The sequence below is a fragment of the Sinorhizobium glycinis genome (assembly GCF_001651865.1).
Lineage (GTDB): Bacteria > Pseudomonadota > Alphaproteobacteria > Rhizobiales > Rhizobiaceae > Sinorhizobium > Sinorhizobium glycinis.
Window position 1 is genome coordinate 1 of record NZ_LPUX01000061.1, and the last position, 57671, is coordinate 57671.

The 57671-nt window shown below is 63.0% G+C and carries 50 protein-coding genes and 1 pseudogene (1 of these 51 running past the window's edge); 28 read left to right on the forward strand and 23 right to left on the reverse strand.

All coding sequences use genetic code 11. The features are described 5' to 3' along the window. Positions 1-95 precede the first annotated feature (95 nt). Entirely contained in the window at positions 96-992 is an 897-nt protein-coding gene (locus AU381_RS15580) for a LysR substrate-binding domain-containing protein (RefSeq protein ID WP_064242665.1), read from the reverse strand. A 102-nt stretch (positions 993-1094) separates the two neighbouring features. On the opposite strand from AU381_RS15580, the gene AU381_RS15585 reads away from it, so the two are divergent. Beyond that, a complete protein-coding gene (locus tag AU381_RS15585; RefSeq protein ID WP_064242666.1) occupies positions 1095-1298 on the forward strand; it encodes a hypothetical protein in 204 nt (67 codons plus the stop codon). Between the two features lie 165 nt (positions 1299-1463). Here the strand turns inward: AU381_RS15585 and xdhB are convergent, their stop codons facing one another. From xdhB to AU381_RS15600, 3 genes are all read right to left on the reverse strand, one after another. Beyond that, the gene (gene xdhB, locus AU381_RS15590; protein ID WP_064242667.1) at positions 1464-3800 is read right to left on the reverse strand and encodes a xanthine dehydrogenase molybdopterin binding subunit; all 2337 of its coding nucleotides are present in this window, start codon (positions 3798-3800) and stop codon (positions 1464-1466) included. 165 nt (positions 3801-3965) lie between these two features. Further along, positions 3966-5453 carry a xanthine dehydrogenase small subunit gene (gene xdhA, locus AU381_RS15595; protein ID WP_064242668.1) on the reverse strand — a complete coding sequence of 496 codons (1488 nt, stop codon included), beginning with the start codon at positions 5451-5453 and terminating at the stop codon, positions 3966-3968. A gap of 21 nt (positions 5454-5474) precedes the next feature. Next, positions 5475-6251, reverse strand: coding sequence for a 3-hydroxybutyrate dehydrogenase (locus tag AU381_RS15600; protein ID WP_064242669.1), 777 nt, complete (start codon positions 6249-6251; stop codon positions 5475-5477). Positions 6252-6535: 284 nt separating this feature from the next. Here AU381_RS15600 and glpK point away from each other — a divergent pair, with 284 nt between their 5' ends. From glpK to sbmA, 5 genes are all read left to right on the forward strand, one after another. After that, the gene (glpK, locus tag AU381_RS15605) at positions 6536-8029 is read left to right on the forward strand and encodes a glycerol kinase GlpK (protein WP_064242670.1); all 1494 of its coding nucleotides are present in this window, start codon (positions 6536-6538) and stop codon (positions 8027-8029) included. A gap of 286 nt (positions 8030-8315) precedes the next feature. Then, entirely contained in the window at positions 8316-9356 is a 1041-nt protein-coding gene (locus AU381_RS15610) for an LLM class flavin-dependent oxidoreductase (protein WP_064242671.1), read from the forward strand. Positions 9357-9424: 68 nt separating this feature from the next. Continuing rightward, positions 9425-10174 carry a type I methionyl aminopeptidase gene (gene map / locus AU381_RS15615; RefSeq protein ID WP_064242672.1) on the forward strand — a complete coding sequence of 250 codons (750 nt, stop codon included), beginning with the start codon at positions 9425-9427 and terminating at the stop codon, positions 10172-10174. A gap of 265 nt (positions 10175-10439) precedes the next feature. Then, positions 10440-11573, forward strand: coding sequence for an MFS transporter (locus AU381_RS15620; protein ID WP_244520090.1), 1134 nt, complete (start codon positions 10440-10442; stop codon positions 11571-11573). Positions 11574-11738: 165 nt separating this feature from the next. Next, entirely contained in the window at positions 11739-13001 is a 1263-nt protein-coding gene (sbmA, locus tag AU381_RS15625; protein ID WP_064242673.1) for a peptide antibiotic transporter SbmA, read from the forward strand. A gap of 11 nt (positions 13002-13012) precedes the next feature. Here the strand turns inward: sbmA and AU381_RS15630 are convergent, their stop codons facing one another. Beyond that, positions 13013-14017 carry a polysaccharide deacetylase family protein gene (locus AU381_RS15630; protein ID WP_064242674.1) on the reverse strand — a complete coding sequence of 335 codons (1005 nt, stop codon included), beginning with the start codon at positions 14015-14017 and terminating at the stop codon, positions 13013-13015. Positions 14018-14265: 248 nt separating this feature from the next. Between AU381_RS15630 and AU381_RS15635 the strand changes: the two genes are divergently transcribed. The 3 genes from AU381_RS15635 (at position 14266) to der (ending at position 17149) form a co-directional block, all read left to right on the forward strand. Next, positions 14266-14853, forward strand: coding sequence for an NnrU family protein (locus AU381_RS15635; protein WP_064242675.1), 588 nt, complete (start codon positions 14266-14268; stop codon positions 14851-14853). A 186-nt stretch (positions 14854-15039) separates the two neighbouring features. Then, positions 15040-15708 carry a tetratricopeptide repeat protein gene (locus tag AU381_RS15640; protein ID WP_064242676.1) on the forward strand — a complete coding sequence of 223 codons (669 nt, stop codon included), beginning with the start codon at positions 15040-15042 and terminating at the stop codon, positions 15706-15708. 10 nt (positions 15709-15718) lie between these two features. Then, entirely contained in the window at positions 15719-17149 is a 1431-nt protein-coding gene (gene der / locus AU381_RS15645; protein ID WP_064242677.1) for a ribosome biogenesis GTPase Der, read from the forward strand. A gap of 245 nt (positions 17150-17394) precedes the next feature. On the opposite strand, the gene AU381_RS15650 is transcribed toward der, so the two are convergent. Continuing rightward, positions 17395-18315 (reverse strand): sugar kinase, encoded by a 921-nt coding sequence (locus tag AU381_RS15650; protein ID WP_064242678.1) that lies wholly within the window; start codon positions 18313-18315, stop codon positions 17395-17397. 141 nt (positions 18316-18456) lie between these two features. Between AU381_RS15650 and bglA the strand changes: the two genes are divergently transcribed. After that, positions 18457-20136: a beta-galactosidase BglA gene (gene bglA, locus AU381_RS15655; protein WP_064242679.1), complete on the forward strand. Its 1680-nt coding sequence runs from the start codon at positions 18457-18459 to the stop codon at positions 20134-20136. 243 nt (positions 20137-20379) lie between these two features. On the opposite strand, the gene ade is transcribed toward bglA, so the two are convergent. The 7 genes from ade to AU381_RS15695 all read right to left on the reverse strand — a co-directional run bounded on the left by ade (position 20380) and on the right by AU381_RS15695 (position 28027). Further along, on the reverse strand, positions 20380-22077 hold the full coding sequence (gene ade / locus AU381_RS15665; RefSeq protein ID WP_064242681.1) for an adenine deaminase: 1698 nt from the start codon (positions 22075-22077) through the stop codon (positions 20380-20382). A 90-nt stretch (positions 22078-22167) separates the two neighbouring features. After that, positions 22168-23496, reverse strand: a complete 1329-nt coding sequence (gene aptA, locus AU381_RS15670; protein ID WP_064242682.1) for an omega-aminotransferase AptA — start codon at positions 23494-23496, stop codon at positions 22168-22170. A gap of 206 nt (positions 23497-23702) precedes the next feature. After that, on the reverse strand, positions 23703-24047 hold the full coding sequence (locus AU381_RS15675; protein WP_064242683.1) for an ArsR/SmtB family transcription factor: 345 nt from the start codon (positions 24045-24047) through the stop codon (positions 23703-23705). Positions 24048-24166: 119 nt separating this feature from the next. After that, on the reverse strand, positions 24167-24910 hold the full coding sequence (locus tag AU381_RS15680; RefSeq protein ID WP_064242684.1) for a HugZ family pyridoxamine 5'-phosphate oxidase: 744 nt from the start codon (positions 24908-24910) through the stop codon (positions 24167-24169). Between the two features lie 83 nt (positions 24911-24993). Beyond that, on the reverse strand, positions 24994-26043 hold the full coding sequence (gene choV / locus AU381_RS15685; protein ID WP_064242685.1) for a choline ABC transporter ATP-binding protein: 1050 nt from the start codon (positions 26041-26043) through the stop codon (positions 24994-24996). Continuing rightward, a complete protein-coding gene (choW, locus tag AU381_RS15690) occupies positions 26040-26885 on the reverse strand; it encodes a choline ABC transporter permease subunit (protein WP_064242686.1) in 846 nt (281 codons plus the stop codon). The genes choV and choW overlap by 4 nt, the downstream gene beginning before the upstream one ends. A 185-nt stretch (positions 26886-27070) precedes the next feature. Further along, positions 27071-28027, reverse strand: coding sequence for a choline ABC transporter substrate-binding protein (locus tag AU381_RS15695; RefSeq protein WP_064242687.1), 957 nt, complete (start codon positions 28025-28027; stop codon positions 27071-27073). 298 nt (positions 28028-28325) lie between these two features. On the opposite strand from AU381_RS15695, the gene AU381_RS15700 reads away from it, so the two are divergent. The 9 genes from AU381_RS15700 to AU381_RS15745 all read left to right on the forward strand — a co-directional run bounded on the left by AU381_RS15700 (position 28326) and on the right by AU381_RS15745 (position 38970). Further along, a complete protein-coding gene (locus AU381_RS15700; RefSeq protein WP_064242688.1) occupies positions 28326-28913 on the forward strand; it encodes a thymidine kinase in 588 nt (195 codons plus the stop codon). 33 nt (positions 28914-28946) lie between these two features. Next, a complete protein-coding gene (locus tag AU381_RS15705; RefSeq protein ID WP_064242689.1) occupies positions 28947-29327 on the forward strand; it encodes a c-type cytochrome in 381 nt (126 codons plus the stop codon). A gap of 141 nt (positions 29328-29468) precedes the next feature. After that, entirely contained in the window at positions 29469-30557 is a 1089-nt protein-coding gene (locus tag AU381_RS15710) for a hypothetical protein (protein WP_064242690.1), read from the forward strand. A gap of 61 nt (positions 30558-30618) precedes the next feature. Then, positions 30619-31767: a hypothetical protein gene (locus tag AU381_RS15715; RefSeq protein ID WP_064242691.1), complete on the forward strand. Its 1149-nt coding sequence runs from the start codon at positions 30619-30621 to the stop codon at positions 31765-31767. A 3-nt stretch (positions 31768-31770) separates the two neighbouring features. After that, on the forward strand, positions 31771-33681 hold the full coding sequence (locus AU381_RS15720) for an AAA family ATPase (RefSeq protein ID WP_064242692.1): 1911 nt from the start codon (positions 31771-31773) through the stop codon (positions 33679-33681). A 277-nt stretch (positions 33682-33958) separates the two neighbouring features. Then, positions 33959-34366 carry an endonuclease domain-containing protein gene (locus tag AU381_RS15725; RefSeq protein ID WP_064242693.1) on the forward strand — a complete coding sequence of 136 codons (408 nt, stop codon included), beginning with the start codon at positions 33959-33961 and terminating at the stop codon, positions 34364-34366. Between the two features lie 267 nt (positions 34367-34633). Then, complete coding sequence (locus tag AU381_RS15735) at positions 34634-35923, forward strand: DUF6638 family protein (RefSeq protein ID WP_064242695.1); 1290 nt, start codon at positions 34634-34636, stop codon at positions 35921-35923. 3 nt (positions 35924-35926) lie between these two features. Continuing rightward, positions 35927-37147, forward strand: a complete 1221-nt coding sequence (locus tag AU381_RS15740) for a DUF2333 family protein (protein WP_064242696.1) — start codon at positions 35927-35929, stop codon at positions 37145-37147. A 143-nt stretch (positions 37148-37290) separates the two neighbouring features. Beyond that, the gene (locus AU381_RS15745) at positions 37291-38970 is read left to right on the forward strand and encodes a formate--tetrahydrofolate ligase (RefSeq protein ID WP_064242697.1); all 1680 of its coding nucleotides are present in this window, start codon (positions 37291-37293) and stop codon (positions 38968-38970) included. 19 nt (positions 38971-38989) lie between these two features. Here the strand turns inward: AU381_RS15745 and AU381_RS15750 are convergent, their stop codons facing one another. From AU381_RS15750 to AU381_RS29770, 3 genes are all read right to left on the reverse strand, one after another. Beyond that, on the reverse strand, positions 38990-39499 hold the full coding sequence (locus AU381_RS15750; protein ID WP_064242698.1) for a DUF1993 domain-containing protein: 510 nt from the start codon (positions 39497-39499) through the stop codon (positions 38990-38992). Positions 39500-39655: 156 nt separating this feature from the next. Continuing rightward, entirely contained in the window at positions 39656-40483 is an 828-nt protein-coding gene (locus AU381_RS15755; RefSeq protein WP_064242699.1) for an extensin-like domain-containing protein, read from the reverse strand. Between the two features lie 136 nt (positions 40484-40619). Then, the gene (locus AU381_RS29770; RefSeq protein ID WP_156528613.1) at positions 40620-40757 is read right to left on the reverse strand and encodes a hypothetical protein; all 138 of its coding nucleotides are present in this window, start codon (positions 40755-40757) and stop codon (positions 40620-40622) included. Here AU381_RS29770 and AU381_RS15760 point away from each other — a divergent pair. From AU381_RS15760 to queF, 5 genes and pseudogenes are all read left to right on the forward strand, one after another. Next, positions 40756-42964, forward strand: a pseudogene (locus AU381_RS15760) (TonB-dependent hemoglobin/transferrin/lactoferrin family receptor). The gene AU381_RS29770 and the pseudogene AU381_RS15760 sit on opposite strands and share 2 nt — an antisense overlap. 120 nt (positions 42965-43084) lie before the next feature. After that, a complete protein-coding gene (trpLE, locus tag AU381_RS30475) occupies positions 43085-43129 on the forward strand; it encodes a trpE operon leader peptide TrpLE (RefSeq protein ID WP_178385068.1) in 45 nt (14 codons plus the stop codon). A gap of 114 nt (positions 43130-43243) precedes the next feature. Continuing rightward, positions 43244-45433 (forward strand): anthranilate synthase, encoded by a 2190-nt coding sequence (locus tag AU381_RS15765; protein WP_064242700.1) that lies wholly within the window; start codon positions 43244-43246, stop codon positions 45431-45433. Positions 45434-45611: 178 nt separating this feature from the next. Beyond that, positions 45612-46535, forward strand: a complete 924-nt coding sequence (locus AU381_RS15770; RefSeq protein WP_064243111.1) for a cation diffusion facilitator family transporter — start codon at positions 45612-45614, stop codon at positions 46533-46535. Then, entirely contained in the window at positions 46532-46996 is a 465-nt protein-coding gene (gene queF / locus AU381_RS15775) for a preQ(1) synthase (RefSeq protein WP_064242701.1), read from the forward strand. The genes AU381_RS15770 and queF overlap by 4 nt, the downstream gene beginning before the upstream one ends. A gap of 31 nt (positions 46997-47027) precedes the next feature. Here queF and AU381_RS15780 read toward each other — a convergent pair whose 3' ends face one another. Next, complete coding sequence (locus AU381_RS15780) at positions 47028-47606, reverse strand: HupE/UreJ family protein (RefSeq protein WP_064242702.1); 579 nt, start codon at positions 47604-47606, stop codon at positions 47028-47030. Positions 47607-47931: 325 nt separating this feature from the next. On the opposite strand from AU381_RS15780, the gene AU381_RS15785 reads away from it, so the two are divergent. Beyond that, positions 47932-48516 (forward strand): ATP-dependent Clp protease proteolytic subunit, encoded by a 585-nt coding sequence (locus AU381_RS15785; RefSeq protein ID WP_064243112.1) that lies wholly within the window; start codon positions 47932-47934, stop codon positions 48514-48516. Positions 48517-49006: 490 nt separating this feature from the next. Further along, positions 49007-50716, forward strand: coding sequence for a 2-isopropylmalate synthase (gene leuA / locus AU381_RS15790; protein WP_064242703.1), 1710 nt, complete (start codon positions 49007-49009; stop codon positions 50714-50716). Between the two features lie 229 nt (positions 50717-50945). Here leuA and AU381_RS15795 read toward each other — a convergent pair whose 3' ends face one another. The 4 genes from AU381_RS15795 to AU381_RS15810 all read right to left on the reverse strand — a co-directional run bounded on the left by AU381_RS15795 (position 50946) and on the right by AU381_RS15810 (position 54101). After that, entirely contained in the window at positions 50946-51773 is an 828-nt protein-coding gene (locus AU381_RS15795; RefSeq protein WP_064242704.1) for an anti-sigma factor family protein, read from the reverse strand. A 3-nt stretch (positions 51774-51776) separates the two neighbouring features. Next, positions 51777-52295 (reverse strand): RNA polymerase sigma factor, encoded by a 519-nt coding sequence (locus AU381_RS15800; protein WP_064242705.1) that lies wholly within the window; start codon positions 52293-52295, stop codon positions 51777-51779. 194 nt (positions 52296-52489) lie between these two features. Then, positions 52490-53035 carry a tetratricopeptide repeat protein gene (locus AU381_RS15805; RefSeq protein ID WP_064242706.1) on the reverse strand — a complete coding sequence of 182 codons (546 nt, stop codon included), beginning with the start codon at positions 53033-53035 and terminating at the stop codon, positions 52490-52492. Positions 53036-53192: 157 nt separating this feature from the next. Then, the gene (locus tag AU381_RS15810; protein WP_064242707.1) at positions 53193-54101 is read right to left on the reverse strand and encodes a metallophosphoesterase family protein; all 909 of its coding nucleotides are present in this window, start codon (positions 54099-54101) and stop codon (positions 53193-53195) included. A gap of 119 nt (positions 54102-54220) precedes the next feature. On the opposite strand from AU381_RS15810, the gene AU381_RS15815 reads away from it, so the two are divergent. After that, a complete protein-coding gene (locus AU381_RS15815) occupies positions 54221-54709 on the forward strand; it encodes an NUDIX domain-containing protein (RefSeq protein WP_064242708.1) in 489 nt (162 codons plus the stop codon). A 5-nt stretch (positions 54710-54714) separates the two neighbouring features. Here AU381_RS15815 and AU381_RS15820 read toward each other — a convergent pair whose 3' ends face one another. Continuing rightward, positions 54715-55692, reverse strand: a complete 978-nt coding sequence (locus tag AU381_RS15820; RefSeq protein ID WP_064242709.1) for a glutathione S-transferase family protein — start codon at positions 55690-55692, stop codon at positions 54715-54717. A gap of 257 nt (positions 55693-55949) precedes the next feature. Between AU381_RS15820 and AU381_RS15825 the strand changes: the two genes are divergently transcribed. Next, positions 55950-56510 carry a GNAT family N-acetyltransferase gene (locus AU381_RS15825; RefSeq protein WP_064242710.1) on the forward strand — a complete coding sequence of 187 codons (561 nt, stop codon included), beginning with the start codon at positions 55950-55952 and terminating at the stop codon, positions 56508-56510. A 324-nt stretch (positions 56511-56834) separates the two neighbouring features. Here AU381_RS15825 and AU381_RS15830 read toward each other — a convergent pair whose 3' ends face one another. Then, positions 56835-57671: the final stretch of a hypothetical protein gene (locus tag AU381_RS15830; RefSeq protein ID WP_064242711.1), read on the reverse strand. Its footprint extends 1233 nt past the window's final position; 837 of the gene's 2070 nt are visible here — the last part of the coding sequence; its start codon lies off the right edge, out of view; its stop codon occupies positions 56835-56837.

Genomic DNA, 57671 nt, shown 5'->3' on the forward strand with positions numbered 1-57671 from the left:
TCAACGCTCCTCTTTTGCTGCGGGTAACTGGCCGGCATCATAGCGGCAACCGCCGGCGCGGGGGCGTCCACATCATCAAGCTGTTCAGTGCCGACTTAAAGGCCTCCCGGGTTGAGTTCACGCAGGACCCAGTCGCGAAAGGCGCGGATCTTCGGGGCATTGCGGCGGGCATGCGGATAGACAAGCCAATAATCGCGTCCGTCGTTCGCGTGCAGATCGAAGGGTTGGTAGAGCCTTCCAAGCGCGACCTCGTCCGCATAGAACGCCGGCGTTAGGATAGCGACACCCTGACCGGCGACCGCGGCGCGCGCCTCGAATGTTTGAGCGCCAAGTCGGCTGGCGGGTCGGCCGGCAAGGTCCGGATCGTCGACGCCGGCGGCGCGGAACCAGAGGGGCCACCAGGGATCGTTCGGATCGATGATCCTGAGCTTCAGAAGGTCGCGCGGTTCATGCACGCCGCCAATGGTCTCCGCGAGTGCCGGGCTCAGCATCGGGGTAAACTCGCCCCGCATCAGCGGATGGCCGACAAGGCCGGGCCAGTCTCCTTTACCGTATCGGATGGCGATGTCCGCGGCTTCCTGGGCGAGATCGATGATCTTGTCGCTCGTCGACAGTCGCACCGCGATATTCGGATGCGCGAGATGGAAGGTGCCTATATTGCGAGCCAGCCATTGTGAAGCGAAGGTTGCAGTCGAGTGGATGCGGAGAGCCGCGCCTATATCCCCGCGCGCCGAGGAAACGGCGTCCTGCAGCAGTTCGAAGGCTTCCGTAACCTTCGGCGCCAGCCGCTGTCCCACTTCGGTCAGCGTCACTTGGCGCGGGCGCCTCAGGAACAGCGGCTCGCCGACATTCTCCTCGATGAGCTTGATCTGATAGCTGACGGCCGTCTGCGTCATGCCGAGTTCCTCGCCGGCCTTGGTGAAGCTGCCGAGCCGGGCGGCCGCCTCGAAGACCCTCAGCGCATTCAACGGGAACTGCTTCGACATCTTCATGGATAATCTCTCTTGATGCATGCAGACGGATGTTCGGTTGGAATTCGAGCATCTTTGCCGGCATGCTGCAAGTCAACTTCACCGCTTCTGAAGAGTGTTAAAATGTCTTGCGATGTATTGGAATATGCTGACAGAAAGCCGCTTGTGTCGTTCAGCGGCGCGATGCGGCTCGCGGCGTCGGCGCTTCGCCGGATGCGTGGACGGAATTTGAAACTCGACCTCGACTCCACGTCCGAATACATGAAAAAGGATTTGGGGTTCCTCGACGGGCGCATGCCCCGGCGCGACGATGAGATGCTGCGGTAAGGTGAGCGTTTGCCCCTCATCCGGCCTGCCGGCCACCTTCTCCCCGCAGGCGGGGCGAAGGGGGCTTGCCGCGCCGCCCAGTTCCCTCTCCCCGTCAGAATGGGGAGAGGGTTAGGGTTAGGGTTAGGGTGAGGGGCTATTTTTCAACCAGTTCCTCGACGCCGCTCAGCGTCCCCTGAGACGCTCCACCGCCATCAAGACGCGCTCCGGCGTCGCCGGCGTGTCGAGGCGGGGGCATTCGCGATAGTCGGCGATGCTGGCGACAGCCATCGACAGCGCCTCGAGCACCGAGATCGGCAGCATCAAGGGGGGCTCTCCCACCGCCTTCGAGCGGCCAATCGTTTTTTCGGCATTTTCCGACCATTCGGCGAGGCGCACGTTGAAGATCTTCGGCCGGTCGGAGGCGAGGGGAATCTTGTAAGTGGAGGGGGCATGGGTCCTCAGCCGCCCCTTCTCGTCCCACCAGAGTTCCTCCGTCGTCAGCCAGCCCATGCCCTGCACGAAGCCGCCCTCGACCTGGCCGATGTCGATCGCCGGGTTGAGCGAGCGGCCGACGTCGTGAAGCACGTCGACCCGGTCGACCAGATATTCGCCGGTCAGCGTGTCGATCGACACTTCGGAGACCGCGGCGCCATAGGCGAAATAGTAGAAGGGCGTGCCGCGCCCGGCGGCACGGTCCCAGTGGATTTTCGGCGTCTTGTAGAAGCCGGCGGCCGACAGTTGCACACGCGCCGCATAGGCCTGGCCGATGAACTCGGCGAAGGGCACGAACTCTTCGCCGATCTTCACGTGGTTCGGGACGAAGGTGACATTCTCGGGCGTCGTCTGCCAGCGCTCGACGGCGAAGGCGACGAGGCGCGCCTTGATCTGGCGGGCGGCGTCGAAGGCGGCCATGCCGTTCAAGTCGGAACCCGAGGAAGCGGCGGTGGCGGAGGTGTTCGGCACCTTGCCGGTCGTCGTCGCGGTGATCTTCACCCGGCCGATATCGATCTGGAAACTGTCGGCCAGAACCTGTGCCACCTTGGTATAGAGACCCTGGCCCATCTCCGTGCCGCCATGATTGAGATGGACCGAGCCGTCATTATAGACGTGGACGAGCGCGCCCGCCTGGTTGAGATGGGTGAGGGTGAAGGAGATGCCGAACTTCACCGGGGTGAGCGCGATGCCCTTGCGGATCACTCGGCTCGACCGGTTGAACTCGACGATCGCCGTCCGCCGCGCCTGGTACTCGGCGCTCGCCTCCAGTTCCTCGACGATCCGGCGGATGATGTTGTCTTCGATCTTCTGGTGGTAGGGAGTAACGTTGCGATCGGAATCCTTGTCGCCGTAGAAGTTCAGCTTGCGGATTTCGAGCGGATCCTTGCCGAGCGCATAGGCAACCTCCTCGATGATCCGCTCGCAGCCGACCATGCCTTGCGGCCCGCCGAAACCGCGAAAGGCGGTGTTGGAAACCGTATTGGTCTTCAGCGGTTGCGAGGTCAGCTTCACATGCGGATAGAAGTAGGCGTTGTCGGCATGGAAGAGGGCCCGGTCGGTCACCGGTCCGGAAAGATCGGCGGAAAAACCGCAGCGCGCCGCATAGGTCGCCTGAACGGCGAGGATTTGCCCCTCATCGTCGAAGCCGACATCGTAGTCGACGAGGAAGTCGTGGCGCTTGCCGGTGGCCACCATGTCGTCGTCGCGGTCTGGTCGGAACTTCACGGCGCGGCGCAGCTTGCGCGCGGCAACGGCGGCGAGCGCGGCGAACTGGTTGCCTTGCGTCTCCTTGCCGCCGAAGCCGCCGCCCATGCGGCGGACATTCACGGTGACGGCGTTCGATGGGACGCCGAGCACCTGCGCGACCATATGCTGGATTTCGCTCGGATGCTGAGTCGAGACCCAGACGGTCACTTCGTCATCCTCGCCCGGAATGGCGAGCGCGATGTGCCCCTCCAGGTAGAAATGCTCCTGGCCGCCGATCCGCATTTTGCCCTTGAGCCGCCGTGGAGCGCGCTTGAGTTCTGCCTCCGCATCGCCGCGCTGGAGCGTCAACGGTGGCGTGACGAGTTCGCCGCCTCCGGCCATCGCATCGGCGACATCGATCATGTGGGGCAGGTCGCGATAGGTGATCTTCGCGAGCCGTGCGGCACGGCGGGCAATATCGCGAGTCTCGGCGATCACCGCAAAGGCCGGCTGCCCGTGGAACTGCACGCGACCTTCGGCAAGCACCGGCTCGTCGTGCAGGTGGGTGGGGCTGATGTCGTTCGAATGCGGCATGTCCTTCGCGGTCAGCACTGAGACGACGCCGGGGAGGGCGGCGACCGCGGAGAGGTCCATGTCAACGATTTCCGCATGGGCACGGTCCGTGAGGCCAAGGGCGCCGTGCAGGGTGCCGGCGGGTTCCGGCATGTCGTCGATATAGTCGGCGGTTCCGGCGACGTGCTTGTGGGCGCTGTCGTGCCGGAGCTCGTTGTGCATCGGGCCGGTGATGGTTGTGGGCTCTTCGAAGGCGGATTTATCCATGCCGGTGGTCCTTTTCGAAGAAGGCGCCCCTCATCCGCCTGCCGGCACCTTCTCCCCGCAAGGCGGGGAGAAGGGATGTTGCGGCACCGGCGTCCCCTCTCCCCGCGAGCGGGGAGAGGGCTAGGGTGAGGGGCAACTTCCTAGCGCAGATGTAGAAGCCGGCATTCATGCTACATCCTCGAAGCGCTCGATCTGAGCCTTCTCCCCCATGCTCTCCAGGAAGAAACGCATCAGCAGGTTCTTCGCTGCCAGCATTCGATAGGCGCCGGTGGCGCGCCAGTCGCTGATCGGTTGAAAATCCGTCTCGAAGGCCGCCTGCGCTATGCGCACCGTGTCCTCCGTCCAGGGCTGCCGCATCAAGGCCGCCTCGACGGCCTTGGCTCGCTTCGGCGTTGCAGCCATGCCGCCGAAGGCGATGCGGGCAGTCTTTACCCGGTCGGCTTCGAGCGAAATACGGAAGGCGCCGAGCAGGGCGGAGATGTCCTCGTCGCGGCGCTTCGTCACCTTATAGGCGGCGAAGCGGTCGTCCTCGGCCAGCGCCGGAACGAAAATGCTCTCGACGAATTCGCCCGGGCGCCGGTCCTGCTTGCCATAGGCGATGAAGAAATTTTCGAGCGGCAGTGAGCGCGTGCCGTCCTTTGAACGCAGGCTGACCGTTGCGCCGAGAGCGATCAGCGGCGGCGGGCTGTCGCCGATCGGCGAACCGTTGGCGATGTTGCCGCCGATCGTGCCCATGTTGCGCACCTGCTCGCCGCCGAGGCGGTCGAGAAGCCGGCCGAAGCTCGGGTAGGCTGAAGCAAGGGCTTCGAAGGCGGCCGTGTAGCTGACGCCGGCGCCGATCGCCAGGCCTGTCTTCGAGCTTTCGATCCTCTGCAGTTCCGGGATGGCGTTGATGAACACGACGGGATTGAGCGACCGCATCTGCTTCGTCACCCAGAGGCCGACATCGGTGGCCCCCGCGACGATCGTCGCCGTCGGATAGTCGGCAAGCGCCGTTGCGAGGCCGGCCGTGTCCGCCGGCACGATCAGACAGTCCTCTTCCTTCCGAACAATGATCGTTTCGCTCTGACGGAGCGCCTTCAGCCGGGCCGCTACTGCTTCCCGCGTGCGGGTGATCGGATCGAAGACGACAGCGGGGCGCTCCTTGGCGGCGGCTTCCGCCGCTCGCAGGATCGGCTCGTAGCCGGTGCAGCGACAGAGGTTGCCCTGCAGCGCCTTCTCGATCGCAGCACGGCTCGGATTATCGTTCGTCAGCCACAGCGCATAGAGCGACATGACGATACCCGGCGTGCAGAAGCCGCATTGGGAGCCATGGAAATCCACCATCGCCTGCTGCACCGGATGGAGCGTCCCGTCGCTGCCGGCCAGATGCTCGACGGTGACGACATGCGTGGCGTTCATCGAGCCGACAAAGCGGATGCAGGCATTGACGGTTTCGTAGACGAGGCTTTCGCCATCCTTGCTGTCTATGGCGAGCCGACCGACGAGCACGGTGCAGGCGCCGCAGTCGCCCTCGGCGCAGCCTTCCTTGGTGCCGGTGAGGCGCCGCTCAAGCCTGAGAAAGTCGAGCAGGGTTGCGGTCGGCGCAACGTCGGAAAGGGCGATCTCCGTGTCGTTCAGGATGAAGCGGATGCTGTCGGATGCCTGTGCCATCACGTCCTTCCCGATCCCGCTCTATTGCGCCGTCCAGCCGCCGTCCATCGAGACATGCGTGCCGGTGATCTGGGCGGCATCGTTGCTGGCAAGATAGAGCGCAAGCGAGGCGACCTGCTCGACGGTTATGAACTTCTTGGTCGGCTGGCCCTTGAGCATCACGTCGTTGATCACCTGTTCCTCGGTGATGCCGCGCGTCCTCGCCTGGTCCGGTATCTGCTTTTCGACGAGCGGCGTCAGCACATAGCCCGGGCAGATCGAATTCACGGTGATGCCGTTTTCCGCCACCTCGAGCGCGACTGTCTTCGTGAGCCCCATGATACCATGCTTGGCCGCCACATAGGCTGACTTGAAGGGCGAGGCGACGAGGCCGTGCGCCGAGGCGATGTTGACGATGCGGCCCCAGCCCTTCTCCTTCATGGCGGGGACCGCCGCCCGGATCGTGTGGAAGGAGGAGGAGAGATTGATGGCGATGATCCGGTCCCATTGCTCGACCGGAAAATCCTCGATCTTCTCGACGAATTGCACGCCGGCATTGTTGACGAGGATATCGGTGCCGCCGAAGCGCGCGGCAGCGGTCGCCATCAGATCGGCGATCTCGGCCGGTTTCGTCATATCGGCGGGGTGATGGAGGACGGCGCCGGCGCCGAGGCCGGCGACCTCGTCCGTCACCATCCTGATCTCGTCGGCCGCACCGAAACCGTTCAACACGATGTTGGCGCCCGTCTTGGCAAAGGCCTTGGCGATCGCCAGCCCGATGCCGCTCGTCGAACCCGTGATGACCGCTGTCTTCGTCATTCTCGATCTCTCCCTCGGCGCCGCAGGCGCCGTCCACCCAAAGCACGCGACCGTGCCGCTACCGCGCGCTTGTTTTGCAACGCAACAGCCTCAGCCTACGCGCAAAAGAGCGGCGGTGACAATTGTGTTTTTCGGGCCGGCGACGCAGAGTTTGGTGCCCTTCTGCGCCGGGCAACGAGTTGCGTTTTGTTTTCGTTTGACATTCGTTTTCCCGTCGTATTGAAGTCTTCCGAAGGCTGTCGCCAGAGGAAGGGCGGCATCTGTTGCGTGCCGAGGAGGGGCATATGGGCGGATACATTCTCGCGATCGATCAGGGCACGACGTCCACGCGGGCGATCGTTTTCGACAGCAAGCAGCAGGTCGCGGGCGTCGGCCAGAGAGAATTCAAGCAACACTTTCCAAAATCCGGCTGGGTGGAGCACGACCCGGAGGAAATCTGGGAAACCGTTCTTTTCACCATCCGGCAGGCGATCGACAAAGCCGGCATTGCCGCAAGCGATATCGCCGCGATCGGCATCACCAATCAACGCGAGACCGTGGTCGTTTGGGATCGCGCCACGGGCAAGCCGATCCACAACGCCATCGTCTGGCAGGATCGCCGCACTGCTTCCTTTTGCGACAAGCTCAAGAAGCAAGGCCTCGAAAAGACCTTCACCAGGAAGACCGGGCTGCTGCTCGACCCGTATTTTTCCGGCACGAAGCTCAATTGGCTGCTCACCAATGTAAAGGGAGCGCAGGCGCGTGCCGCCAGGGGCGAGCTTTGTTTCGGCACCATCGACACCTTCCTCATCTGGCGGCTCACCGGCGGCAAATCCTTCGCCACCGATGCGACCAATGCGTCCCGCACGCTCGTCTACAATATCGTCGACAATCGCTGGGACGACGAGCTCTCCGACATCCTGCGCATCCCGCGGGCGATGCTGCCGGAGGTGAAGGATTGCGCCGCCGACTTCGGCATCACGGACGCCTCCCTTCTCGGTGCGGCGATCCCGATCCTCGGCGTCGCCGGCGACCAGCAGGCGGCAACGATCGGCCAGGCCTGCTTCAAGCCGGGTATGCTGAAATCGACCTATGGCACCGGCTGCTTCGCGCTGCTGAATACCGGCAAAGACATCGTCCGCTCCAAGAACCGGCTGCTGACCACCATCGCCTACCGTCTCGATGGCGAGACGACCTATGCGCTCGAAGGCTCGATCTTCGTTGCGGGCGCCGCCGTCCAATGGCTGCGCGACGGGCTGAAGGTCATCAAGGCGGCGCCCGACACCGGCACGCTTGCCGAGAGCGCCGATCCGACTCAGGACGTCTATCTGGTGCCGGCCTTCACCGGGCTTGGCGCACCGCATTGGGATCCCGACGCCCGCGGCGCTATCTACGGGATGACGCGCAACACCGGTCCGGCGGAGTTCGCCCGCGCCGCTCTCGAGTCCGTCTGCTACCAGACGCGCGATCTGCTCGACGCCATGCACCGGGACTGGCGCAGCAACGGCAAGGACACGGTGCTCCGTGTCGACGGCGGCATGGTTGCCTCCGACTGGACGATGCAGAGGCTCTCCGATCTCCTCGACGCGCCGGTCGACCGGCCGGTGATCCTCGAAACGACGGCGCTCGGCGTCGCCTGGCTCGCCGGCAGCCGCGCCGGCGTCTGGCCGAACCAAGAAGAATTCGCCAAGTCCTGGGCCCGCGACCGGCGTTTCGAGCCGAAGATGGACGGAACGACCCGCAAGGGAAAGCTCAAAGGCTGGCGCAGCGCGGTCAAGCGGACGCTGATGGCGGCGTAGCTGGGCAGCCTTGGATTTTCTCAATACGGCTGGGGATGCTACCGAGATTTGCCCCTCTCCTCGGGTTTAACCCGAGGACTAAATAGCCCTCTTCCCCGCACGCGGGGAGAGGGGACTGAGGCGGCGCGGCTTGTCCCTTCTCCCCGTCAAAACGGGGAGAAGGTGCCGGCAGGCGGATGAGGGGCAAAAATTCCGCGCCCATTTGAAACGGTGTGTTTCCGAAACCCGCATTTGCGGCCCGCTCGCGCGCCGATTATCTCTGGGCGATCGACAACAGGACCCCATCATGGAACTCGGGCTTTATACCTTCGCTGACGTAGACCCCAATGCGGCCGACAAGGGTGCGGAAGGGCGCCGCCGACTTGCCAATCTGCTGGAGGAGATCGAGCTTGCCGATCAGGTGGGCCTAGATGTCTTCGGGCTCGGCGAGCATCACCGGCCCGATTACGCGGCCTCGGCGCCGGCGGTGATCCTCGCAGCGGCGGCGCCGCGCACCAGCCGTATCCGCCTGACGAGCGCGGTGACGGTGCTGAGCTCCGACGACCCGGTCCGCGTCTTCCAGCAGTTCGCGACGCTCGACCTTGTCTCGCATGGCCGCGCCGAGATCATGGCCGGGCGCGGCTCCTTCATCGAATCCTTTCCGCTCTTCGGCCAGTCGCTGGACGACTATGACCGGCTTTTTGCCGAGAAGCTGGAACTGTTGCTGGCGATCCGCGACAGCGAGAAGGTGACCTGGTCCGGCGAATTGCGGCCGCCGATCGACGGTCGCGGCGTCTATCCGCGGCCGCTGCAGGAGCCGCTGCCGCTCTGGATCGCCGTCGGCGGCACGCCGCAGTCGGTGGCCCGCGCCGGCGCGCTCGGGCTGCCGATGGCGCTCGCCATCATCGGCGGCGAGCCGCGGCGGTTCGCGCCGCTCTTCGATCTCTACCGCGAGGCGGCGCGCCGCGCCGGGCAGGATGCATCGAAGCTGAAGACCAGCATCAATGTGCATGGCTTCATCGCCGACACGACGGAGATGGCGGCCGACCAGTTCTATGGGCCGCAGGCGGAAGTGATGAACCGCATCGGCCGCGAACGCGGCTGGGGGCCGACGAACCGCGCCCATTTCGACCAGGCACGCAGCCCTACCGGCAACCTCTTCCTGGGGGATCCAGAGACGGTGGCGCAAAAGATCGTCGCGCATCAAAAGCTATTCCGCAACGATCGCTTCCTGCTGCAGATGGCGATCGGACCGATGCCGCATGACCGGATCATGCGCGGCATCGAGCTCTACGGCACCAAGGTCGCGCCGCGGGTCCGCGAGATATTGGTGGAAGAGAGCAAGTAGCGGATAACCGCCCGGCACTGGTATCTGCCGCGTCAGCACGCTACATGTGCGCGCGAAAGCGAGACACCATGACCCTCAACAACGACGAAGATCTCGAGCGGCTGAAGGAAATCGGCCGTGTCTGCGCCAATGCGCTCCAGGCGATGGGCGAGGCGCTCGAACCCGGCATCACCACGGCGGAACTTGACGCGATCGGCCGGAAGGTGCTCGAGGAGGCGGGCGCGCGCTCGGCGCCGGAGCTCTGCTACAAGTTTCCCGGGGCGACCTGCATCAGCGTCAACGAGGAAATCGCCCATGGCATTCCGGGCAGCCGGGTGATCCGCGCCGGGGATCTCGTCAACATCGACGTCTCCGCCGAGAAGGACGGCATCTTCGCCGACACGGGCGCCTCCTTCCCGGTTCCGCCGGTGACGGCCGCGATCGACCGGCTCTGCCGCGACGGCAAGCGCGCCATGTGGGTGGGCTTGAAGCAGGTGCGGCCGGACCAGCCGCTGGCTTCGATCGGCAACGCCATCGGCGAATTCGCCCGCAGGAACCGTTATTCGCTCGTGACCAACCTGGCGAGCCACGGCATCGGCCGGTCGCTGCACGAGGAGCCGGCCGAGATCGCCACCTGGCCGGACCCGTCCGAGCGCCGGCGGATGAAGGAGGGCATGGTCTTCACCGTCGAGCCGTTTCTCTCGATGGGCGCGCACTGGGCCGAGGGCGGGGATGACGACTGGACGCTCTACAGCGAACCGCGCGCCCCGACGGTGCAATACGAACATACGGTCGTCGTGACGCGCGGCGGACCGCTGGTCGTGACGTTGCCGGGCTGAGCAGGCGGGGGTGCCGCCAGGCTGCTATCGTTCGATTCCATCAATCGAAGCTTCAATTATAATGATTTGTCGCCTTCTTGCTGCGATGCAATAAGGAGACATGAACACGCTCCACAGATTGCCGGGTCGCGACGAAAAGCACGTCAGCACGACCGACGGCACTGATCCGCGTCGAACGGGGCAGGCGGAGGAGCTCTCGCCTTCGGCGCCTCATGCGATTTCAGGCGGCAGTCTCGCCGCGACGGCGATCGCCGGGGCCCTTGCCATGGCCGTCGCCATGGGCTTCGGCCGCTTCTCCTATACGCCGATCCTGCCGGCAATGATGGCGGATGCAGGGCTTTCACCGGCGGATGCCGGGCTGATCGCTTCGGCCAATTTCGTCGGCTATCTCACGGGCGCCGTGCTTGCCGCCTATGGCTGGGCGCATGGCTACGAGCGCCGGATCGGCCTAGCTGCACTCGGCGCCACGACGCTCTTGCTTGCGGCGATGGGACTGACCTCGTCCGTTCTCGCCCATAGCATCGTCCGTTTCCTTGCCGGCCTGGCGAGCGCCTTTGCGATGATCTTCGTATCCGGGATCGTGCTGGCGCAGGGGCTGCGCGCGAAATCCGAACATGTGCCGTCGGTGCATTTCGGCGGCGTCGGTTTCGGCATCGCACTTTCCTCGCTCTGCGTCTGGGCGGCGCCGCTGGCGGGTGTTGCCGGCCTATCCGCGTCGCAGGCGGATTGGTTCACCGGCGCGTTCGCCGCGCTTGCGGGGACCGTTCTCGTCGCTGCCCTGCTGCCGGCCAGCCATCACGTCGGGAATGGGGCTGAGCGGGAGGCGCCGCTTGCCTGGACGCGGCCACTGAGGGTGGTAACGCTCACCTACGGCTTCTTCGGCTTCGGCTATGTGATCACCGCGACCTTCCTTGTCGCCATGGCGCGTGATGCGAGCGGCGGCCACAGTGTCGAGTTCCTTGCCTGGCTGATCACCGGCGTCAGCGCCGCGCTGTCGGTCTATCTGTGGCGCTTCGCCGTGCCGCGGCTTGGGCTTGCAGGCGTGTATGCCGCGGGCCTTCTGGTCGAGGCGGCAGGCCTCGTGCTGACAGTTTCCTTGCCTTTGCCCTACGCGCCGCTTGTCGGCGGGCTGATGCTCGGCGCCACCTTCATGATGGTCACGGCCTATGGCCTGCAGATCGGCCGTCGGCTCGCACCCGAAAGCCCGCGCCGCGCACTCGCCTTCATGACCGCCGCCTTCGGCATCGGCCAGATCATCGGGCCGCTCATCGCCGGCTGGATCGCGGAGCGGAGCGGGAGTTTCGCATTGCCGACGCTGGTCGCGGCTGTCGTTCTGTTCTGCTGCGGTAGTGTCGTGGTGCTGGAACTGCGAAGGATCAGCGCGGCGCTAGGGCGGTGAAGCCTTGCGATGTTTCGGGCGCTCGGGACGGCATTTTCGGGCGGAGCTTGATGAATTAACAGTAACATTCACAATGCGTAATTGTTGCGACGTGCAATTTGCCCTAGTTTCGGCCGCATCAGGAGGCAAGTCGTTGTCCTCCAAGAAAATCGAGAGTGCCGTCCCTTGTTCCAATCCTTCTTTCCGCAACCCAAGCCGTTCTTCACATCCGCGATAATCTGGACCATCGTCACGATCGCGTTCTGGTACACCGTCGGAGCCAATTTGGGCGTCTCGTTCGGCGCCGGGCCAATGGCGGAAGGGACCGAACCGACGGGCGCCGCCTACTTCGTGACACCGGACAAGTTGTATTTCTATTTCTATTTTCTCTTGTGTGGGGGCCTATTCGGCGGGGCCTGGAGAATCTACGATCGCGAGCATCGCTGGTTCAATTGGTCTGTTTGGGGAAGTATATTTATAATATTTTCCACATACTTTGGCGTTTTGGTTTCTCTGGCGGTCAACAACTGGCGGCGCCCGTTCTTCGACCTTTTGCAGGCAGCGCTGGAGCACAAGCCGGGAGTCACTGCGGCGGATTTCTACACTCTTCTGATAAAATTCTCGGAAATCGGGGCAATCGCGGTTTTCGTTTTCGTTATTACGCGGTTCTTCATCAGTCATTACGTATTCCGCTGGCGGACTGCGATGAACGAATTTTACATGTCGCAATGGAGCAGGCTTCGCCATATCGAAGGCGCTTCTCAGCGTGTACAGGAAGACACGATGCGCTTTGCCGACATCTCGGAAGGTCTGGGGGTCAATCTCATTGACGCCGTTATGACGCTGGTTGCGTTCTTGCCACTCCTTCTTTCGCTTTCGAAGCACGTTCCCGACCTTCCCTTTCTGGGTGCAGTCCCATATTCGCTGTTCTGGCTCGCCTTGACATGGTCGATATTCGGCACTGTTCTGCTGGCGGTCGTGGGCGTTAAGCTTCCTGGAATCGCCTTTCGAAACCAGCGTGTGGAGGCTGCGTATCGTAAGGAACTGGTTTACGGCGAGGACGACGAGTCGCGAGCTACTCCGCCGACTGTCTCCGATCTTTTCAGTAATGTACGCCGAAATTACTTCAGGATGTACTTCCACTACCTGTATTTCAATATGGTGAGATCGATTTATAACCAGGCTGACAGTGTCTTTGTATACTTCTTTCTGGTTCCGACGTTTGTTGCTGGAACGATTACGATGGGTATCTTGCAGCAGATCCTGACGGCGTTCGGGCAAGTCAGCAGTTCGTTCCAATATCTCGTCAACTCATGGACGACGATAATTGAATTGTTGTCCATCCATAAGCGCCTGCGCGCCTTCGAATCGATTCTCTATGAAGAGCCGCTGCCGGAGATCGATCAGCAGTTCATCAAAGTCGGCGGCAAGGAAGAACTGGCGCTTTAGACGCGCCGCAATCAGAAGGCGGAGCGATCCGCCTTCTTTCTGGCATCCTCGATCATCGGCAAGGCGTCCGCGTAGCTTACGCAGGCGACGTCCGGCTTTTTGCAGGTTTCCGTCAGGAAGCGATCCAGCGCCCGCCAATAGGCGCCGCCGTTCATCTCGACAAAATGGAAGCCCAGCTGTAGCGGAATGCGCGCGCCGTCATATTCCTTGCGGAATGCCTCCCGGTAGGCCGCGAGCGTGCGTTCCTCGAAGCGGGCGCTGTCCTTCCGATTTTCGACGCCCATCGAGTGGCGGACGAAGAGGTTGTAATCCATGCCGATCACCGGCCGATGCGAGGGACCTTCCGGGATGAGCGGCAGGCCGAACCGCGGCATGCCGTCCTGCGCCATGGGCCAGCCCGGTCCCTTGGTGACGAGGCTTGCATCATAGGTGAACCTGAAGGCTTCGAGCGCCGGCATGAGCCCGTCGCTGAGCGAGAGGTACGGCGCGCGGAACCCCTTGACGCCGCTGCGGGCGAAGTCTGCCCAGCCTTCCGGTTCGGCCTCCGGCTGGCCGGCCTTTTTCCAGACGTCGACGAGGGCGGTCCGGAAAGCGGTGAACTCGCTCTCCCAGTCCGCCTCGCTCCAGCCCTTCCCGTCGAAATGGCCGCAGGCATGGCTGCCGATGTCGTGGCCCTCGAGATGCGCCTCCCAGATATGTCCGGCACGAACGGCGATCTCCTCGCGGCTCTGGGCGAAGCCGACATTCGAGCGGCCGGCCTTCTGGCCAGGTGCCTGGTAGCTCTGCCTTGCGTCTGCCTTGGTCATCAGGAAGGTGCAGGAGAGGAAATAGGTGAAGTGGGCCCCGTTGCGCTTTGCCATGGCGAGGCTCTTTTCCCACAGCGCGTTGTCGTGCGCACCGTCGAAGGAGACGATGACGAGCTGCTTTTCCTTGGCGGGCGGAGGTGCCGCCGGCGGATCGGCGAATGTCGCCGTGGGAAGAAGACAAAGCGAGAGCGCGAAGATGTTGCGTGGCATGGGGACGGCTCTGGGAGAATCAGTGGATACGACGAGTGGTTCTCGCCGTCCCTTCTTCAACAATGCGGCAATCCTTTGATCCCGCTGGAATTTGCAGGGGATATCGTTATGCAAAGGTAAGCAAAGGCATAAAGCGGGATCAGCAAGACTCGAAGCGGGGAAGCGCTTGCATCGCGCGGAGATTTGTTGATCGATGGCGTTCGAAATCCGGGTGTCCGGAAGCGGCAAAATCTAGCGGCGGGTGAGTTATGACTTTTTTGGTCCTCGGTATCGTGATCTTCCTCGGCATGCACCTCGTCCGCGTGGTTGCGCCCGATATTCGCGCCGGCTTCATCAAGAGCAGCGGCAAAGGCGCCTGGATGGGACTCCATGCGCTCGTCAGCCTCGTCGGCCTCTGTCTTATCATCTACGGTTTCGGCCAGGCGCGCGGCGAAACGGGGATGCTCTACGACCCGCCGGTGTTCCTGCGCCACATTGCCCTTCTCCTGATGCTGTTTGCCTTTGTCTTTCTTGCCGCGGGCTTCCTGCCGGCGGGGCGCATCGCCGTCGCGGTCAAGCATCCGCAGATCCTGTCGATCAAGATCTGGGCACTGGCACACCTGCTTGCGAATGGCGAGGCATCTTCGGTGCTGCTCTTCGGTTCCTTCCTCGCCTGGGCGGTGATCCTGCGCATCTCGTTGAAACGACGCGCGCGCGCGGGCGAACCCGTGCTGCCGGTGTTCAAGTCGGCGCGCAACGACGTATTGGCGGTTCTCATCGGTCTCGTCGCCTATGTGCTCTTCATCTGGAAGCTGCACGATTGGCTGATCGGCGTCGCTCCGATCGTTATGGGCTAAATCACGTCCGCCCCCTTACAAGCGGCGCAAAATCGGGTAGAAGGCGCAAAATCCACAGAGAGCGACGCGCGTCCGGCCGGGCGCGCAACGGATGCTCGAACAGTTTGAGATTGCGCGTATTCTTTCCCGACATCGTTGGCGATCGTCGGGGCTACGTGCAGCATGCAGGGAAGGCCGGGGCGACAGATGGCAAACCAGGACGACAGCTTTATCCGCGAGGTCAACGAAGAACTCCGCTCGGACCAGATGAAGGCCATCTGGACGCGGTTCGGCGGTCTCATCATCGGGATCGCGGCGCTCATCGTCCTCGGCACCGTCGGCAAGGTCGGCTACGACTATTGGCAGGAGAGTTCCTCGTCGCAGTCGGGGGACGCCTTTCTCGTAGCCCTCGATCTTGCCAAGGAAAACAAATCCGAGGAGGCGCTCGCCGCACTCACGAAGCTGGAGCAGGAGGGCTACGGCTCCTATCCGGTTCTCGCGCGGCTGCGCACGGCGACGCTCCAGGCTCAGAAGGGCGAAACCGAAGCGGCCGTGGCGGCGTTCTCCGAGATCGGCAAGGACACACGCATTCCGGCGGCGCTGCGCGACGCGGCGCGGCTGCGCGCGGCTTACCTGCTCATCGATGCCGGCACCTACGATCGGGTCTCCGCCGAGGTCGAACAACTGGCGGTGCCGCAAAACGCCATGCGCCATTCGGCTCGTGAGGCGCTCGGCCTTGCGGCCTACAAGGCGGGCGATTTCGCCAAAGCGAAGGGCTGGTTCCAGCAGATCGCCGATGATACCGAAAGCCCGCGCGGCGTCGCCAACCGGGCGCAGATGCTGCTCGACGTGATTGCGGCGAGCGGCAAAGCTTGAGGCGGGTAATATGAGTTTCACCGTCGCCATCGTCGGGCGTCCCAATGTCGGCAAATCGACCTTGTTCAACCGCCTGGTTGGCAAGAAGCTGGCGCTCGTCGACGACACGCCAGGGGTCACGCGCGACCGTCGGCCCGGCGACGCGAAGCTCGTCGACCTGAAATTCCGCATCATCGACACGGCCGGTCTTGAGCAATCGGCGCCCGACAGCCTGCAGGGACGGATGTGGGCGCAGACCGAACAGGCGATCGACGAGGCGGATCTGTCGCTGTTCGTCATCGACGCCAAGGCTGGCCTGACGCCGGCCGACGAGACGCTTGCCGAAATGCTGCGTCGGCGTGGCAAACCCGTCATCGTCGTCGCCAACAAGGCCGAGGCGCGCGGTTCGGAAGGCGGCTTCTACGATGCCTTCACGCTCGGTCTAGGAGAACCATGCCCGATCTCCGCCGAACATGGCCAGGGCATGCTCGACCTGCGCGATGCCATCGTCGCTGCGCTCGGCGAGGAAAGGGCCTTTCCCCCGGCCGAGGATGTCGCCGAGACCGATGTCGATATCCGCCCGCCCGGCGCCGGGGAAGGGGAGGACGATGAGGCGGAACCCGCCTATGACGAAACGAAGCCCCTGCGCGTCGCGATCGTCGGCCGGCCGAACGCCGGCAAGTCGACGCTCATCAACCGCTTTCTCGGTGAAGACCGGCTGCTGACCGGCCCCGAGGCCGGCATTACCCGCGACTCCATCTCGGTCGAGTGGCAATGGCGCGGCCGCACGATCAAGATGTTCGACACGGCCGGCATGCGCCGCAAGGCGAAGGTCCAGGAGAAGCTCGAGAAGCTGTCCGTCGCCGATGCGCTCCGCGCCATCCGTTTTGCCGAGACGGTGGTCATCGTCTTCGACGCGACGATCCCCTTCGAGAAGCAGGACCTTCAGATCGTGGACCTCGTGCTGCGCGAGGGGCGTGCGGCAGTGCTCGCTTTCAACAAATGGGATCTGGTGGAGAACTGGCAGGCGGTCCTTCAGGATCTGCGCGAAAAGACCGAACGGCTGCTGCCGCAGGCCCGCGGCATCCGCGCGGTGCCGATCTCCGGTCACACGGGCTATGGTCTCGACCGGCTGATGCAGGCGATCATCGAGACCGACAAGATCTGGAACCGGCGCATCTCGACGGCACGCCTCAACCGCTGGCTGGAGTCGCAGCAGGTGCAGCACCCGCCGCCGGCCGTCTCCGGCCGTCGCCTGAAGCTCAAATACATGACCCAGGTAAAGGCCCGCCCGCCGGGCTTCATGATTTCCTGCACGCGTCCCGAGGCCGTGCCGGAATCCTATGTTCGTTACCTGATCAACGGCCTGCGCAACGACTTCGACATGCCGGGCGTGCCGATCCGCGTTCATTTCCGCGCATCGGACAATCCTTACGAATCGAAGGCGCGCAAGAAGCGGTGATCGATTTCTGAGGTCGTGAAGGCCCCTCATCCGGCTGCCGCCACCTTCTCCCCGCACGCGGGGCGAAGGGGACTCGTGGCGCGCTCTCAAGTCCCTCTCCCCGCGAGCGGGGAGAGGGCTAGTGCGGGATGCGCTCACATACGTTCGCGCCTCCGCTCTAAGCCTTTGTTTTTGCCGCATTTTTGCGACGTCAGGTGATTCCACCTGACTGCAAAATGCTCTAGGGTGAGGGGCGAATCTCCGCTCTATTCCGATATTGGAAGTTTCTCCCGCGCGACCAGTGCTCCATGATGGCCGATCACGGCGGCGGCGACGCGTGCGGCGAAGGCGGCAGCATCGGCCGGGCGGTGGCCGGCGGCGAGGCGCGCGAGGAAAGAACCGTTGAAGCTGTCCCCGGCGCTGGTGGTGTCGACGATGCGGGAAACCGGCGCGGCGGGTATATGCAGGCGCTCTCCTTCGCCGAACTGCAGGGTGACGCCATTCGCTCCGTCCTTCACCGCGATGTCTGCGACGCCGAGGTCGCGGTAGCGTTCGATCGTCCCGCCAACGGACGCATCGCCGAAATGCGTAGCTTCGTCGTCATAGCTCGGCAGCACCATCGTCGCTGACCGCGCGCCGGCTTCCAGCGTCGCCCGCATCCGTGACGCGTCGTTCCAAAGGCGCGGGCGGATATTTGGATCGAACACGACGCGCTTGCCGCTCGCCTTCGACCGCCGCAGTTCCGACAGCAAGGTCTCGGCCGCATCCGGAGCAAGGATTGCGAGCGTGATCCCGGAGAAGAAGACCACGTCCATCTTTTCGATCGCCGCCCGCAGCCGGTCCGGATCGCCGGCGAGCAGCTTGGCGGCGGAGGTGGAGCGCCAATAGGAGAAGCTGCGCTCGCCATCCTTCAGGTGGATCATGTAGAGCCCCGGCATGCGGCCCTCGATCCTGGCGATATGCGCCGTGCCGACCCCGGTGCCTTCGATGAATGACAACATCTCGTCGGACACGACGTCGGTTCCGACGGCGGTCAGATACTCCACGGTCCATCCGGCCGGTGCGAACAGACGGGCGTAATAGGCGGTGTTGAAGGTGTCGCCCGCATAGCCCTTGCGCAGCATGCCTCCTTCCGCCTGCATCAGTTCGACCATGCATTCGCCGATTGAAAGCATGCTGCCGGCCATTCGTGCTTCTCCTCCATTTGCGTCGTTCATGGGTTAGCGATCTGTCGGCTTCGCAGCAAGCGAATGTTGCGCGCGCCGTTTACTCGGTGAATTCGCGGCGATACATCTCTCATCGAGCAGTTGGAACGGCGGGGTTTGCGGATGGCGATTGAATCTGGGTCTGGCGACGATTGGTGGCGCGGCGCGGTGGTCTACCAGGTCTATCCGCGCTCCTTCCAGGATACCGATGGCGACGGCATAGGCGACCTCCGCGGCGTCACCCGGCGTCTGTCGCATATCGCCTCGCTCGGCGTCGACGCCATCTGGCTGTCACCCTTCTTCAAGTCGCCCCAGGCGGACATGGGCTACGACGTCTCGGATTATTGCGACGTCGATCCGATGTTCGGCACGCTTGCCGATTTCGACACGATGATGGCGGAGGCGCACCGGACGGGGCTGAAGGTGATCATCGACCAGGTGATCTCGCACACTTCCGACCGCCACCCCTGGTTCCTCGAGAGCCGCTCGAGCCGCACCAATGCCAAGGCGGACTGGTATGTCTGGGCAGATCCGAAGCCGGACGGGACGGCGCCCAACAACTGGCTTTCGATCTTCGGCGGCCCTGCCTGGGAATGGGACGGGGTGCGCAGGCAATATTACATGCACAATTTCCTGACGTCGCAGCCGGACCTCAATTTTCATCATCCGGAGGTTCAGGAGGCGCTGCTTGCGACGGTGCGCTTCTGGCTGGACCGCGGCGTCGACGGCTTCCGGCTCGACACCGTGAACTACTATTTCCATGACCGGCTTTTGCGGGACAATCCGCCGCTTGTGCCGGACCCCGATGCGACGAGCAGCGATGCGCCGGAGGTCAATCCCTACGGGATGCAGGATCATCTCTACGACAAGACCCAGCCGGAGAATATCGCCTTTCTGCAGCGCTTGCGGCGCTTGCTCGACAGATATGGCGGCCGCGCGACGGTCGGCGAGGTCGGCGACGGCGCCCGTTCGCTGAAGACCGTTGCCGCCTATACGAGCGGCGGCGACAAGCTGCACATGTGCTACACGTTCGATCTGCTCGGCCCGGAATTCTCGGCACGCCATATCCGCCGCTGCGTCGAGAATTTCCAGGCGATCGTCACCGATGGCTGGGTCTGCTGGGCCTTCTCCAACCACGACGTCATGCGCCATGTCAGCCGTTTTTCGCTGCGGGAGGCCGATCGGAAACGGCTGGCGAAACTCGCCATCTCCCTGCTTGCCAGCCTGCGCGGCTCGATCTGCCTCTACCAGGGCGAAGAATTGGGGCTGGCGGAGGCGGAACTCACCTATGAGGAGCTGCGCGACCCCTATGGCATCCGTTTCTGGCCCGCCTTCAAAGGCCGCGACGGCTGCCGGACGCCGATGGTCTGGGAACGGGATGAGGCGAATGCCGGCTTTTCCACCGGGTTTCCCTGGCTGCCGGTGCGCGAAGAACAGCGCGCCTTGGCGGTCGATGTCCAGGAGGGGGTGGCAGGCTCGGTGCTCGAGCATTACCGCGAGACACTCGCTTTCCGCCGCGCGCATGCGGCCCTTCTCGATGGCGACATGGCGTTCCTTGCGACCAATCAGGATGTACTGGCCTTCACCAGGGAGAAGAACGGCGAACGCCTGCTCTTCGTCTTCAACCTGACGGGAGAGCCGCAGGCGGTGCAGCTCGCCGTCGACATGACGGTTGCCGAAGTGTTGCCGATTCCGGGATTTGCGCCCGTCTTCGCGGACAACACGATCAGGCTTGCCGCCTATGACGTTTTCTGCGGGAGGTTGGGTGAGCGACTTTCTCTCCTCCGTCATCCTCGGCCCTGAGCCGAGGATCCAGTCACGAGACCGCAAACCCGAATAGTGGCTCCGAACTTCTCGGACGTGATGTTGCCGGCGCGCGATCCTCTTGTGTCGCGCGTCAAGACATGCGCCCGGATCCTCGGCTCATGGCCGAGGATGACGGAGCAGGAGGGGAAGGCGGTGCCAGTCGGCTCAAGGCAGAGGACTGCGGCCGACGAGCGGAGCATCGGCGAAAACGGGGCAAATTGAGCGACGGTCCGGCCGACTTCACCCGATCAGCGCGAACTTGTCGACGTCCACGAGGCCGCGATCCGAAATCTTCAGGTGCGGGATCACCGGCAGCGGCAGGAAGGCGAGCTGCAGGAAAGGCTCTTCCAGCGTCGCTCCGAGCGCGAAGGCGGCCTGGCGCAGGTGGTGGAGGATGTCGCGCACGCGCTCATAAGGCTCCAGGCTCATCAGTCCGGCGATCGGCAATGCGATTTCGCCGGTCACCTTGCCATTCTCGACGACGACGAAGCCGCCCCTGATCTGACCGAGGCGATTGGCGGCAACCGCCATGTCCTCCTCGCTCACCCCGACAACGCAGATATTGTGGCTGTCGTGGCCGACGGTGGAGGCGATGGCGCCTTTCTTCAGGCCGAAGCCCTGGACGAAGCCGTTGGCATGATTGCCGTTGACGCCGTGGCGTTCGATGACGGCGACCTTGATGATGTCACGGTCGAGATCGGGACCAGTCTGGTTGCCCTCGGCCGGCAGGCGAAAGCGCCGGTGCTCGGTGATGATCTTGCCGGGCAGCACACCGATCACCGAGGTCTCGCCATCGCTGTGGGGCACGGCGAAATCGGCCGCCTTGACCTCACGCGCCTTGACGCTGTCGAGCCCGACCGGCTCGACCGGTTTGCGCCGGGCAAAGAGGGCGTCGGTCACACGCCTTCCGCCAGAAAAGACCATCTCGGCCTTGCAATTTTCCAAGCTGTCGACGACGACGAGATCAGCCCGCCAACCCGGCGCAACCAGGCCGCGGTCGCTAAGCCCGAAGGCACGCGCCGCCGAGATCGAGGCGGCGCGATAGACCGCCAGCGGCTCGACGCCCGCAGCGATCGCCGTGCGGATCATGTGGTCGAGATGGCCCTGTTCGGCGATGTCGAGCGGATTGCGATCGTCCGTGCAGAGCGCCAGATAGGGCGAGAGCCGCTCGGTGATGATCGGCATCAGCGCATGCAGGTCTTTCGAGACCGATCCTTCGCGCACGAGGATGTGCATGCCCTTGCGGATCTTTTCGAGCGCTTCCTCGGCGCTCGTGCATTCGTGGTCGGTGCGGATGCCGGTTGCGAGGTAACCGTTCAGTTCCTTGCCGCGCAAGAGCGGTGCATGGCCATCGATGTGGCCGCCCTGGAAGGCGTCGAGCTTGGCGAGGCAGACCGGATCCTTGTGGATGACGCCGGGGAAATTCATGAATTCGGCAAGGCCGATCACCTTGGGGTGATGGCGAAAAGGCGTGAGCCGCTCGATCGGCAGATCGGCGCCGGCCGTCTCCAGATGCGTTGCCGGCACGCAGGAGGAAAGCTGGACGCGGATGTCCATTATCGTTTCGACCGCCGAGTCCAGGAAGAACTGGATACCCTCGGTGCCGAGCACGTTGGCGATCTCGTGCGGATCGCAGATCGCCGTCGTGATGCCGAGCGGCAGGACGCAGCGGTCGAATTCGTGCGGGGTGACGAGAGAGGATTCGATGTGCAGATGCGTGTCGATAAAGCCGGGAACGACGATGCGGCCGGAGACGTCGATCTCCTCGCGCCCCTCGTAGTCGCCGCAGGTGCCGACGATCCGGTCACCCGACATGGCAATGTCGGATGCGACGAGTTCGCCGGTGGCGAGATCGAAAAACTGCCCGCCCTTGAGCACGATGTCGGCCGGTTTTCGGCCGACGCCTTGATCGATTAGCCGTTCCAGCGCATCGGACATGCCTGCACCTCGCCCCTTGCTGCTTTGCTGACGACAATAACCCTCTCTCCGCGCGCGGGGAAAGGGTTCGAGAATCGCGAGCGTGAATTCTCAGATATTGCTCTTCAGAACGTCGCGCAGCTTGTCGAAGAGTTCGTCGATCTGGTGTTTCTCGATGATCAACGGCGGCGACAGCGCGATGATATCGCCGGTCGTGCGGATCAAGAGGCCCTTCTCGTAGGCCTTCAGGAAGGCGGAGAAGGCACGCTTCGTCGGCTCTCCGGCGATCGGCTCGAGCTCGACCGCGCCGATCAGGCCGATGTTGCGGATGTCGATGACGTGCGGGCAGTCCTTCAGCGAATGCAGCGCCTCTTCCCAATAAGGCGCGAGCTCGGCGGCGCGCGTCAGGAGGCCTTCCGCCTTGTAGGTGTCGAGCGTTCCGAGTGCTGCGGCCGAGGCGATCGGGTTGCCGGAATAGGTATAGCCGTGGAAGAACTCGATCAGATGCTCCGGCCCGGTCATGAAAGCATCGTGAATTTCCGAGGTGACGAACACCGCGCCCATCGGGATCACGCCGTTGGTGAGACCCTTGGCGGTGGTGATGATATCGGGCTTCACGTCGAAATATTGCGCCGCGAAGGGCGTGCCGAGGCGGCCGTAACCGGTGATGACCTCGTCGAAGATCAAGAGGATACCGTGCTTGGTGCAGATCTCGCGCAGCTTCTGGAGATAACCTTTCGGCGGGATGAGCACGCCGGTGGAGCCGGCGACCGGCTCGACGATGACAGCCGCGATCGTCGAGGCGTCGTGGAGGGTGACGATCCGCTCCAGTTCGCTCGCGAGATCGGCGCCGTGCTCGGGCTCGCCGCGGGTAAACGCATTCTTGGCGGGCAGGTGGGTGTGCGGCAGATGGTCGACGCCGGTCAGCAGCGTGCCGAACATCTTGCGGTTGGCGACGATGCCGCCGACCGAAATGCCGCCGAAATTGACGCCGTGATAGCCGCGCTCGCGGCCGATCAGGCGGAAGCGCGAGCCGTTGCCCTTGGCACGGTGATAGGCGAGCGCCACCTTCAAGGCGGTGTCGACCGATTCCGAACCGGAATTGGTGTAGAGAACATGGTTCAGCCCCTCAGGCGCGATGTCGACAAGCCGGTTGGCAAGTTCGAAAGCCTTTGGATGACCAAGCTGAAAGGCCGGCGCATAGTCGAGTTCGCCCGCCTGTTCGCGGATCGCCTCGGTGATCTTCGGCCGACAGTGACCCGCATTGACGCACCAGAGCCCGGCCGTTCCATCGAGCACTGTCCGCCCGTCATGGGTGGTGTAGTACATGTCTTTTGCGCCGACGAAGAGGCGCGGCTCCTTCTTGAACTGCCGATTGGCGGTGAACGGCATCCAGAAGGCGCTGAGGTCGTTCGGGGTGGTGTTAAGACGGCTCGACATGTCCTGTTCTCCTCGTCGGATCTTGTTGCCGCAGGCGTGAGCAGCTGAGCGGATCCGGATTCTTTTACCCGTTGGTCAAATTATCAGCGCCCCTGTGAGCGTCAAGCCTGCGGAGGCCTTGCGGTGGTTCGCTCTTGCGCAAGAAATAAGCCCCGCGATTGCTCGTCGGGGCTTTGGACTTGCAGCTCTTGCCGGCGTCTTGGGAGTCAGGCCGACTTGCGTACGAGGGGCTTTTCTACCACGACGCTCGCGGCGGCGCCGTAGATTTCGGAGAGGGCGCCCAAAATCTTCATGACGGCATCGGACGAACTCGAGTAATAGATCGTCTGGGCGTCACGACGGGTGCTAACCAGATTCTGGGCACGCAACTTCGAGAGGTGCTGCGAAAGAGCCGACTGGCTCAGCCCGACCTTGTTGGCCAATGTGCCTACCGCCATTTCCTCCTTGACCAGAGAGTCGAGAATGAGCAGGCGTTTTGGATTTGCCATGGCCGAGAGGAAACCGGCTGCGATCTCCGCTTCCTCATGTTTTTCAGGCGAAAGTGGCTGCATTGCGTGCTCCATGCGAGGATTACATCACACGTAGTTATATTTTACGAAGCACGATAATTAGCCGTGATGCATAAAAGGGCAACTACCCACTGCAAGAATTGGGGGTAGCTAAGTGCCGATTAACCGTTAAGTTTTTTCAAAATTGGCCGCAACTGCACCGTGTTTTCGATAACCGCGTCAAATTCCAGACGCTGCAATCTCTCTCCGTCGGAAAGGTCGAGGCCGGCCGCATCGATTCCGACGATCTTCCAGTCGCCTTCCGCCGCACGGCAGTGAAATGTCGCATAGTGCTTCACGGCGTCTCTGTGATCGGCGTTCATATGCTCGATCGCACTGCCCTCCATCTCGGCGAGCGCGGCGATCGCGGGCGAAGCAATGACGAGGTCCCTGTCAGTCAGCGCATAGGCGCGGCCGAAGCCGCCATTGAGGCTGGCGCGCAGCGGGGCAAGGCGGAAAAAGCCGAAATCCGGAAAATCCACATAGAGCCGGGCTTTAGGGTGGCGGCGAAGAAAACGTTCGCGGATGCGGCCATGCGCGGCGCTGTCGCGCGCGACCTCTTCGGCCTCGCATTGGATGGTCAGGCGCGGATGGGCGAGGGGATCGCCCTTGCCCGGCTCGCCCGCCAGCAGGGAGGCGCGCGGGTCGGCAATGAGCGCCTGGGTATGGGTCGAAAGCCGCGAGACGAGAATGACCGGCGCTCCGTCAATGTCGATGCCGATCAACACGCGGCTGACGAAGGGGAAGCCGTTGCCTTCGGGCTCGAGCACAGCGAGCGCGCCGCTTCGCGCCGAGCGGAGCAACGTGCGGGCAAGCTTGCGTGCCTCGTCGTCGGTCTCACGCAGGACGTTCGGTTTGTCGCTCATGATGCGCTTCCTCGCGGTGAGTCCAAACAAAAAAGCCCGGAGCGGCTGCTCCAGGCTTCTTTTGAACCGCTCGGTTTACCGCGTCAATCTTTGCTGCGGTGGCGTGTCAGGCCTTCGACGATGTTTTGCGCGTCGATGGTCCCGACCACCGCGCCGTTATCGACGACGCCGATGCTGCCAGGCTGGCGGGACATGGCGTCGAGGATGTCGACGAGCGGCGTGGTGGGCTTGGCGGTTGCCGTCACGCCGGCATTGGCAGCGGCTCGCTCGACGCCGGTCTGCATCACGTCCTTCGCCGTCAGCATGGTGATGGGGTTCATGTGCTGGACGAAATCGGCCACGTATTGGTTGGCGGGGTTCTTGACGATCTCCTGCGGCGTGCCGCACTGGATGATTCGCCCGCCCTCCATGATGGCGATGCGATTGCCGATGCGGAAGGCCTCGTCGAGGTCGTGGCTGACGAAGATGATCGTCTTCTTCAGCCGCCGCTGGAATTCGAGCAGTTCGTCCTGCAGGCGCGTGCGGATCAACGGGTCGAGGGCCGAGAACGGCTCATCCATCAGAAGGATCGGGGCGCCGGTGGCGAAGGCCCGTGCCAGGCCGACGCGCTGTTGCATGCCGCCCGAAAGCTCGTTCACCTTGCGGTCCGCCCACTTGGTCAGGTTGACGAGTTCAAGCTGCTCGCCGACGCGCTTCTTCCGCTCGGCGTCGCCCACCCCCGCCAGTTCGAGGCCGAAGCCGACATTGTCGGCCACCGTGCGCCAGGGAAGCAGGGCGAACTGCTGGAACACCATCGACACCGTGTGCATGCGGAAGTCCCGCAGAGCCTTGGCGTTGCAACGGTACGGGTTCAGCGATCCGCCCGGAGTCTTGACCTCGACCTCGCCGCGGACGACAGGGGCAAGCCCGTTGACGGCTCGCAGCAGCGTCGACTTGCCGGAGCCGGACAGGCCCATCAGCACGAGGATCTCGCCTTCGTGGATCGCCAGCGAGGCGCCGGCAACGCCAAGCACGTGGCCTGTGGCGGCGCCGATCTCGTCGCGGGTCTTGCCCTGATCGACCATCTGCAGGGCAGGCTGCGGGTTCTTGCCGAAGATGATGTCGACATTCTTGAAAACGACGGCTTCGGTCATGCGCCTTCTCCTTCGTCGGACGTGCGGAAAAGACGGTCGAGAACGATGGCCAGGATGACGATACAGAGCCCGGACTCGAACCCCCTGGCGATATTGACCGTGTTCAGCGCCCGAAGGACGGGCACGCCGAGGCCGTCGGCACCGACGAGCGCGGCGATGACCACCATCGAGAGCGACAGCATGATCGTCTGCGTCAGCCCGGCCATGATCTGCGGCATGGCGAACGGGATCTCGACCTTGCGCAGCACCTGCCATGGGGTGGCGCCGAAGGACTCGGCCGCCTCGACCAGCGACGGCGGCGTCGAGATGATGCCGAGACGCGTCAGGCGGATCGGTGCGGGAATGGCGAAAATAACCGTCGCGATCAGCCCCGGCACCATGCCGAGGCCGAAAAGGATCAGCGCCGGAATGAGATAGACGAAGGTCGGGATCGTCTGCATCAGGTCGAGGATCGGGCGCATGATCGAGTAGACCCAGGCGCGCCGCGCGGCCACGATGCCGAGCGGCACGCCGACGGCCATGCTGACGAAGCTCGCCGCGAGCACCAGCGCCAGCGTCTCCGTCGTTTCCTGCCAGTAGCCCTGATTGACGATCAGGAGCAGCCCAAGACAGGTGAATACGGCGATGCCGATCGAGCGGCGAAACCACCACGCAAGTGCGGTCACGATCGCAATGACGATGAGCGGGTGCGGCGTCTGGAGGATGTAGAGCAGGACCGAGATGATGCCCGAGAGCAGATTTGCGAGCTGGTCGAAGAACAGCTCGAAATTCGTCGTCAGCCAGTCGACGAACGCCTTGGCCCAGCCGCCGATCGGGATGCGATTATCAGTCAGAAATTCCACGAAACTGGATCCCTCTTGTCAGGGTCAAACACTGATCGCATGAAGCGGTGGAAAAGGGCGGGGGAGTTCCCCGCCCGACTGCATGTTTCCTTCAATCAAAGCCGATCAGAGGACTGAGGCATGCAGCAATCTTGGAGTGCTGCAGCGACCTTTGCGCGACGAACGGCCGCGCGGCGCTACGGCAATCAGAGACCGAGCTCGGCCTTCACCGCAGCCAGTCCATCGCCACCATCCTTGGTGGTCACGCCGGCAAGCCAGGGCTCGATGGCGGAGGGGTTGTCCTTCAGCCAGGCTGCAGCGGCCTTCTCCGGATCTTCGCCGTCGTTCAGGATCTTGCCCATGATCTCGTTTTCCATCTCAAGCGAGAAGTTCAGATTCTTGAGCAAGGCGCCGACATTCGGGCATTCGGTGGTGTAGCCGGCACGCACATTGGTGTGGACCGTGGCGCCGCCGAAGTTCGGGCCGAAGATGTCATCGCCGCCGGAGAGGTAGGTAAGCTTGAAGTTGGCGTTCATCGGATGCGGCTCCCAGCCGAGGAAGACGATCGGCTCGCCATCCTTTTCGGCGCGCGCCACCTGCGCCAGCATGCCCTGTTCGGAGGATTCGACGACCTCGAAGCCCTTGAGGTCGAACGTACCCTTCTCGACCATGTCGATGATCAGGCGGTTGCCGTCATTGCCGGGCTCGATGCCGTAGATCTTTCCTTCGAGCGCGTCCTTGTGGGCGGCAATGTCCTTGAAGTCCTTGATGCCGAGCTCGGCACCCTTGGCGTTGGTCGCCAGCGTGTATTTGGCGCCTTCGAGATTCTGGCGGACGGTCTCGACCGATTTGTCGTCGCGATAGGGCTTGATGTCGGCTTCCATGGTCGGCATCCAGTTGCCAAGGAAGACGTCGATATCCTTGTTCTTCAGCGACGTGTAGGTAACGGGGACCGAAAGCACCTTGACATCCGTCTCATAGCCGAGCGCCTTCAGGATTGTGGTTGCCGTCGCCGTCGTCGCGGTGATGTCCGTCCAGCCGACGTCGGAGAAGCGGACGGTGCCGCAGCTTTCCGCCTCGGCCGCGGCCGCATTGCCGGCAGTCAGCGCCGCCATGCAGATGGCCCCCGCCAGCATGAATTTGAGTGAGAATGTCCTTATCATCGTTGTCGTTCCCCTGCCTGTGTTCTTTTTTTAGCCAAACACCAATGCGCCCCGAATTCAAGGCCTTGGCGTTAAAGGAAGTGTATTGTCTCATTCCATTAAGGGGATGCACAAAACGACGCTGAATGTCGCAATGGCTCCGAAATGACGCTCCACAAACACCGATAGGCTGACGCGCGACGCGGGGGGGTGGAACACTTTCCGCCGAGGGCGAAAACCTGTGGGTCGCGCCGACGCGCTCTGGTCATCAGCCATTTGCACGGTCATTTAGCGGAGACGATGTCTGGAAACCGAGGTCATGGCCAAACTCTATTTCAGCTACGCGACGATGAATGCGGGCAAGAGCACGCTGCTCCTGCAGGCCGCCTACAACTATCAGGAGCGCGGCATGCGCGTCGTGATGCTGATTGCCGCCTTCGACGATCGCGCCGGTACGGGACGCATCGCATCGCGCATCGGGCTCCGATCGGATGGCATCCCGTTCCATGGCGATGACGATCTCTACAGCCTCGTCGAACGTCTTAACAGCGACGGCTCCGGCGCCATCGCCTGCATTTTCGTCGACGAGGCGCAATTCCTCGGCGAGAACCAAGTCTGGCAGCTCGCGCGCGTCGCTGACCGCCTCGGCATTCCAGTCATGGCCTATGGCTTGAGAACGGATTTCCAGGGGAAGCTCTTTCCCGGCTCCATGTCCCTGCTTGCGATTGCGGACGAACTGCGTGAAGTCAGGACGATCTGCCATTGCGGACGCAAGGCGACGATGGTCGTGCGCCAGGACGGCGACGGCAATGTCGTGCGCGAGGGGGCGCAGGTCGATGTCGGCGGCAACGAGAAATACGTGTCCTACTGCCGTCGCCATTGGGAAGACCAGATGCGCGACGGCTGACGAGGGCGTCCAATCTCAACGGGAGTTCCAACGATGCGGTCCGCCTTCTTCGCCACGTGTCTTGTCCTTGTCGCTACACCGGGCCTGGCGGATGGCGACCCCAAGGCGGGTGCGGCGATCTTCAGGAAATGCAGCGCCTGCCATACGGCCACGGAGCCGGTAAACCGGGTGGGGCCGAGCTTGATGGGCGTTTTCGGCCGTCCCGTCGCGTCGTACAGCGGCTACGGATACTCCGACGCTATGAGGGCGTTCGGCGCTGAAGGCAAGGTGTGGGACGAGGCGACGCTCTCGGACTATCTCCTGAGCCCCACGGCCATGGTGAGCGGCACCCGCATGAGTTTTCCAGGATTGAAAAAGCCGGCGGATATCGCCGATGTCATCGCCTATCTCAAAAATCCCGTTCCCGGCCCGTGAAAGAACCGTTCCGGCACGTTGAAAAAAGCCCGTCAGCATCTCTTGTCCTGACCTGTTGAACACCCTTTATATAAGTGCAATCAAGGGCTGAGCAGTTAGGTTCATGGGCACGGATGCCCGGATGGACGAAGGGGATAGGAAATGGCCACTCTCCAGAATTTTGACGCCGAGATCGCCAAGACGCGCAGCGTCGTCGACGAGATGCGCGGCAAGCTCGAACAGTCGGGCGTCGTCCTCGAGCAATTCGCCAAGGCCGACACCAAGCTCGGCGACGTCAACTTCGACATCGAGAACGCCCGCATCCAGGACGTGCTCAAACAGCAGAAGACGATGGAAGCCAATATCGCCGATCTGATCATCGGCCTCGAAGATGCGACGAACGTCTTCGGTGCCGAATTCGAGAGCATGAAGAGCTATACCGGCTACGAGAAGTTCATCGGCATCTTCTCCAAGCAGTCGATGCAGCGCATGCGCACCGACCGGGTACGCAACATGTCGCTTGCCGGCAATCTCCAGGAGCTGCTCGTCAAGTCCGACACCATCGTCGGCATCCTCAAGGAGCAGAAAGCGATCCTCGACCAGCGCTACAGGACATCCGAGCAGAGCCTCATCCAGGTGATCGAGCGCCGCAAGGGTACGATGGCCGCGCTCGTGGAGACCCAGAAGCGCATCGAGGAGCTCAATCCGCTGCTGCTCGACATCGAGAACCGAATCGCGGCTTCCACGGATCAGACGACCCGTACCGACCTTGAGGCCGAGCGCTCGCGGCTAGCAACCGAGTACAACGAGAAGCAGGCCAAGGAACAGGAACTGCTCGCCGAGAGCCAGACGCTCGAGCGCTACACGGCGATGTTCCAGACCTTCGTCGATTCGCTCAACAATCAGATCGCCGCGCAGAACACGCTGATTAACAAGCTGACGATCGATACCGAGCAGCGCATCGTGCTCTACAAGTCGCTGGAGGATTCGCTGAAGACGGCGGCACAGCAGGATGTGGCGCACAAGATCAACACGCTCGGCAGCCAGGTCGACACCGCCGCCGAGGAAACGATGGCCGGAATTGGCGCCGCCGCCCAGCGCCATATCGGCGACCTTCTCGAAATGCATGAAAAGAACATGCTTGCGACGCAGGATATCCAGCGGCGCAAGAAGCTGGCCGACGACGCCTTTGCCCGTCGCTTCCAGACGGTGATGGACAAGCACAATGCCGCAAACTACGTGAAGCAGTGATCGGCAAGGCGACAATGACCAGCCTTCCGACTGCCTTTCGGCATTTGCCGGAGGGATTTTCATGAATACCGCCGTATCTCCTGCCGTAAGGCAATATTTCACGTCGATCAGGGCCGCTCTGGCAGGGCTCGAGCTTTTTCTCGGCGACCGCAATTCGCCGCTTTATCGAGACACCGTCGTCGGCGAAGTCATCGTTCCCTATCTCATGCGGCTGAAGGCATCGGTTGCCTGCTGGGAAAATCGCATCGGCTTCGTCGAGCACTTCCGCATCTCGCGCGCCGAGAGCGGGTTTCCGGTCTTCCAGAATGTGCTGGAACTCGAGAACGACCGGCAGAGCGCCGAAAAGCGGCTGGCGAGCATCCCATCCGCCGATTCGCTCCGGGAGGAGATGGTCGATCTCATCCTGCGGCAGAAGGCCTTTCCGGAGGCGCTGCAAGCCCGCATGGCGGAGCGGCTCTATCTCGAGCAGATCGGCAAGGGCGACATCTTCTCGCCCTTCATCCTGCCTGAGACGATCCGGGTCGGTGTCAACCCGCAGACGATGCGGCCCTATTACGTCGTCGCCTGGGGCGCCTTTGACGGCACGCAGACGCTCCCGATGATCTACATGGCGACGATCGATGATTCTTCGGACAATATCGTCGAGATGCTGGTGACCGAAGACGGCAAGCTCAACCCGGAGATCGAGATCCCCTTGCCGGTCGGCGGGCTGCTCAACCCGGAGCTTGCCAGCCGTTTCGACGATTTCGCCTCGAAGAACAGCGCCTATTCGCTGACGCCGGTGACGATCGCCACCAATCTCGACAAGGATTTCCCGGAACTGCATCCGAAGCAGTTGAGGCGTATCGTGCTCGGGCCGTTCTATTCGGCCGGAATTACCGAGAACAATGCCCGGATCAACGACATCCTCTCGAAGGTGCGCAAGACGGAGAATGCCTGGCTCCTGACCTGGACGGTGCAGGAGGTCTTCTCCAAGGCCGAGCGCCCCGCCGAGCGTGGCTTCTGGTCCTCGACGCCGGCTCAGGAGGAATTTCACATCGACACCGGCAATCTCGAGGCCGCGCGCATGGGCGTCAGTGCCTATGAGAAACACGCCCTGGTGCCGCACGACGCCTACCAGGCGCTCTACGCGGCCGGCGAGGCGGCGCAGGTTTTTGGCGACTACAAGGTGCATGTGATCTCCGGCAACCAGGTGGTGAGCGAGGTTTGAGCGATGACGCTGAATACAGGCCTGACGACGCTGCATGAGGATGACATCGCCAAGCACCAGGCGGTTGGGCAGAGCCTGGTTACCAAGCTCGTCATTCTCGAGCGGGACGAGCCTTCGGCGGGCACGCCGCTTGCAGGGACGGGGCGCCGCTTCGTCTCGACCGTCTCGACGGGCGGCCAGCGGCGGACTCGCGAGGTCGAGCTTGCACGCACCATCCAGCGCGGCGCCGATCCGCTGCTTTCGCCGGCACAGCACGCCGTCCTCTACCGCGTCCGGCGCGGCGTCCAGGTGGCGCTTGCCGTTTCGGACGTGTTCGCCCGGCAGACGAACCTCGAACAATTGCAGGCGCGCAATGCCGGCACGCCACTTGCCGGTGAGGACGCCAGCCACTTCAAGGCTCTGCTTTCGGCTTCGGCTTACGTCGCCGCCTTTACGCTTGCGGCCTATCTCGGCGCGACGCTGCAGGGCGAGGGGGAGCCGGTCGACGATGCCGCCGAACCGGACTTTCTCTTCGACACTCCCCAGGACGCGCTGAAAAGCATGGTCGCCGCCCTCGATCGCAGCATCGCCGGTGCCCCGGACGATCTTGCCCTGACGGCGCGTTCTCGCGCCTTCTCCCGCGTCGCGATCGAAGGATTGCTTGCCCGCAAGGCGCGATTCACCGGGCTGCAGAATTTCGAGAACGTCCATATCCGGCTGGACCAGGATGATTTCACGCTCAACGGGTTCGATGTCGCGCCCGGGCAGAAGCGTAAACCCCTGGTCATGACCTTCAAGAAGCCGGAAGAAATCATCGGCAACCATATCGCCAAGCATCAGGCGCTGAAGCTCGCCAAGATGCTGATGGCCTACGACTTCGACCGGCAGATGAACCCCTTCGTCGAGCTCGGCGGCTTCCTCTTCACCTTCATCGGCGATGGGATGCCGGGAACCGGCAAGACGATATTGATCCAGATGCTTGCCGGCATGCTCCATGACTACTGCGGCGTTGCCGGCTACCCCTTCCACTACGAGAATTTCGGCGTCGACCAGATCTCCTCTTACCAGGGCAAGTCAGGCCAGAACTGCAAGGAGTTCGTCAACAACGTCATGAACCCGCGGGCGATCGCCTTGGGCACCATCGACGATGTCGACCAGGTGGCGGCGAAGCGCTCCGACGATCGCGCTTCCGCCGGCCAGCACGAGGTGACGGCGGTACTGATGGAAAGCTTCGCCGGCGCCTCGACCGTGGTGCGCGGCAATTGCACCTTCGGCATGTTCTCGAACCATCCGGAGAATGTCGACGACGCGCTGCGCCAACGGGCCGGCGCGCGCTGGCTCGTCGACGGGCCGCAGACGGAGGCCGACTATATCGACATTTTCGCGCTGCTGGTCGGCAAGAACCACGAGATCCCGCTCGGTCAGCACCAGCTCTATGCCGGGCAGGAGATCAAGCGCGCCGTTTCGCAATCCTATGCGGCGCATGCGCGGCCGCAGGAGGAGGGGCTCGCCGCCGTCTGGGAGCGCTACGAAAAGGAGAAGGGCAAGATCGCCTCGCTTGCCGATGTCGGCGCCTATCTGCACATGATCAAGGAAGCCGAGCCGCGCTTCACCGGCCGGGCGATCCGCAACATCACCGACGCGATCAAGATGCGGGCGATGGACGTCGAACTGCCGGACGACTGGTTCAAGGATGCGGGTTCCTTCATGCACAAGTCCTACGACGAGAAGAAGGGGATGATCGAGGAACTGCGCGGCCCGATCACCATCGAGATGGTGCTGCAGGAGATCAACCGCTACGCCGACAGCGAGTTCCGCTACACCGACAAATCGGACGACGCCGCCATTGCCGAGATCATCCGCCGCGAGCGTCAGCGCGAGAAGGCGATCCGCGAGATCGAGACGATGAAGCGCGAGGGCCGGTGGCAGGGATGAGTGATTACCTTATGGCCTTGTGCTTTGCCAGCGCCTTGGGCTTTGCCCCTCACCCTAACCCTCTCCCCGCACGCGGGGAGAGGGGACGAGGCAGGGAGGGGCAGCGCAGGTTTCTGCCACAGATATTCATTTCCTGCTGTAAGGCAGTTCTGCACGAGAGAGCCAATGTGCTTATAGGGATGAAAAGGGGAGAAACGCGAACGCGTACCTCGTCCCCTCTCCCCGCTTGCGGGGAGAGGGTTAGGGTGAGGGGCAACGCTCCGGCTGCGAGGCACCAATGAGAGGAGCCAACGAACGCCGGACGCAACGGGCCAGAGATCTCAGGCAAGGCGACAACGACGCGGAGTCGATCCTTTGGTCGGAGCTGAGGGACCGGCGCCTCAACGGCTTCAAGTTCGTGCGGCAATATCCTATCGGCGCCTACTTTGCTGATTTCGCCTGCCGCGATGCACGTCTCGTTATCGAGGTTGACGGCAGTCAAGATGCGGCTAGCGGTAAGGATTCTGTGCGCGACAGGTACATGCTCCTGAACGGCTGGAGTGTGGCTCGCTTCTGGAACACGCACATATTCCATGATCGTGCCTCCGTTCTTGAAACAATCGTCGCCATTCTGGACAGGCGCCTGACGGCTGAGGTGAGGGGAGTGGATTTAACGTTCATTCCGGCGGGTGGAAGAGATGGCTGACGTATTGAGACATGCCGATCGCTCTGCCCGTCTCCTCGGGTTTAACCCGAGGACTAACCCTCTCCCCGCAGGCGGGGAGAGGGGACAAGGTCGCACCTCCGAACGACACCTCTTAGGCGCCGAGTTGGTCTTTGACGATTTGTGGGGGATTTCGTTTCGGCAAACGGGCGCCCTTGAGTATGCCGCCATTCCCTCTCCCCGCGCGCGGGGAGAGGGTCAGGGTGAGGGGCAGAGCGTGCGCCGCGCCGCGCCCCGGAGAATTGCCGCATGAAGCGTCTCCTCGAAGCGGAACTCATCTACGGGCGGCTGCTCGATATCTCCGAGCCGCACCTCGTCGCGCGCTACAACAGGGCGCTCGAAGGCTTCGGGTTGAAGCCGACGGCGCTCAAACGCTTCAGCATCGATATGACCGGCTTCTCCCCGGAAATCGCCGATGAACTCGGCGACCGCGACTATCTCGACCCGAACCGGGTCAACCGGCGCTTCATCGTCCTGACTCCGGCCCAGGCGGAGCTGCCGGTCGTCCATACAAGCTTTTCCAATACCGCGGCGCTGATGCACGAGTTCTTCAACGCCAACATGCGCGCGATCAACGCGGTCACGATCAAGGACGCGCTCTATGGCGAGATCGAGGATTCCGTGTCGGTGGTCGAGGACATCGACGATCTCTTGTCGATCAACGAGGTCCGCTTCCGGGTGCTCTCCGCCGAGGACATGCTCGGCAAGGCGGCGGAGCTACGAGAGCTTGTCGACCGGCTGAAGAAGGTCCCGACCGCCTGGTCCGACGACGCGATGCTGAACCGGATGGTGGAACTTGCCAAGCTGACCGGCGACATCCGTCAGAACGCGCTCGTCCCCGAGGAGCTGGTCTTCCGCCACGAGGCTTTCTGGGCCAACCATTTCGGCGGCGTCTACGTGTTCCTCGACGAGAAGACGACGACGGTGATCTGCGATCCTTCGGTGCCGGGCTTCCGGCGCTCGCGACCCTGGCAGGTGAGCTACATCGCCATCGGCGATCACGCGCGCATCTACGATTTCCTGGCCTCGACCAATCGGCTGCAACTTCCGCAGGCCTCCTGGGTGCAGGAGTCGGGGCTGTTCCAGCACCGGGCCGACATGGTCATCCGCGGGCTGATCAACGAGGCCGATCCGGATGCGGATCTCCTCAATGCAGACCGGATCTGGCTGCAGACCTGGATCCATCGCAACGCCGCACTCGTCGCGCGTGACGGGAGCTATCCCTTCCTTCAGGAAATGTCGCGGGCGATCGCCGCGACCGGCACGATCAAGATGCAGGAGATCGCACCGGAAAACCGGTTCCTGCTTACGAGGGCGGCCCCCGACCATCCGGACAGATGGCTGGTCAACCAGCTCATTTCGCAGCTCGTGCCGCGCGACTTCGTCTCGCGCTTCGTGTTCGACAAGCAGGGTTTTTACGGTGCCTACGAGCGCTACAGCGAAAAGTTCCGCGAATATGTTGTGGCGACGTTGACGGGCACATATCTGAAAGACAAGGCCGCCTTCCGCCGCAAGCTCTACGGTCTCAAAGAGGAATAAGACATGCTCGATCCGATCGTTGTGTTTTTTCAGCGCGTGTTCACGGCGATCGGCCGCGGCATAGGACTGGCGGTCTCCTGGTTCCTCTGGCCCTTCGTGGCGCTCGCCAACTGGTATCGAGCGAGGAGCTGGATCATCAAGGGCCCGGTCGGCCTCATCCTGCTCGGACTGATCGTCTTCTACGGCTACTTCGTCTGGCAGACGCAGGCCTGGACCAATTTCGATCCGGACTATGTCGATCGCTACAAGCTTTCCGAGCGCAAGGTGCCGGCCGGCTCGCCGATCAGCGGTCCCGGCACGACGACGGGACAATCCGGTAGCGCGGCCGCGGCGAGCCAGGCCGCTGCCGTCGCGCCCTCGGACGCATCGACGACCGAAGCGCTGGATATGGCGCAACTGCCGGCCGGTACGGTCTGCCAGACCTCGGCGGTGGTCGACGTGGCCGCCGATCTCATCGACCTCACCGTCAACCAGAATGCCTGGATCTCCTCGATGCTCGCCTACAAGCTCGGACTGTTCGGGCTCGACTGGGACGACACGCCCTGGCTCGACAACAAGGCGTCGTTCCAGCGCGGCATCAACCAGGCCGTCCGGCGCACCACCGTCGAGCTGGTCGACTCGCTCGGCCGGGTCCGCGGTACGTCCGGCGTCAACAATGACCTGCAAAGCGCCCGCGGCAACATCCAGTTCGACGAAGAAACCTGGTATTTCGGGATCAATCCCTTCGGTCCCAAGACCCCGACACCGAGCTTCTATCGCGCCGCCATGCGCGATCTCAGGAAGTTCAACATCTCGCTCGGCAAGTGCGAGGCGATCTTCGACGGCCGCTCCGACAACATGGTCGAATTCCTCGACCGCATCGCCAACGATCTCGGCAACACGTCGGCGATCATCCGCGAACGGTCCGAATTCCACAATGGCGGCTGGTTCGACACGCGCGCCGACGACCGCTTCTGGTTCGCCTTCGGCCAGCTCTACGGCTACTACGGCATCCTCTCGGCGGCCGGCGCCGATTTCGAGAACGTCGTCGCCCAGCGCGGCCTCACTCCGATCTACACGGAAACGATGAAGCAGCTTCGCTCGGCGCTGCGCATCCAGCCGCTGATCATCTCGAACGGCCGCGAGGACGGCTGGATCATGCCGACGCATCTGGCGACAATGGGCTTCTACATTCTTCGCGTGCGGTCCAACCTCGTGGAGATGCGCGACATCCTTGCCCGTTGACGGTGGTCGTGTCAGCGTAAGCACAAGGTAACGAAGCGGCGCATTCCGCGGAGGAGGCGGAATGCGCGGCTGAAGCGGGATGAGGAAAAGTGTGTACGGTCTTCCGCCCGCATCCCGCAGTCGAACCAAGGAGGGGGAGCAGCATGCCGGAGGTCATGTCCGATATCGAGATCGCGCGCGCCGCGAAGAAGAAGCCAATCCTTGAGATCGGCGCGAAGCTCGGCATTCCGCCGGAACATCTGCTGCCCTACGGCCATGACAAGGCGAAGGTGAGCGCCGAATTCATCGCGGCGCAGAAGAACAAGAGAAACGGCCGGCTGATCCTGGTGACGGCGATCAATCCGACGCCGGCCGGCGAGGGCAAGACGACGACGACCGTCGGCCTCGGCGACGGCCTCAACCGCATCGGCAAGAAGACGATCGTCTGCATCCGCGAAGCCTCGCTCGGCCCCTGCTTCGGCATCAAGGGCGGAGCGGCAGGCGGCGGCTACGCGCAGGTCGTGCCGATGGAGGATATCAACCTTCATTTCACCGGCGATTTCCATGCCATCACCTCGGCCCACAATCTGCTCGCTGCGCTGATCGACAACCACATCTACTGGGGCAACGAGCAGGCGATCGACATCCGCCGCATTGCCTGGAGGCGGGTGATGGACATGAACGACCGGGCGCTGCGCCAGATCATCGGCTCGCTCGGCGGCGTCGCCAATGGCTATCCGCGCGAGACGGGATTCGACATCACCGTGGCCTCGGAGGTCATGGCGATCCTGTGTCTTGCCGCCGATATAAGGGACCTGGAAAAGCGTCTCGGCAACATCATCATCGGCTATCGGCGCGACAAGAGCCCCGTCTACGCGCGGGACATCAAGGCGGACGGGGCGATGGCGGTCCTACTCAAGGATGCGATGCAGCCGAACCTGGTGCAAACGCTCGAGAACAATCCGGCCTTCGTTCATGGCGGGCCTTTCGCCAACATCGCGCATGGCTGCAACTCGGTCGTGGCGACGACGACGGCGCTGAAGCTTGCCGATTATGTGGTCACCGAAGCCGGCTTCGGAGCGGATCTCGGCGCGGAAAAATTCTTCGATATCAAATGCCGCAAGGCCGGCCTTAAGCCGGACGCCGCCGTCGTCGTTGCCACCGTCAGGGCGATCAAGATGAATGGCGGGGTGAAAAAGGACGATCTCGGCAAGGAGAATCTCGAGGCGCTCAGAAAAGGATGCGCGAATCTCGGGCGGCATGTGCAGAACGTCAAGAAATTCGGCGTGCCGGTGCTCGTCGCAATCAACCACTTCACCTCGGACACCGAGGCCGAGATCCAGGCGATCAAGGATTATGTCCGAACGCTCGGGTCCGACGCGGTCCTTTGCAGGCACTGGGCCGAGGGCTCGACCGGCATCGAGGAACTTGCGCACAAGGTCGTCGATCTCGCCAATGCGGGCCACTCGCAGTTTTCGCCCCTTTATCCGGACGATATGCCGCTCTTCCACAAGATCGAGACGATCGCCAAGGACATCTATCACGCCAGTGAAGTCATTGCCGACAAGGTGGTGCGCGACCAGCTCAGGACATGGGAAGACCAGGGCTACGGGCACCTGCCGATCTGCATGGCCAAGACCCAATACTCCTTCTCCACCGACCCCAACTTGCGCGGCGCTCCGACCGGCCACACGGTGCCGATCCGTGAAGTGCGCCTTGCCGCCGGCGCCGGCTTCGTCGTCGTCATCACAGGCGAGATCATGACGATGCCGGGCCTGCCGAAGGTACCATCGTCGGAGAAGATCCGCCTCAATGAAGCGGGCTACATTGAGGGCTTGTTCTGACGGCGCAGCCGCAGCGTCGTCATTCGAGGCTGCCGATGAAGTCCGCCTTGCCGATCGGCACGCCCTTGTGGCGCAGGATGTCGTAGGCGGTGGTCAAATGGAAATAGAAGTTCGGCAGCACGAATTTCAAGAGGTAGTCCTCGCCGCTGAAGGTCACCTTCAGGGTTGGGAAGCTGAGGGTCACTTCGCGCGTCTCGCTGCCATCGAGGTCTTCGGCCGCCACGGTTTCGAGGAACGCCACCGTCTTGACGATCCGCGCCTGCAGATCGGCGAAGCTCTTCTCGTCATCGGGAAAACGCGGCACCTCGAGCGTCGTCAGCCGGGCGATCGCGTTCTTGCTGGTGTCGCTCGCCCGTTGGATCTGGCCTGATAGCGGCAGCATGTCCGGGGCGAGCCGCGCATTGAAGAGCTCGTCGAGCGGCGTTCCCGATTCCACCGCAAAGGCCTCGGCCTTGTCGAGGAGCCCACCCAGCGCGGAGAAGCCGCGCTTGAAGGCCGGGATGGAGAGCTTGTACATTGTCAGGGGCATGGAATTGTTCCTCGATCAATTACGTTGCGGACGGTGCCGCTGATAGATCGTATCGCTCCGCGACGGGTTCAATCGGCAGCGGGAAATCTTTGCCAATCCGAAAGAGAATTCCTGCTGAGCAGGCGGATGAGGGTCGACCTCCGTAGAAATCCCGCGCTAGCGGCAGTAGCGATATCCGTCCTTCCGCTCGATGACGTCGAGATGCAGGTGGTCTTTATGCGCTGCATCGCTGCCCGGATCGAGCACGGTCCTGAAATACAGACAGGCGGAGGCGGTGACGGCGCGTTGAAAGGCGCCCGTCAACGTACCGTCCTCGTCGCGCGGCTGGATCTCGATGGTCTTGCCGTCTCCGAGAGTGAAGGAGGCGATGTCCACCGCATTGCCGCGGGCGTGTTCGGATATCTTGCCTATGGTCCCATTGTTCCGTAGCCGGCAGACATAGGTGGAAGCCTGGTTCAGGGCCGAAAGGCTCGCGTCGGGGCCGAACGCCGCCTTCGCCGCCGGAGTGGCGGTCTCCTTGACCCAACGAGCGAGAACCAAGGCCGTTTCGCAGCGCATCAGGCCCTCGGGCTTGAGGGCGACGCCCGGCAGTATCGAACTGACCTGAATCGGCTTGTCGATGCCGCACCCCTTGCCGTCGTCGACGCGAGTAGCCTCCGCAAAGACGCTCCCGAGGTCCTTCAGTGCGGCGAGACAGGAGGCATAGGCTTTCGGGTCCTCCTTCTCGATCTCGAGAATCATCTCCTCGGGTACAGGGCGGACAGCATCGTCCTTCCAGCCCGGGGGCAAGTCTCGCTGGGACTGCTGATCGCTTTGTGCTTTTTGGCTCGCCTGGCGATCGCCTTGGGGTGAAGCGGGCTTCGGCGTTGGCGTCGGCTGCTCGCCTTGACCTGCTGGCCTCGCCACCGGCAGGGGGCCCTTCTTCGGAAGCGTCGCCCCGGAAAGTACGAGGGCGGACATCAGAATCATTCCAACCGCGCGCATGTGGATCCTTCCCGTTTCCGTTGTGGCCAAACGCACGAGAGGCAATCCTGTTTCAAATTGTGCTGAAACTGAGGAGACGCTCGGGCGGCGCCGAGAAGAGCGCGCTCGCCGGTTCCCTAAAATTATATTGACTTTTTCAGTCATGTTTTTTATGTGGCCTGAATAAGGCGATGGCGTGTCCGTCTTCGTCCGATTCCGACACCTGCCCAGCCAGCCCCTTGAGTTCGCCGCTCAACAGCAAGCCCGGCCAACGTTTTTCAAAGGACTGGTCCATGTTCACCCGGCATCATCGCCTGGCGCTTCTCGCATGCACGGCATTTTTTACCCTGGCGGGCAACGCCGTCTCTTACGCGCAATCCCCCACCGGCACTGCATCGGCCGCTGCCGAGAAACAGGATCGAGCTACGCTATTGAAAAAGCTCGAGGTCAAGGGAGGGGACAAGGAAGGGGTGACAGACACGCCGCTTGCTTCAGAGGTCACGGAGAAGGAACTCGACGACTATCAGATATCGAGCTTTGAAGATCTGGGCCGGAGCCTTGAGCCAGGCGTGAACTTCAACCGGACGAATGGCAGCGTCAATATCCGGGGTCTGGAGGGAGCCCGCGTCCTGACGACGATCGACGGCATCGCCATCCCCTATCTCGACGATGGTGCCCGCGATGCCGATGGCGGCATCGACAGCTTCGATTTTGCCGCCCTCTCGACGGTCGACATCGTGCGCGGCGCCGATTCGAGCCGCGCGGGCGGCGGCGCGCTCGGGGGCGCGGTCGTTCTTCGCACCCTCGAACCGGAAGACCTCATCGGCGAAGGCAAGACCTGGGGCGGCATATTCAAGTTCGCCTATGACGGCGAAGACAGGAGCCTTGGGGGCTCCGCCGCCGTCGCGGCGCGCTATGACAACACCGCGGTGCTCTTCCAGGGCGGATACAAGAGGGGCCAGGAGCGGCAGAGCAATGGCGATGTCGGCGGCTATTCCACGACGCGGACCGAGGCGGATCCCGCCGATTACGATCAGAACAATCTCCTGTTCAAGGTCCGGCAACATACGGATAGCGGCCATACTTTCGGGCTGACCGCAGAACGATTCGACCGCGACAAGGACATCGACTTCATGTCCGGCCAGAGCCTCACCGGCAACTACCGGCCGGGCAATTACGACAAGCTCGACAATACCCGGCGCGAGCGCCTGTCCCTCGACTACGACTTCGAGGCCGTCGACGATGGTGCCTGGTTCGACAGCGCTTCGGCGGTTGTCTATTGGCAGCGGCTGCTGCGCGAAAACGGCGTGGACGCCTACCGCAGCCTGTCGGTGATCGGCGATTACTCGCGGCTCAACGAAGCCGAGGACGAGAGCTACGGCGCCAGCGGCTACGCCGACAAGTACTTCGAGACCGGCCTGTTGCAGCACAAGGTCACGCTCGGTGGTGATTTTGCGATCGGCAAGCTGCACCAGTATTCGTCGGGCGAGGATAGCTGCGACACGACGCCCAGCCCGGCGTGCAACTTCCTTCACACGAACCAGTCGGATTCGCCCGATGTGGACAGCAAGAAGTTCGGCATCTACCTGCAGGATCGCATTTCGATCGGTGACGGTCCCTTCGCCCTGACCCCCCGGCATCCGCTACGACTGGTACGATTACTCGCCCGAGAACACCGCCGCCTATATGCGCAATCCCAATTATGACGGCCTGCCGCCCGGACAGAGCGGCGACGCTCTCTCGCCGAAGCTGCTTGGGACCTATCAGGCGGCCGAACGGGTGGAGCTCTACGCGCAATGGGCGATGGCCTTCCGGCCGCCGACCGCGCAGGAACTGTATTTGAACTACGGCGCGCCGGGTACTTACCTGAGCATCGGTAATCCCGACCTGAAGCCGGAAACGAGCAACGGCTTCGAGATCGGGGCCAATCTCGGCGACGAGGAGTTCGGCGGGCGGGTGAGCGCCTTCTACAACAGATACAAGAACTTCATTGACGAACGTATGTCCGCCGATCCGACCGGCACCTATCCGTTCGGCATCCGGGAGGCGATAAACCGCGCCAACGTCTCCATTCACGGGATCGAAGTGTCGGGCCACAAGGTCTTCGCCAACGGCTTCCATGTTCGCGCCGCGATCGCGTACGCACACGGCAAGGATCTCGACACGGACGAGGTGCTAGGCTCGGTGCCGCCGCTGAAGGGAGTGCTGGGTCTGGGCTATGCCACGGAAACCTGGGGCACCGACGTCATCCTGACGGCAGCGAAGGCCGTGTCGGACAAGTCGACCAATACCTTCAAAGCACCTGGCTACGGCATCGTCGACGTCACCGCCTGGTGGGAACCGGAGCAGATGCCGGGGCTGAGGGTAAACGCCGGGGTCTATAACGTCTTCGACAAGACCTATTACGATGCGGTCAACACGCAGAACACCTTCACCCAGCCGGAAGAATATTATTCGGAACCGGGCCGCACATTCAAGGTGTCGCTGACGCAACGATTCTGAGGAGATTGGGAACGCTCGCTGCAAGGGTGGCCACTCATGGCCGCCCTTTTCCCGTGCAATCTCCGGGCCACCCGTTTTCCCGCTTGCGCGGCGCCGAAAGGCACGCTAACACTTTCGCCCATGGCAAACACGCAGAACATTTCGATCTGGTGGTGGGCTCGCTGAGGCGGCCTTGACCAGTCATGCGTGATTGAGACATGAAGCCGCCCGGAGATTTCGAGGCGGCTTTTTCGTATTCGGGCCGCGCGGAATGACCGGGCTTTTTACGGAGCGAGACGAATGGCAACGGTAATTCTGGAAGACGGCGCGGAGAGTTACACCACAAACGGCGGCATCGTCGTGACGCGCAGGCGGCGCGATGCCTCCTACGCCGACGCGATCGCCTCCTATGTGGACAGGCTCGACGAGCGTCGTGGTGCGGTCTTCTCGTCCAACTACGAGTATCCGGGCCGTTATACGCGCTGGGATACCGCCGTCGTCGACCCGCCGCTCGCCATCTCCTCCTTCGGTCGTTCGCTCTGGATCGAAGCCTATAACGAGCGCGGCGAGGTGGTTCTGGCGCTGATTGCCGAGCATCTGAAAACCGTCGCCGACATCACGCTCGGCGCCTTGACCCGCAGCCGCCTCGATCTCAACATCAATGAGCCCGATCGCGTCTTCACCGAGGAAGAGCGCTCGAAAATGCCGACCGTTTTCACGGTGCTGCGCGCGGTGACGAACCTGTTCCACTCGGAGGAAGATGCGAGCCTCGGCCTCTACGGCGCCTTCGGCTACGACCTTGCCTTCCAGTTCGATGCGATCGATCTGAAGCTCACCCGGCCGGATGACCAGCGGGACATGGTCCTCTTCCTGCCGGACGAAATCCTCGTCGTCGACCACTACGCGGCCAAAGCCTGGATCGATCGTTACGATTTCGCCAGGGACGGCGTCTCCACCGAGGGTAAGGCGACGGATATCGCTGCCGAGCCGTTCCGCACCGTCGACAGCATCCCGCCGCACGGCGATCACCGGCCGGGCGAATATGCCGAGCTCGTCGTCAAGGCCAAGGAGAGCTTCCGCCGCGGCGACCTGTTCGAGGTGGTGCCAGGGCAGAAATTCTACGAACGCTGCGAAAGCCGCCCGTCCGAAATCTCCAACCGGCTGAAGGCGATCAACCCGTCGCCCTATTCCTTCTTCATCAATCTCGGCAACCAGGAATATCTCGTCGGCGCCTCGCCGGAGATGTTCGTTCGCGTGTCGGGCCGCCGCATCGAGACCTGCCCGATCTCCGGCACGATCAAGCGCGGCGACGACCCGATCGCCGACAGCGAGCAGATCCTGAAGCTCCTGAACTCGAAAAAGGACGAGTCCGAGCTCACCATGTGCTCGGACGTCGACCGCAACGACAAGAGCCGCGTCTGCGTGCCGGGTTCGGTGAAGGTGATCGGCCGCCGCCAGATCGAGATGTATTCGCGGCTGATCCACACGGTCGACCATATCGAGGGGCGGCTGCGCGACGACATGGACGCCTTCGATGGCTTCCTCAGTCATGCCTGGGCGGTCACGGTCACCGGAGCGCCGAAGCTTTGGGCGATGCGCTTCATCGAGGCCCATGAGAAGAGCCCGCGCGCCTGGTACGGCGGCGCGATCGGCATGGTCGGCTTCAACGGCGACATGAATACGGGGCTGACGCTGCGCACGATCCGCATCAAGGACGGCATCGCAGAGGTGAGGGCGGGTGCGACGCTACTCTACGATTCCAATCCTGAAGAGGAAGAAGCCGAAACCGAACTGAAGGCCTCCGCCATGATTGCAGCCATTCGCGACGCGAAATCCGCCAACAGCGCCAAGGCGGCGCGCGACGTCGCCCCCGTCGGCGCCGGCGTCAATATCCTGCTGGTCGACCACGAAGACAGCTTCGTCCACACGCTGGCGAATTATTTCCGCCAGACGGGCGCGACCGTCACCACCGTGCGAACGCCGGTTGCCGAGGAAATCTTCGACCGGGTCAAGCCGGACCTCGTGGTGCTTTCGCCCGGCCCCGGCAGCCCGAAGGACTTCGACTGCAAGGCGACGATCAAGAAGGCGCGGGGGCGCAACCTGCCGATCTTCGGGGTCTGCCTGGGCCTGCAGGCGCTCGCCGAAGCCTATGGCGGCGACCTGCGCCACTTGGCGATCCCGATGCACGGCAAGCCGTCGCGCATCCGAGTGCTGGAACCGGGCACCGTTTTCTCCGGCCTTGGCAGGGAAGTGACGGTCGGGCGCTATCATTCGATCTTTGCCGATCCGTCGTCCCTGCCGCGCGACTTCATGATCACCGCCGAAAGCGAGGACGGCACGATCATGGGCATCGAACACGTCAAGGAGCCGGTGGCGGCCGTGCAGTTCCATCCGGAATCGATCATGACGCTCGGCGGCGACGCCGGCATGCGGATGATCGAGAACGTCGTGGCCCATCTGGCAAAAAGGGCGAAGATCAAGGCCGCCTGACGCCTTCGCAGAACGGCGGCTGGGCAGAAGCGCGAAGTCGCGACCGCACCTTTGACAAGCCGTTGTTTATCGCCCATATGGTGCAAGAAAATCCGCCTGCGCGAAAACTCGCGCGGGCGGTTTTGCGTTTCAATGGGCATGCATTTGCAACTCGTTTGCATCTGCACGAGGAATGAAGATGACCGCGTCCGACAATCGAACAGTCCTGAGGCTCGCCTTTTGGGGCATTCCGCTTTCTCTCGGCGTCATGGGGCTGAAGCTGCTTGCCTGGTGGGTGACGGGGTCGGTCGCATTGCTGTCGGACGGTCTGGAATCCGTAGTCAACGTCGTCGCTGCGGCGATCGCCTATGCGATGATCGGCTACGCGGCGAAGCCGGCAGACGCCGCCCATCCCTTCGGACATCACAAGGCGGAGTATTTCTCGGCGGTCATCGAGGGTGTCCTGATCGTCGTGGCGGCGCTGTCTATCCTATGGGAGGCCGTGCCCGAAATGATGGTACCGTCTTTGCTGAAGGCGCCGGCGCTCGGGCTGGCAATCAACTTCGCTGCCGGTGTCGTCAACGCCATCTGGGCCTATGTTCTGATCCGCGCCGGCAGGGCGTATCGCTCGCCGGCGCTGAGTGCCGACGGGCATCACATCCTCTCCGACGTCGTCACTTCGGCGGGGGTGATCGTCGGCCTTGTTCTTGCCATCGCCACCGGCTATGCGATCCTCGATCCCCTGCTTGCGGTAGTCGTGGCTGGCAATATCCTGTTCCAGGGCTGGAAGGTCATCTCGCGCTCGATCGACGGGCTGATGGACAGGGCCGTACCGGCGGAGGAAGAGGAAGCGATCAAGCAGGCGATCGCCGCCGCTGCCGGCGGATCGCTCGGCGTCCATGACTTGAAGACGCGGCAGGCGGGTCCGGCGACCTTCGTGGATTTCCACATGGTCGTGCCGGAGGCGATGCCGGTCGGCGACGCCCATGATATTTGCGACCGGATCGAGGATGCGATCCGCGCCGTTCATCCGGGCGCGAGGATCGCCATTCATGTCGAGCCGGAAGGCGAGAAAGCGCACGGCGTGCGCGTCAAGGTTAGTAGTGGAGCATCACGGAAATGACGAAGACGGACGTATCAGGACTTTCGCAACTCGGAACAAAGGTCGACCTGCCGCAGAGCCCGGAGGAAGCGGTGCTGGAGAGGGTGCCGAGCGGCCATGAGGGCACGGATTTCGTGGTCCGCTTCACGGCGCCGGAATTCACCTCGCTGTGCCCGATGACCGGACAGCCGGACTTTGCCCATATCGTCATCGACTACGTGCCGGATGGCTGGCTGGTCGAATCGAAGTCGCTCAAGCTGTTCCTGCATTCCTTCCGCAACCACGGCGCTTTCCACGAGGATTGCACGATCGATATCGCCAAGCGGCTGGTGTCGCTGCTTTCCCCGAAGTGGCTGAGAATCGGCGCCTATTGGTATCCGCGCGGCGGCATTCCGATCGATGTCTTCTGGCAGACCGGCAATCCGCCGGAAGGCGTCTGGCTGCCGGATCAGGGCGTGCCGACCTACCGCGGCCGGGGGTGAGACGGCGGGGCCCCGCCGCTCTCTGTGTCCGTCAGCCAAGGATCAGCGCTGCACCGCCAAGCGCAGTGACGCCGCCGAGGAGGCGGGTCAGTGTGCCGTTGCTCGAAAGCCTCGCGAGCGTGATGCCGAGGCCAATACCGGCGACGTGCAACAGCGCTGTCGCGATTGTGAACCCGGCTGCGAATTGCCATGCGCCCGCCGCACCCAGTTCACTGCCATGGGCATGGCCGTGGAACAGCGCGAAGGTGCCGACGATCGCAGCGGCAGGCGCTACATCGAGGCGCACGGCGATTGCGACGATCAGGCCGAGGGCGACGACCGAGGCGAGGATCGCCGGTTCCACGAAGGGGAGGGGAACGGCGGCAAGCGCAAGCCCGAAGCCGACGGCCATCATGGCGACGAAGGCGCCCGGAACCGCCCACAAGGCGCGGCCGCCGATCTGCGCGGCCCAGAGGCCGACGGCGAGCATCGCAAGAATATGGTCGGCGCCGAAAAACGGATGGAAAAGGCCCGCCGCCAGCGAGCCGTGCTCGGCCGGATCGAGATGCGCGAAGGCGGGCGCTGCGGAGGCGCCAAGTGCCGCGGTGGCAATGAGCATGCGTGTCTTCATTCTGATCCCCACTTCTCGACAGGCTTGGGAAGCGGCCCGTCTCATCCGGATCCCGACCAACCGGATGGGAACGTCCGGCGGTATCGCGATCGCTTGTCGTCGGTCACGGCGGCGCTCGCAGGGGCGCCTGCGGTTCCACTCTGATGACGCGCTGATCTTATGGGGCTTTTGCACGCTGTCCATACGGCATTTGACGGTGGTGGCATTTACCATCGCGCGAGCGCTGGCTGTCCAAACCTTTCTTCACCAACGGTTTGCATTGTCTTCGGCATCGAGTCGCATTATCTGACCGTGAGACATTTCATGAGGAGTCCGGAGCATGCGGATGAACGACGACGACCAGGAAGAAAAGAAGACCGAGCTGCCGCTGGGCAAGGAAACCGAGGCGAACCTTTTCAAGTCGCGTTCGATTTTCATCTACGGAACGATCACCCAGGAACTGGCGCAGAAGGTCTGCTCGCAGCTTGTGGCCCTTGCTTCGGCAAGCGACGAAGACATCCGCATCTTCGTCAACTCGCCGGGCGGCCACGTCGAATCCGGCGACAGCATTCACGACATGATCAAGTTCGTGAAGCCGAAGGTCTGGACGGTCGGCACCGGCTGGGTGGCCTCTGCCGGCGCGCTCATCTTCGTCGCTCCGCCGAAGGAGCGGCGCATCTGCCTGCCGAATACCCGCTTCCTGCTGCACCAACCGTCCGGCGGCACGCGCGGCATGGCCTCGGATATCGAGATCCAGGCGCGTGAAATCATCAAGATGAACGAGCGGCTGAACAAGATCTTCTCGGAAGCCACCGGCCAGCCGGTCGAGAAGATCGCCAAGGATACGGATCGTGATTACTGGCTCGGCGCCGACGAGGCGAAGTCCTACGGGCTCGTTTCGCGGATCGTCACTTCGATCGCGGAGATTTGATGTTGCGATCGGGGCGTGCCCCTCATCCGGCTGCCGCCACCTTCTCCCCGTTCTGACGGGGAGAAGGGATCGTGCTGCGCCGCCTCAGTCCCCTCTCCCCGCCTGCGGGGAGAGGGCTAGGGTGAGGGGCATTCAGAGCGAGTGAGCCGTCATCGTGCCACACGCTTCAGCTCCCTTGCTCCGCTTCGCCAAGCCGTGTATAGGCTACTCCCATGACCAAGGCTCACGCGCACAAGATCGCAGCGATCTTCTCCGGACACGATCATGATCGTGCCCCGTCGCGTGCCTTCGCCTCGCTTCTTCTTCTCGGCCTTACTCGCGGTTGCCGGGTCCGGTGAGGGGCGCCCGGCGGCCGAAAAGCCCTGCCGGCGGATTGCTCCTCGAACTCCCAAAAACTGAAACAATGGCGTCGGCGTCAGCCTCGCAATATTAGCCGTGATCGGCTATTGCATCAGGCGAGCCACGCTCCAGTGACGAAGAGAAGCAGTACATGATAGTGAGATCGCATCCCATAAAGACCGGCATGCCCGAAGCGGCGGCGAAATATCAGCCCTATCCGCAGGTCGCGCTGCCGGATCGCATCTGGCCCACGAAGACGATCGACAAGGCGCCGATCTGGTGCTCCGTGGACCTGCGCGACGGCAATCAGTCACTTGTCGATCCGATGGGACACGACCGGAAGGCCCGCATGTTCCATCTGCTCGTGGACATGGGCTTCAAGGAGATCGAAATCGGTTTCCCATCGGCTTCGCAGACCGATTTCGACTTTGCCCGCTGGTGCGTCGAGGAAGGCAATGTCCCGGCTGACGTTTCGCTGCAAGTGCTGGTGCAGTGCCGGCCGGAACTGATCACCCGCACTTTCGAGGCACTCGACGGCGCTCACAAGCCGATCGTCCACTTCTATAACTCCACGAGCGAGTTGCAGCGCCGCGTCGTTTTCGCCAAGGATGTCGCCGGCATCAAGCAGATCGCCACCGACGCGGCCAAGATGATCACCGACATGGCGGCGAAGGTGGGCGGCGGCTATCGTTTCGAATATTCGCCCGAGAGTTTCACCGGCACGGAACTGGAGGTGGCGCTGGAGATCTGCAATGCGGTCACCGAGATCGTCAGGCCGACGCCGGACAACAAGCTGATCATCAACCTGCCCTCGACCGTCGAGATGGCGACGCCGAACGTCTATGCCGACCAGATCGAATGGATGTGCCGCAATCTCGACAACCGCGAGAACCTGATCATCTCGCTGCATCCCCACAACGACCGCGGCACCGGCATCGCCGCCACGGAACTCGGCCTGATGGCCGGCGCCGACCGTGTCGAAGGCACGCTCTTCGGCAACGGCGAGCGCACCGGCAATGTCGACGTGGTGACCTTGGCCTTGAACATGTTCACGCAAGGCGTCGATCCGAAGCTGGACTGCTCGGACATCGAGCGGATCAAGGAAGTCTACGAATATTCCAACCAGATGATCATTCCGGAGCGCCACCCCTATGTCGGCGAACTGGTCTACACCGCCTTCTCCGGCTCGCACCAGGATGCGATCAACAAGGGCATGAAGGCGTTGAAGCAGGCGAACAAGCCCACCTGGGAGGTGCCGTATCTGCCGATCGACCCGCGCGACGTCGGCCGCAGCTACGAGGCGATCATCCGCATCAACTCGCAGTCGGGCAAGGGCGGCATCGCCTATATCATGCAGGAGGACTACGGCATCAACCTGCCGCGCAACCTGCAGATCGAGTTCCGCGAGGACATCCAGCGGATCACCGACGAGGAAGGCAAGGAATTGCCGTCGAAGCGCATTCATCAGCACTTCCTGGAGCGCTATGTGGAGCAGCCCGGCGCGCGAATCAAATTCGTCGATCACCACACCTATCCCGTGGGCGACCACAAGGGTCTGCGCGTGGTGGCCGCCGAAATCACCGACCGGGGCGAGGCGAAGCGGATCGAAGGCAAGGGCACCGGTCCGATCGATGGCTTCATCAACGCGCTGTCGATCTATCTCGGCGTCGAGCTCTCGGTCGCCGACTATTCCGAGCACTCGCTGCAGCATGGCTCGAACGCCGCCGCGATCGCCTATGTGGAGGTCGAGCATCCGGGCGGCACGCTGTTCGGCGCCGGCATCAATACCAACATCGTTGCGGCCTCGCTCGAAGCGATCGTTTCGGCCGCAAATCGCGTGTTGGAGACGAGGGGGAAATAGCCCTGACCGGGCGCCTTCGCGCGTCTATGGTTGCCCCTCATCCCGCTGCCGCGACCTTCTCCCCGTCATGACGGGGAGAAGGGGCATGCCGCGCCCTCCCATTTCCTTCATTTCATTTGCGGTCCTATTTAAGATGGAAGCGGGACCGTGCCGCTTGTCCCTTCGCCCCGCGTGCGGGGAGAAGGTGGCCGGCAGGCCGGATGAGGGGCCGATATGGACGTGATCGCGATCAGATGACCGCCGCCACCGTATGGGCGAGGTCCTGCAGCCCAGCCGCCGATGAGGGTCCGACGACGACGAAGGAGGAGCCCTCCTTCTGCCAGGAGACGAATCCCAGGTCGCCGCGGATGGTCTCGCTGAACTCGTTCCCCTGCGTCCCATTGCCGCCTCTCAGGAAACAGATGGCGAAAATCTCGCCTTCTCGGTCACGGTAGACGAGTTGGGCCACCGGCTTGCCGTTGGCGACCAGCAGCCTTGCGCCTTCGAAGGCAAGCCCCTTGCGGGTGAGATCGGGAATCTTGAAGGGCACGCCGACGCTCGAGGTCAGCCAGGTTTCTATGTGGGACGCTTGAGAGGCAGGCACCTCGACGAGATGTGCCTTCTGGCGCGAATAGATGCGATGGTAGTCGGCGATCTCGTCGATCCACGGGCTTGCCACGGTCTCAGCCGCCGGGTCCACGAAATTGGCCATGCTGCCGAGGATGAACCCCGCGACGCCTCCGGTAAGCAGCAGGCCTACCGATGCGGCCACCAGGCGCGGCAACACGCGAACGCTTCGTTTCGGGTGGTTCGACGTCGTCACCCGCTCCAGTTTCGGGCTGATGCCGCCTCCCTGCTTGATCTGCCGCACGAGTGCCAGCGGCACCGGGTCGTGAAGGAAATCCTCGAACGCCCTGTTGCCGAATGCGCTGCCTGCCTTCAGCTTCTCGAGCAGCGTCCTGGCGTCGTCATCGCGCGCCAGCAGGGCGTCGAGCTCGGACCTTTCCGCCTCGCCGAGTTCGCCGTCGATATAGGCGGACAACCGCACTTCGAGCGCCAGCCCCTTCGTCTGCTGCAATGGTCAGGCCCTCCTTTCCGTATCCTCGGACAACATGGCCGCGAGCCGCAGGCGGGCTGCCGAGAGCCTGCTCATCACCGTGCCGATCGGGATACCGAGGATCGTTGCCGTTTCCCGGTAGCTGTGGCCCTCGACATTGACCAGCAGGAAGACGCTCGCCAGTCCCTCCGGCATGGAGAGGATCATCTTTTGCAACTGATTGACAAAGACTGCCTTCTCGGCAGCGGCTTCGACATTCAGTTCGTCCTGGTCGAATATGTCGACCATGCTGCCGGCGCCGCGGACCTTGCGCTTGCGAACCTCGTCCACCCACAGATTGCGGGTCATCGTATAGATCCAGCTCTCCAGCCGGCCCTCGCCATTCCACAGGTGGCTGCGATTGATTGCCCGTTCGCAGACCTCCTGGACGAGATCGTCGGCATCATTGGCATTGCGCGTCAGCGTCATCGCGAAGCGGCGCAATTTGGGCAGCAGGCTGACCAAATCCCGTCTGAAGTCCTTCATCTCTGCCGCTGGGCGCATTTCTCTTCCAGTGAGACGTGCCGGATCATCCGTCTATTCGCCGTGCGAACGCACAGATCATGATATGAAACTTGATCCGAAGTCTGCAAGGGAAGAGCCGGATCGCAAAGAGTTTTTTGCGTTTCGGCTTCGGATTTCCGAGGAGCGCCGCGCCAGTGGCGCGGCGCGCCTCAATAGGAAGATCATTCTCGCCGTCAATACTGCCGAACGCCCCCGAGCGACAGAAGCAGGGCCCTGTATGCCCAGGTGTCTTCGCCGCCCCGGTCGCGGATCTCGACCAGCTGCGCTCTCGCCTCCTCGACCCGTCCCTGCTCGACCAGCGCCTGCCCCATATAGGAGCGTGCGAGAATGTAGTTCTCGTCGGCCTGAATGGCGCGCTTGTAGTATTGCATGCCGAGTTCCATGCGTCCGGCCTTGCGGTTGGCATAGCCAAGATAGTTGAAGACGCGGGCGCTCTCTTGCTCCTTCATGGCGCCGAGGACCTTGATCGCATTCTCGTACTGACCGGCATAGGCAAGCTCGCGTGCCGCGTCGAACAGGACGTCGTCGCCGAGATCACTCCGCTTCGCATCGACGCATCTGTTCCTCCTGGCGTCCCAGACCTTGCCGTCCTTGCACTGGGTGGTCGTCTTCGTCTTCTTCGGCGGCGCGCTGTTGTCATCGCCGACGGCAAATGCCGCGTGGCCGGCGAAGGAACTCGCAAAGGCTGCAAGTGTGAAGAGGATGATCTTCCGGTTCATGGTGCCTTTCTCCTGTGGACATTTCAGCGGCCGGTGACCGGCCGACGCAGATGTCGCCCCGGCGGCTTTCTGGACCCCGAACCCGACTTAGACGCAGGAGCCCTGCAGATTATTCGACCGGAACAGAAAATTTCCAAGCCAGAGTACCATCCGCCCATCAGGCGTAGAACTCAGTCGTCTCGGCGAGGGAAACGGTCTTTGCATCCGCGCCGAGCGCGAAGCGCTCTCTCGTCATCTTCCAATCGCCTGGTTCACCGGCGATCGAAAAGAGGTTGTAGGCGGCGACCGGCTTGCTGCCGCCCGGTCCCTGCGAAGCAGAAGCGATGCCGACGACCGGCACCGACGCGGCGTGCCCCTTCAGCCAATAGACGGTATTGAGATGCGTATGGCCGTGGAGCACCAGTTCGGCCCCTCCCGACGAAATGGTCGCGGCGAAGCGGCGGATGCCGATCATGCGCTTGTGCATGGATGTCGCGCCGCGGATCGGCGGATGATGGATCATGACGACCCGGAACAGGCCGGCTTCGCCTGCCGCGCGCAAAAGGTTGACGGTGGCGCGCGCCTGGCGCGGGCCGAAATAGCCGCTGGCCGCAAAGGGGGGCGTGGCGACCGCCGTAGAGCAGCCGATCAATGCCACCGAGCCGCGCACCCGCATATAGGGGAAGCAGGGATGGTCCTTGAGCCATCCGGAAGGGCCGCTGTCGCCGCGCATGAAAGGATACCAGGCGCGTGCCGTCTTTTCGTAGGCGCCCGGTACGTAGGCGTCGTGATTGCCCGGAACGACGGAGATGTCCTGCGGGTCGCCCGCCTCGGTGAGCCATTCGGTGACCGCTTCGATCTCCAGAGAGGAGGCGAGATTCACGAGGTCACCGGTGATCGCCAGATGGTCCGGGTCGCGCTTTTCGATATCGTCCATCAGACATGCGAGCGTGCCCGGAAAGAGATGACGGGCACGGTTCCTGTGCCAATTGACGAAGCCGGTGATGCGTTTGGAAGCGAGTTCGCGGAACGACAGGTCGGGCAGTGGGCCGAGATGGACGTCTGAAATATGCGCAAGTTTGAACATCGCCTCGGTCTAGCGCATATTCGGCGACAGGGGAATCACTTGAATGGGTTATCCCGCCGCAGCGGTTCGCGCCGAAAATGGGAGCGACCGCAATACGAGTTGCCGGGAAGGAGAAACCAATGGACCAGGACCGCCCGCGGGAGGTGCGCATCTGGCTCCGTCCCCTGGCGCGGCTCGCTCACATCTACTTCGCCGTCTCGCGCGGCATGACGCTCGGAGTGCGGGCGGCCTGCTTCGATGAGCAGGGCCGGGTGTTCCTCGTCAGGCATTCCTACCTGCCCGGATGGCATTTTCCCGGCGGAGGTGTCGACCGGCGCGAGACCGCGCTCGAGGGGCTGGTTCGCGAACTCAGGGAGGAAGGTAATCTGCAACTGACGAAACCGCCGCTCCTCGTGCAGGTCTACTACAACCCCGGGACCAGCAAGCGCGATCACGTCGTCTTCTTCCGCTGTGACGCCGTGCGTCAGGAACGGCCGAAAGTTGCAGACCTGGAAATCGCAGCGGCCCAATTCTTCCCGCTCGACGATCTGCCCGCTGACGCGACGCCGGCGACCCGCCGCAGGCTTGCCGAACTCGCCGGAACGGTCAAGCCGGATACGTTCTGGTAGGCGCTCTACAGCCCGTCGCGCCCGTGCCGCGCCTCGAGATCGAGTTCCGGCCCGATCGGCACAATGCCGGTCGGATTGATCATCCTGTGGCTGCGGTAATAGTGCTCCTTGATGTGGCGCATGTTGACGGTCTCTGCGACGTCCGGCACCTGATAGAGATCGCGAAGGTAGCCCTGCAGGTTCGGATAGTCGGCAATGCGGCGGATATTGCACTTGAAATGGCCGACATAGACCGGGTCGAAGCGCAGCAATGTGGTGAACAGCCGCCAGTCCGCCTCGGTCAGGCGGTCGCCGAAAAGATAGCGTCGCGAGGCGAGGCGGCCTTCCAGTTCGTCCAGCATGGCGAACAGGGCCGTGACGTTTTCCGCATAGGCCTCCTGGCGCGAGGCGAAACCGGCCTTGTAGACACCGTTGTTGACCTTGTCGTAGACGCGGGCATTCAGCGCATCGATCTCCTCTCGCAGGTCCTCCGGATAGAAATCCGCGGCCGAGCCGGTGAGGTGGTTGAAGGCGGAATTGAACATACGGATGATTTCGGCGGACTCGTTCGAGACGATCGTGTCCTTCTCTTTGTCCCAGAGGACCGGCACGGTGACGCGGCCGGAATAGTTGGGATCGGCGCGTGCATAGATCTGCCACAGGGCCTTGGAGCCGAAGAGGTGATCGACGGTGCCGCCATCCTCGCCCTTGAATTCCCAGCCGTTTTCCAGCATCAGCGGATCGACGACGGAGAGCGAGACCATGTTCTCGAGCTTTTTGAGCCTGCGGAAGATCAGCGTGCGATGGGCCCAGGGACAGGCCAGCGACACATAGAGGTGGTAGCGATCGGCCTCGGCCTTGAAGCCGCCTTCGCCCGAGGGGCCGGGCGAACCGTCCGCGGTGACCCAGTTGCGAAACTGCGACACGCTGCGTTTGAAATGCCCGTCCGTTTCCACGGTATCGTACCAGACATCCTGCCAGACGCCGTCCACCAGCCTGCCCATGAGCTCGCTCCTAAGCTGTTCTTTCTCTGTCGATAGATAACGCGCGACCGCCCCGCCGATAGGGGTGAAATGCTGAACAGTGCGTTTTAGGCTTTGACAGGTGGCGATTTTCTGCTATCGGCGATGCGGAGTTTTTTCATTTTCGGAAGCGACCGAACCAATGATCCTGTCGGGAAGCCTGCGACGACGCTGATGCTGCAAACGCCCTTTGGGCGAGCCATCCCTATTGTCCGTTCGCATGCCGGTTCTCGACATCCATGAAAAAGCACGATCTCGTCTATCTGACTGAAGACGCCTCCCACGACGCAGCGATCGAAATCATCAACGAGGAAGCCTTCGGCCCCGGCCGGTTTGCCCGTGCGGCCGCCCGCATCCGCGAGCAGGGCCCGCACGACCGGTCGCTGTCCTTCATCTGCACCGACGACGGCGAAACGATCGCATCGGTGCGGATGACCCCGGTAAACGCCGGATCGGTCAAGGGCCACCTGCTCGGCCCGCTCGCCGTCCGGCCCTCGCACAAGAACCAGGGCATCGGCCGGGAACTGGTGCGGATCGCGGTCGAGGCGGCGCGGCGGAAAGGCTCCGAAGCGGTCATCCTGGTTGGCGACCCGCCCTACTACCAGCCGCTCGGCTTCGAGAAGGTCCGGTACGGGGCGCTCGAATTCCCCGGTCCGGTGGATCCCGGCCGGGTGCTGGTCGTGCCGATCGCAGCCGACGTTCACGCGCGGCTCGAGGGTGTGATTGCCTGGCGGGACGGCAGTGCGGTGCCTGCTGTCGAGATCGTTGCGCAGCCATCGGCCGAAGGCGCCGCTGCCTGATTCTGGATGCCGCGTCTGTACGTGGTTGGTAAATTCAGATTTTTTTGGAATTGCCCCTCCCGCTTCGTCATCCTCGGGCTTGACCCGAGGATCCAAATACAAGCGTCGCGACACCCGAAAGTGCCGGGCCATTGGTGATGCCGCGCAAGCATCGAGCCCCTCAAGTCGCGCCTGCGAATGGATCCTCGGGTCAAGCCCGAGGATGACGGCCATAGAGGTTGGCGGCCTCAGAGGAGGTGGGGCTGCTTGAGCGAAGATCCAGCGAAACTCAAATTCCGTAGGTGGCTGCAAATCGGCGCAGATTCGACACGTGAATGCCGCTTATTACCGCCCTTCGCGATACCACATTGCCGAGATCAACAGAAGTAGGGCGGCGAGGCCGAAGAGGCCGGCGAACAGCGACAATGAATTCACGCCCTTGAGCACCGTCTCGTCGGTCATGCGCAGTGACAGGCGCTGGTCGTCTGCGACACGCACGGCGCCCCGGACGGGCAGGATCGAGGGCAGATCGACAGGGCCGTCCGCATCCGCGAGCCGGCGGACGATGCCTTTGGTCTTCTCCGCCCAAGGCTGAAGCTTCTCGCCCGTCGAGATCGCCGCCTTGAATTCCGGCGCATCGACATTGCCCACATGGACGAGCGTCGTCAGCTCGTCATTGGCGACTTCGAAAAGACCGATTTCGTCGGTCTTCACCTCAGCCTTGTAGAGGCCGGGTTCGCGTTCGGTGAGCCCTATCTCCTGCGTTCGTCCAGAGGGAGAGGTAAGCGTCGCCTGGCCGGGGTCGCCCTCGATCGTCTGCCGGGTGATTTCCAGCGTCCGGCCCAAGGCGCGTGCAGTCAGCGCCTCTTCCTCGAGCGCCGGTTCCTGCATCAGCCAATGGGCGGTGCGCCGGTAGAGCGAGATATGCGGCCCGCCGCCTTCGAAGCCGCGTGCCCAGAGCCAGCCCTGGTCGGAAAGCAGCATGGCGACGCGGCCCTTGCCGACGCGGTTGAGGACGAGAAGCGGCTTGCCGTCTGCCGCCTCCATGACCGTCTGGCCGAGCGGCCTGTCGACGTCGACGGTGCGGAACCAGCGTCCCCAGCCGGGCGGCTCGCTCGAGGCGCCCTCGAGGCCGCGGGTCACCGGGTGTTTCTTTCCTTCCTCCGACAGCCGCGGGAAGAA

Bases quoted from the DNA above. Each gene is read 5' to 3' on its own strand.
- AU381_RS15580 (WP_064242665.1), bottom strand. From the start codon at position 992: ATGAAGATGTCGAAGCAGTTCCCGTTGAATGCGCTGAGGGTCTTCGAG.
- AU381_RS15585 (WP_064242666.1), top strand. From the start codon at position 1,095: ATGTCTTGCGATGTATTGGAATATGCTGACAGAAAGCCGCTTGTGTCG.
- xdhB (WP_064242667.1), bottom strand. From the start codon at position 3,800: ATGGATAAATCCGCCTTCGAAGAGCCCACAACCATCACCGGCCCGATG.
- xdhA (WP_064242668.1), bottom strand. From the start codon at position 5,453: ATGGCACAGGCATCCGACAGCATCCGCTTCATCCTGAACGACACGGAG.
- AU381_RS15600 (WP_064242669.1), bottom strand. From the start codon at position 6,251: ATGACGAAGACAGCGGTCATCACGGGTTCGACGAGCGGCATCGGGCTG.
- glpK (WP_064242670.1), top strand. From the start codon at position 6,536: ATGGGCGGATACATTCTCGCGATCGATCAGGGCACGACGTCCACGCGG.
- AU381_RS15610 (WP_064242671.1), top strand. From the start codon at position 8,316: ATGGAACTCGGGCTTTATACCTTCGCTGACGTAGACCCCAATGCGGCC.
- map (WP_064242672.1), top strand. From the start codon at position 9,425: ATGACCCTCAACAACGACGAAGATCTCGAGCGGCTGAAGGAAATCGGC.
- AU381_RS15620 (WP_244520090.1), top strand. From the start codon at position 10,440: ATGGCCGTCGCCATGGGCTTCGGCCGCTTCTCCTATACGCCGATCCTG.
- AU381_RS15630 (WP_064242674.1), bottom strand. From the start codon at position 14,017: ATGCCACGCAACATCTTCGCGCTCTCGCTTTGTCTTCTTCCCACGGCG.
- AU381_RS15635 (WP_064242675.1), top strand. From the start codon at position 14,266: ATGACTTTTTTGGTCCTCGGTATCGTGATCTTCCTCGGCATGCACCTC.
- AU381_RS15640 (WP_064242676.1), top strand. From the start codon at position 15,040: ATGGCAAACCAGGACGACAGCTTTATCCGCGAGGTCAACGAAGAACTC.
- der (WP_064242677.1), top strand. From the start codon at position 15,719: ATGAGTTTCACCGTCGCCATCGTCGGGCGTCCCAATGTCGGCAAATCG.
- AU381_RS15650 (WP_064242678.1), bottom strand. From the start codon at position 18,315: ATGGCCGGCAGCATGCTTTCAATCGGCGAATGCATGGTCGAACTGATG.
- bglA (WP_064242679.1), top strand. From the start codon at position 18,457: ATGGCGATTGAATCTGGGTCTGGCGACGATTGGTGGCGCGGCGCGGTG.
- ade (WP_064242681.1), bottom strand. From the start codon at position 22,077: ATGTCCGATGCGCTGGAACGGCTAATCGATCAAGGCGTCGGCCGAAAA.
- aptA (WP_064242682.1), bottom strand. From the start codon at position 23,496: ATGTCGAGCCGTCTTAACACCACCCCGAACGACCTCAGCGCCTTCTGG.
- AU381_RS15675 (WP_064242683.1), bottom strand. From the start codon at position 24,047: ATGCAGCCACTTTCGCCTGAAAAACATGAGGAAGCGGAGATCGCAGCC.
- AU381_RS15680 (WP_064242684.1), bottom strand. From the start codon at position 24,910: ATGAGCGACAAACCGAACGTCCTGCGTGAGACCGACGACGAGGCACGC.
- choV (WP_064242685.1), bottom strand. From the start codon at position 26,043: ATGACCGAAGCCGTCGTTTTCAAGAATGTCGACATCATCTTCGGCAAG.
- AU381_RS15695 (WP_064242687.1), bottom strand. From the start codon at position 28,027: ATGATAAGGACATTCTCACTCAAATTCATGCTGGCGGGGGCCATCTGC.
- AU381_RS15700 (WP_064242688.1), top strand. From the start codon at position 28,326: ATGGCCAAACTCTATTTCAGCTACGCGACGATGAATGCGGGCAAGAGC.
- AU381_RS15705 (WP_064242689.1), top strand. From the start codon at position 28,947: ATGCGGTCCGCCTTCTTCGCCACGTGTCTTGTCCTTGTCGCTACACCG.
- AU381_RS15710 (WP_064242690.1), top strand. From the start codon at position 29,469: ATGGCCACTCTCCAGAATTTTGACGCCGAGATCGCCAAGACGCGCAGC.
- AU381_RS15715 (WP_064242691.1), top strand. From the start codon at position 30,619: ATGAATACCGCCGTATCTCCTGCCGTAAGGCAATATTTCACGTCGATC.
- AU381_RS15720 (WP_064242692.1), top strand. From the start codon at position 31,771: ATGACGCTGAATACAGGCCTGACGACGCTGCATGAGGATGACATCGCC.
- AU381_RS15725 (WP_064242693.1), top strand. From the start codon at position 33,959: ATGAGAGGAGCCAACGAACGCCGGACGCAACGGGCCAGAGATCTCAGG.
- AU381_RS15735 (WP_064242695.1), top strand. From the start codon at position 34,634: ATGAAGCGTCTCCTCGAAGCGGAACTCATCTACGGGCGGCTGCTCGAT.
- AU381_RS15740 (WP_064242696.1), top strand. From the start codon at position 35,927: ATGCTCGATCCGATCGTTGTGTTTTTTCAGCGCGTGTTCACGGCGATC.
- AU381_RS15745 (WP_064242697.1), top strand. From the start codon at position 37,291: ATGCCGGAGGTCATGTCCGATATCGAGATCGCGCGCGCCGCGAAGAAG.
- AU381_RS15750 (WP_064242698.1), bottom strand. From the start codon at position 39,499: ATGCCCCTGACAATGTACAAGCTCTCCATCCCGGCCTTCAAGCGCGGC.
- AU381_RS15755 (WP_064242699.1), bottom strand. From the start codon at position 40,483: ATGCGCGCGGTTGGAATGATTCTGATGTCCGCCCTCGTACTTTCCGGG.
- AU381_RS29770 (WP_156528613.1), bottom strand. From the start codon at position 40,757: ATGGACCAGTCCTTTGAAAAACGTTGGCCGGGCTTGCTGTTGAGCGGC.
- AU381_RS15765 (WP_064242700.1), top strand. From the start codon at position 43,244: ATGGCAACGGTAATTCTGGAAGACGGCGCGGAGAGTTACACCACAAAC.
- AU381_RS15770 (WP_064243111.1), top strand. From the start codon at position 45,612: ATGACCGCGTCCGACAATCGAACAGTCCTGAGGCTCGCCTTTTGGGGC.
- queF (WP_064242701.1), top strand. From the start codon at position 46,532: ATGACGAAGACGGACGTATCAGGACTTTCGCAACTCGGAACAAAGGTC.
- AU381_RS15780 (WP_064242702.1), bottom strand. From the start codon at position 47,606: ATGAAGACACGCATGCTCATTGCCACCGCGGCACTTGGCGCCTCCGCA.
- AU381_RS15785 (WP_064243112.1), top strand. From the start codon at position 47,932: ATGAACGACGACGACCAGGAAGAAAAGAAGACCGAGCTGCCGCTGGGC.
- leuA (WP_064242703.1), top strand. From the start codon at position 49,007: ATGATAGTGAGATCGCATCCCATAAAGACCGGCATGCCCGAAGCGGCG.
- AU381_RS15800 (WP_064242705.1), bottom strand. From the start codon at position 52,295: ATGCGCCCAGCGGCAGAGATGAAGGACTTCAGACGGGATTTGGTCAGC.
- AU381_RS15805 (WP_064242706.1), bottom strand. From the start codon at position 53,035: ATGAACCGGAAGATCATCCTCTTCACACTTGCAGCCTTTGCGAGTTCC.
- AU381_RS15810 (WP_064242707.1), bottom strand. From the start codon at position 54,101: ATGTTCAAACTTGCGCATATTTCAGACGTCCATCTCGGCCCACTGCCC.
- AU381_RS15815 (WP_064242708.1), top strand. From the start codon at position 54,221: ATGGACCAGGACCGCCCGCGGGAGGTGCGCATCTGGCTCCGTCCCCTG.
- AU381_RS15820 (WP_064242709.1), bottom strand. From the start codon at position 55,692: ATGGGCAGGCTGGTGGACGGCGTCTGGCAGGATGTCTGGTACGATACC.
- AU381_RS15825 (WP_064242710.1), top strand. From the start codon at position 55,950: ATGAAAAAGCACGATCTCGTCTATCTGACTGAAGACGCCTCCCACGAC.